This is a genomic window from Pseudomonas sp. DCB_AW, from assembly GCF_026240895.1.
GTDB classification, from domain to species: domain Bacteria; phylum Pseudomonadota; class Gammaproteobacteria; order Pseudomonadales; family Pseudomonadaceae; genus Aquipseudomonas; species Aquipseudomonas kermanshahensis.
The window spans coordinates 1-57671 of record NZ_JAPFCE010000002.1 but is presented as its reverse complement, the minus strand read 5'-3'; the positions used below and the strand labels follow the sequence as shown (position 1 = coordinate 57671).

Genomic DNA, 57671 nt, shown 5'->3' with positions numbered 1-57671 from the left:
ACCAGGCAGCCGGTTCGCTCGGCCAGGTCCATCAGGAACTTGACCGACGACACGCCCTGGTCGCGGGTGTTTTCGAAATGCGGAATGCCGCCGACCACGTCGGCGCCGATGGCCACGGCTTCGGTCATCAGCGCCCGGCCGTTGGCGTACGACTCGATGCCCTCCTGCGGGAAGGCGACGATCTGCAGGTCGACCAAATGGCGCACCTCCTCACGCACTTCGACCATGGCCTTGAGGGCAGTGAGCTTGGGGTCGGTGACGTCGACATGGGTGCGCACATGCTGGATGCCGTGGTCCACCAGCATATTGATGGTCTTCTTGGCGCGGCCCTTGATGTCTTCGTGGGTGGTGATTTCCTTGCGCTCGGCCCAGCGTTCGATGCCTTCGAACAACGTGCCGCTCATGTTCCACTTCGGCTCGCCGGCCGTCAGGGTGGCATCCAGGTGAATGTGCGGCTCGACAAAGGGAGCAACCACCAGGTTCTGTTTGGCATCCAGGTCATCAGCGCCGCCTGGTGCCACCGGGTCGGCCTGTGGCGTGATGCTGGCGATGCGGTCACCGTTCAGTTCGATGCGAAACAGGCCAGCCTTGCCTCGCAGTTTTGCGTTGATGATGTTCATGGCGTTACTCCTTGCCTTGGGCTTCGGTCATGCGCCACACCAGCATGGCGACCGAAGCATTCATACGGAAAAGCGGGTCGTCCAGCGACTGCCCACTCAGGTGTTCGATGCGTTGAATGCGTTGATTGATGGTATTGCGGTGCAGCCCCAGGCGTTGCGCGGCTTTCAGGCCGTTGCCGTTTTCCTTGAGCAGGGCATCGAGGGTATGCACCAGTGTATTCGGGTGCTTGCGGCCGGGCGCGATCAGCGGCCCTAGTGTCTGGGCGACGAAGTCGTCGATCAATGACCGATCGACGATCCCTTGCAACAGGCGCAGCACGCCCAGCTCGCTGAAATCGCAATAGCCATTGGCGGGACGCAGGTTTTGCGCCACTTCCAGGGCCTGGCGGGCCTCGTTGAGCGCGCGGCGGTAGTGCGCGCAATCTTCCGCGAGGCTCGACAGCCCCATATAGAGGCCCAGCTCCCCTGCCACGCCCGCCAATTGCCGGTGCAGCGCGGCCAGCGTAGCAGGCAAGCCCGGTGCATCGGGCAGCAACAGTACGAACAGGTCGCCCGGCAAGTGGGCCGTCACGCTGCCCGGCCGGCTGCGGCACCAGGCCTCGAGCTGGTCTTCAAGGGCTTGGCGAATGCCTTGCCACAAGCGCTCGCCTTGGGCCAGCCCGTGGCGCTCGAATACGCCATCGACGCCCGACAAACGCAGCGCCAGCAGGCGTCGCGGCTCGTCCAGCGCCAGGGCCAGGTGCGTTGCCCGTTGCCGGGCGATGGCCAGGCTTGGGTAGTCGCCGGTCAACAGTTGCCCGAGGATGTCGTTGCGCGAGCGGCGCACCTGGGTCATCTGCACCAGGGCCGTGCCGATCAGGTGGGTGACCACGACCATTTTCAGCGCATAGGGCTGCTCGATCAACGGCAAGCCCAGTTGCTCGGCGCGGGCAACCACCGCTGGCGGGATAGCCTGGATGAAAGTGCCGCCAGTGAGGATCACCAAGCCGGCAATACCCACGGCCTCGCCGTCTTCCACCAGGCTCAGCAGGTTGGCCTCGCCACGCGGGTGGTTGATGCCGGTGACGAACACCAGTTCGCCGCCCATCACCCACTCGGCGATGCCCTCGTTCTCTGCGACGTAAGGCCAGCGTACCCGACGCTGCAGGTTGCGTGCGCCTGCGCGCACGGTCATCTCCTGCAAGCCAGGCAGGTGCAGAATGTCTTCCAGTGCCAGGCTCACGGTTCGACACCGGCCTCGCCCACCACCCGGCGTCGGCCGCTCAGTTCAAGCAAGAGGATGTAGCACAGCGCCGAGGCAGCAATACCTACCAACGGCGCAACCCACGGCGAGGCATACGCCAGTACCGCGCCGACGGCATAAGCACAAAGCCCCCTCAGGTTGTAACGTGGCAGGGTGGCTGTGGCCAATGCGGGATACTGGCCACGGTGGCGATACCAGAAATCGGCCATGATCACCCCACCTACTGGCGGGATGACCGAACCCAACAGCACCAGAAACGGAATCAGCAATTCGTACATGCCGCCAATCGCCAGCACAATGCCCACCCCTGCCGCCACCAGCGTCGCGGTTCGCCGCCGCTCACTGCGCAGCAGGTGGCAGGCAGCTGCCGACACGTTGTAGATGGTCGGGCCCTGGATGGTCCAAAGGTTCAGGCAGAGCATCACCACCGCCGCGAACGACAGGCCCTGCAGCATCATCACCTCGACGATGTCGGCCTGCTGATACACCATCGCGCACCAGGCACCGGCAACCACCATCAGGCCGTTGCCCAGCAGAAACGCAACGATGCTGGCAACCACCGCCACCCGCCCGCTGCGTGCCAGGCGTGTCCAGTTGGTGGCCTGGGTGGCGCCACTGGCGAAGGTGCCGAAGACCATGGTCACGGCCGCCGAAAAGGTCATGGTCTCGTGTGGCACCACCGCGGCAAGGCCAGCAAAGCCACCGGCATCGTGAGTGGCGATGTACATCGACACCAGCAACAGCACGAACATCAAGGGCACTGATACCCGCGACAACAGGTCCAGCCCTTTGAAGCCGATAATGGCCGTAATACTGAAGCCCAGGCCGAACAGCACCATCAGCGGCACAGTGAAGCCGCCCGCCAGGCCCAACAATTTGACCAGCACGATCGCTACGGTCGCGGTGCCCCAGGCGTACCAGCCCAGTTCAGCGAACCCCAGCAAGAAGTCGGAAAGTCGGCTGCCCGCTTCACCGAAACAGAAGCGGCCCATCAACACGGTATTCAGCCCACTGCGTGACGCGATGAACGCCAGGGTTGCGGCGTATAACGCCAACAGCGTGTTGCCGACCGTGGCAACCCACAGCATGTCGACGAAGTTGAAGGCCATGCCCAATTTGCCACCGGCGAACATCGTGCCAGTGAAGAACGTGAAGCTGAACAGCACCATCGCTATCGGTAGCAGGCCCTTGCGGGAGGACTGCGGGGCTTCGCAAAGCGGGAATTCGGTAGGTGAGCTCATTGCACGGGGCTCCGGGTGGTAGACGGGAGCAGGAAGAGCAATATGCGGGCCGGTTTTACAAGGGATGGAAACCGAAGCGCAACGGGCGAACAGCACAGACAATGCTGTGCACTCTGCACATTTAAGCATCGAATAAGGCGAGATGATGTGTGCCAGCTGCCTTGATTTGAGGCATTTACGCACCAAAGGTGAACAGCGCTGAGTAGTTTTCACCCATGCTTCAGCCAGGGCTTTTGCCCGCAAGGCCCCAGCGTCACGGGCAAGCACACGCCTTAAATGCATTATTCAAATATCATCGCTAATTTTTATTCGTAAAAATAATAATAAAAATAGATCAAAACAGTATTTCTTCCCGCCCCTACCCCTTGCTACAGTCCCCTCAGACCCGACCCCTCGCATGGTGGAGGCCCCGATTCATCCACCTGCGAGCCCCGCCCTTGAAATGGCGGAAATGGCAGAACGGATGATCGGCAAACGATCATTTCCTCCGTGAGGTACTGCCATGAGCCAACCTGCTGCGCGCCACAGTGTCGCCCGCCTGCCCAACCGTGATAATCGCCTGCAAATCACCGTTCCACCCGCTTTCAGCGACCCGTTCGCCGAGCGCCTGCACCGCAAGCAGCGCCTTGCAGCGTCCTATCGGCTGTTCGCCGAACTGGGCTTTGAAGTAGGCTTGGCCGGCCATTTCACGGCACGCGACCCGATCGAGACCGACCACTACTGGATCAACCCCTTGGGTGTGCCGTTCTCGCACATCCGCACCCGTGACCTGTTGCGGGTAAACGGCGAAGGCCAGGTGGTCGAAGGTGACGGCCTGCTTAATACCAGCGCCCTTGAGCTGCATTACGCGTTGCAACTCGCCCGGCCTGACGTGGTGGGTATTGCGCATCTGCATGGCTTCCATGGGCGGGTCTGGTCAGCGCTGGGGCGTTTGTTCCAGCCAATCACTGCAGAGTCGTCTGCCTTCGCCGGTGAGCAGGTGCTGTTCGACCGCCACGCCCTGCGCACGCCCGAAGGCGGCCTGCTGCACCGCGACCAAGTGGCAAAAGCGTTCGTCGAAACCTTCGCCGACAACAACCTGCTGGTCTGGCAGAACCACGGCCTGTGGACCACGGGCCAGACTGTGGAAAGCGCCGCCTGGCGCTTCATCCTCGCCGACGACAGCGCCCGCGCCCACCTGCTGGCTTACGCTGCCGGCCAACCGCGTATCCCGGACCTGGACGAAGCCCAAGTCGACCCTGCCCAGCGCGAGCTGTTCGGTTGGCTAAACTTCCTGCCGCTGTGGGACCGCATCGTCCAGCAACAACCCGACCTGTTGGACTGAGGCGCACCCCATGGCAATCAGCATCAGCCGCCGCACCTTCCTACGCCACAGCGCCATTGCCGGGCTGGCCGTAGGCTTGGCCCCCGCCCTGGCACGCGCCAATGAAGCCTTGCGGGTTTGGCGCTACAAGGGCCAGGCCGCGAGTTTTCTCGCCGACGCGGGCCAAGCGCAAACACCCTACCCGCTGCACTGGGTAGACGTGCCCGGGGGCGCCATGGTGCTGGAAGCCTTTGCCAGCAACAGCCTCGACTACGCCTTCATGAGCCCGGTGTTGCCGCTGTTCGCCAGCGTGGCCGGTAACCCGCTGGTGTTGATCGCCAGCTACCAGGGCGAGCAGAACCGCAGCAGTGTGATCGTCAAACGTGGCAGCGGCATCGCCTCCATCGCTGACCTCAAGGGCAAGCGCGTGAGCTTCGTCCGCGCCACCGACACCCACTACCTGATACTCAACCTGCTGCGCGACAACGGCCTGACCCTTGCCGATATCCAGGCCAGGCCCATGCCTGCCCGGGATGCGCTGGTGGCATTTCAAAACGGCCACCTGGACGCCATCGTCGCCGGCGGTATCGGTGCCCTGCAAGCGCAGACGGCCATGGATGGCGTGGCGCTGGCCGACGCCAGCCCCTATCACTGCGGCAACTACCTGATTGCAACCACCTCCCAGGCGTTGCAGCAGCCGGGCAAACAGGCCGCCATTCGCGACTTTTTGCAGCGCGAAAAAGCCACTTGGGACTGGGTCGAGCACAACCCCCATGAATGGGCTGCACGTAACCAAGCCCTTACCGGGATTTCCAGCGACCTCTATTTGCAACAGTTCGCGCAACGTCAGCAGCCCTGTCGGCTATTGCCCGTCAGCGAGGCAGACATCGTTGCCCAGCAATACATCGCCGACCTGTTCCACGACAGTGGGCTGATCCGCCAGGCACTGGATGTGCGGGGCTTCTGGGACGACCGCTTTACCCCCTTGCTCAGCGGCTAGAGACCCGCCGCGGCACACCGTACCGGCGCGCGCCGGACGATTCACAGGCACCTCAGCCACGGGAGCAACGGACCTCCTGCGGGCCAGGCTGCGCCTGCACTGCGTGAAACACCTTATGAGAGCCCGTTCGATCGCACATCCAGGGCCTGATCTGCCAATCGAACCCAAGGAACAGTCATGAAGTCTGTGTTTACCCCTTTAACGCTGGCACCCGCCGTACTCGCTGGCTACCTGCTCACCCCCCTGGCCATGGCAGCGGAGGATGATGCCGCCCTCGACACGGTGATCGTCACCGGCTCGCGGGGCAGCGAAGTGCGTACCGTCACCAGCAGCCCGGCACCGATCGACGTCATCGACAGCAAGCAACTGGAGCAAACCGGCGAGTCCAGCCTGCGCGGTGCCCTGCAGAAAACCCTGCCATCGTTTTCCCAGCGCCCTTCCGGCTCGTCCAATGACAGCATCGCCCGGCCCTATAGCTTGCGCGGGCTTAACGGCTCCAACGTACTGGTGCTGGTCAACGGCAAGCGCCGCCACAACAGCGCAGTGATCAACCTCGACTCCACCGCCGCCTACGGGACCAACCCGGTGGACCTGGACATGATCCCCATCAGTGCCATCGACCACGTCGAAGTACTGCGCGACGGCGCCTCGGCGCAGTACGGCTCCGACGCCATCGCCGGGGTGATCAACATCATCCTCAAGCAGCGCGACAACGGCGGATCGGCCAGCACCCAGTACGGCCAATACTATGAGGACGGCGACGGCGGTAACCTGCGCCAAACCCTCAACCAGGGCCTGGCCCTGGGCGACAACGGCGGCTTCTTCAACTATGCGTTGGACGCCAAGTCGGTCCAGACCGCCACCCGCTCACGCGCCGCCACCGGCAACCTGTATTTCGCCGGCGACCCCCGCAACGACACCGCCGACCGCGAAGTGCAAAAAAACGGCCTGCCCAAGATCAAGGCCATCAACCTGTCGTATAACGCCGAACTGCCGGTGAGCGACGCACTGACCCTGTATTCCTTCTCGACCTTCAGCAAGCGTGATGCCCGCGGCGGGCAAAACTACCGCCGGCCCAATTCCACCAACATCATCCCTGAGATCTACCCGGACGGCACTGCCCCCTTCTACACCCTGGAAGAAACCGACTACCAGGCAGCCGCCGGTGGCAAGGGTGAATTCGCCGAATGGCACTGGGACCTGAGCTCCACCTTCGGCCGCGACAAAGGCCAAGCCGGTGCCGACGAAACCCTCAACGCCTCGCTCGGCCCGACCAGCCCGACCCGCTTCGACACCTATACCAATACCTTCGACCAGTGGACCAACAACCTCGACCTGACCCGCGCCTTCGAGGTTGGCCTGGCTAAGCCCTTGCAGGTTTCCTGGGGCCTGGAACACCGCCACGAACGGTACAAGACCGAGTCCGACGACCCGCTCTCGTACATCAACGGCGGCTACTTCTACCCCAGCGGCCCCTTGGCAGGCCAACCGGCAGCGGTGGGCGCCCAAGGCGCCATTACCCTGACCCCGGAGGATGAAGGCCAACTCAGCCGCAACAGCTACGCCAGCTACCTCGACCTGGGCCTGAACCCGACGGAAAAACTCTGGCTCGGCGTGGCCGCGCGCTTCGAAAAATACGATGACAGCAGCGGCAATACCCGCAGCGGCAAGTTTTCCGCACGTTACGACTTCACGCCAACCTTTGCCCTGCGCGGCACCCTCAGCAATGGCTTTCGCGCCCCGTCGCTGTCGCAGTCGGTCTACGCCCAGACCGCCAACCAGTACACCACCGTCGACGGTGTGGCGCAGTTCGTCGAAGCCAAGACCGTGCGGGTGGATTCGCCGTTGGCCAAAGCCCTGGGCGCCGAAGACCTCAGCCCGGAAAAGTCACGCAACATCAGCCTCGGCCTGACCTGGCAACCCTTGCCGCAGGCCAGCGTGACCCTGGATGCCTACCAGATCGAAATCCGCGACCGCATTGCCTTGACGGGCTTCCTTTATGGCAATGGCGTCGACCAGCAACTGGTTGCCAACGGCTACAAGCCAGGCTACCGCGTCAAGTACTTCACCAACGCGGCCGACACCACCACCCGTGGCGTCGACCTGGTGGCCGACTACCGCGTCGACTATGGGCGCTTTGGCCGGGTCAAGTACGGCCTGGGGGTCAACTACAACAAAACCATCATCGACGACATCAAGCAGACACCGGCATCGCTGCGCGCCGCAGGCAACAGCCTCGAACTGTTCGACCGCGTCGCCCAGGGTTACCTGACCGTGGCCAACCCCAAGACCAAGCTGATCCTCAGCGCCAACTGGCAGATCGAGCGCTTCACCATCAACGCCGGCCTGACCCGCTACGACAAAGTCATCGCCCGCGACGCCAACCCCGATTATGACGTGACCTACGGCGCCAAGTGGCTGACCGACCTGGAAGTCGCCTACGCGCTGACCGACCACTTCGATGTCGCCGTGGGTGCCAACAACCTGTTCGACGTACGTGCCGACAACAATGGCTACCCCGCCGGCGATACCAATGGCTTCCCCAAGTTCGGTGCCATTTCGCCGTTCGACCCTTACGGTGGCTTCTGGTACACGCGCATCGCCTACAACTTCTGACCCCCCCACACAGCGCCCGCCGTGTGTGGCGGGCGCCAGGAGAAGCACCATGAGCCACGGCCCGTTCATACTCGGCGCGTTCATCCCCGGCACCCTCAGCGGCAGCGCCTGGCGCCTGCCGGAGGCACCGCGCGATACCTTCAAGAGCCTGGAGCATTACCAATACATTGCCCGCAAGCTGGAAGCCGGGCGGTTTCACGCGCTTTTTTTCAACGACACCCTCGACGTCAAACTCGACCTGGCCCTGCAGCGTGGCCCCAACAGCGTGCGTTGGGACCCTTTGATCCTTGCCCCGGCGCTGGCCGCCAGCACCCGCCATATCGGCCTGATCGCCACGGCCAGCAGTACTTATAACGAGCCCTACAACATCGCCCGCAAATACGCTGCACTGGACCACCTGAGCGGAGGCCGGGCCGGCTGGAACCTGGTGACGTCGCTGGGCGGCGGCGAAAACTTCAACCGCCAGGAGCACGTCGAACACGATGACCGCTACGCCCGTGCCGAAGAGTTCTACGACGTGGTCAGTGGCCTATGGGACAGCTGGGCCGACGATGCCTTTGTCCAGGACAAGGCCAGTGGCACCTGGCTGGACATCGACAAACTGCATGTGCTCGAACATCAAGGCGAACACTTCCAGGTGCGCGGGCCGCTCAACGTGGCGCGATCGCCGCAAGGTCACCCGGTGGTCGCCCAGGCCGGCGCTTCTGTGGCTGGCAAGCGGCTGGCGGCACGGGTTGGCGAATTGATCTTCACCGCCCAGCACACCATCGCCCAAGGCCAGGCGTTCTACCAGGAGACCAAGCAGGCCGCCGCCGGTTTCGGGCGCCGTGCCGATGCACTGAAAGTGTTGCCCGGCGTCTCGCCGGTAGTGGGCAAGACACTGGCTGAAGCCCAGGCCAAGTACGACCGCCAGCAAGAGCTCTTGGAACCCAAGGCCTTCCTCAGTTCCATCTCGCGCTTCGTCAGCCTCGGCTACGACCTCTCGGAGTTGCCCTTCGACGAAGCAGTGCCCCTGCCCCCAGAGACCTTCACCACCAACACCCACCAGAGCCGGCAAAAGCTGGTGTTCGACCTGATCCGCCGCGAGCGGCCAACCGTGCGTCAATTGTTCAACCAACTCACCTCCGGCGGCCATCGCATCCTGATCGGCACCCCGCAGAGCATCGCCGATGACCTGCAGGCCTGGTACGAAGCCGGCGCCGCCGATGGCTTCAACATCATGTTCAGCGGCCTGCACTCAGCCATCGATGACTTCGTAGATGGCGTGGTCCCAGAGCTGCAACGCCGCGGCCTGTTCCAGCGCGAATACGCCGGCACCACCCTGCGGCAAAACCTAGGCCTGCCTTACCGCGCCAACCGCTTCTTTTAAGGAGAGCCCATGTTCCGACCCCTGGCGACACTGAGCCTGGCCATCGCCCTGAGCCTGGCCGGCTGCGATGGTAAAAGCGCGCAGCAGGCCAACCTGGGCGCCCCGGCGCAGCCGCAGCATGGCGGCGTGCTGCGGGTGGCGTTCGACGGCGACCCCAACTGCATCGACCCGCAACAGGCGGGCAACAATACCGCCCTCAACGTTGGCCGGCAATTGGTGGACTCGCTGACCGACCAAGACCCGCAGACCGCCGAGATCGTGCCCTGGCTGGCCGAGCGCTGGGAAGTCAGCGACGACTCGCGCCAGTTCACCTTTCACCTGCGTGAAGGGGTGACCTTCAGCGACGGCAGCGTGCTGGACGCCGCAGCGGTCAAGGCCAACTTCGAGGCCATCGTCGCCCTCGGTGCCCAGGCACAACTGGCCAGTACTTACCTGGCTGGCCTTGAAACCGTCGAAGTCATTGGGCCGCTGAGCGTGCGCATCCGCTTCAAACAGGCCAACGCGCAGTTCCTTCAGGCGACCTCGACCATGAGCCTGGGGCTGCTGGCACCCAGTACCCTGGCACGTAGCGCCGAACAACGCTGCCAGGGCGCCTTGGTGGGCTCCGGGCCATTCAACGTAAAAAGCTTCGAGCACAACCGCCTGGTGCGCATCGAAGCCCGCGCCGATTACGCCTGGCCGTCTTCGCTGGCCGAACACAAGGGCCGTGCCTGGCTGGAGGCTATCGAGTTTCACATCCTGCCCGAGTCCGGTGTGCGCCTGGGCAGCCTGCTGTCCGGGCAAATCGACGTGAACACCAGCGTGCCGGTACAGGACGAAGCGGTGCTGCAGGCCCAGGGCATTGCGTCCATCGCGCGGTCAAACCCAGGCATCGTCTTCAACCTGACGCCCAACGAGTCCCGCCCGCCGCTGGACGATGCCAAGGTGCGTCAGGCACTGAACAAGGCGATCGACCGCAGCCAGTTCAAGGGCGTGATCTCCCGCTACCAGAAACCAGCAAGTTCCGTGCTCGCCAGTAGCACGCCCTACTACCAGGACCTAAGCGCGGTGCTTGCCTACGACCCACAAGGTGCCGGCCAATTGCTGGACAGGGCCGGCTGGCACAAGGGCGCCGACGGTTGGCGGCAGCGTGATGGCAAGCGCTTGAGCTTTGCTCTCGATTACTGGCAGGCCAGCACACCGGTGCTGGAACTGGTACAGCAGCAACTGCGCCAGGCCGGCATCGAGCTGCGCCTGAACAAGTCCACCATCGGCCAAGTCAGCCTGCTGCAGACATCGCTCAACTACGAACTGTGGTTCTTCAACCTGACCCGCGCCGACCCGGACGTACTGCGCACGGTGTTTCTCGCCAGCGGGCGCAACGTCAACGTGCGAGGCCCGCTGGCACTGGACCAGACCCTGATCGATTCGGCCGCCAGCCTCGATGTGCAAACGCGCGGAGCGTTGATCCACCAGGCCAGCCGCGAGCTACTCGAGCAGGGCCACGTGATCCCGCTGGTCGAGGCCGCTACGGTCACGGCGTTCCGCGATGCGGTGCGCGGCCTGCATTACGAGGCCTCGACCCGCTTGCAGTTCTACAACACCTGGCTGGCACAACCGGGGAGTCACTGACCGATGAACGCCCTGAACCATCACCCCGCGCACCTGTGGCGCCTGGCCCAGTCACTGCTGGTGCTGTGGGCAGCGTTTAGCCTGTCGTTTGCCATCCTTTATGGGCTGCCCGGTGACCCGGTAGCGATCCTGCTGGCGCAAAGCGGCGAACCGGGCTCGGCAGACCCGGTCAAGGTCGCTGAACTGCGCGCTCGCTATCACCTAGACGGCAGCCTCTGGCAGCAGTACACCGGTGCGCTGTGGCGGTTGCTGCAGCTAGACCTGGGTACTTCGCTGCAGACCGGCAAGCCCGTCACCGCAGCACTTGCAGCGGCATTGCCGGCCACCTTGGCGTTGGCCTTCACGGCGCTTGGCCTGGCGCTGCCACTGGGCATCTGCCTAGCGCTCGCGGCCCATCGCGTACGCCAGCGACCGTTGCAGAGCGTGCTGCACAATGCCCCTGCCGTGGTGGTGTCGCTGCCGACCTTCTGGGTCGGGCTGGTGCTGCTGCAACTGTTTTCCTTTCAACTGCACTGGTTGCCGGCCATGGGTGGGCAAGGCCTGGCCAGCCTGGTTCTGCCGGCCGTGACCTTGGCCCTGCCGTGCGCGGCGATGATCGCCCAGGTGCTTGGCCGCTCGATCGCCACGGTCAGCCAACAGCCCTTTGTGCAGGCCCTGCGCAGCAAGGGTGTCGGGCCATGGCGGCTGCTTGGCGGGCATATTCTGCACAACGCAGCGATCCCCTTGTTGAGCCTGGCCGGCACCCTGCTGGGCAACCTGCTGGCCGGCGCGGTGGTGACTGAAACCGTGTTCTCCCGTGATGGCATCGGGCGCTTGGCCCAAGGTGCTGTCGCCAGCCAGGACATCGCGGTGGTCCAAGGCGTAGTACTGCTGGCCGCCGCCTTGTACGTGCTGACCAACCTGCTGACCGACCTGGCCTACCCGTTGCTCGACCCCCGTATCCGCCAAGGAAGCCGCCCATGATCCTGCAACCTACCTACCGGCTGGCACGCCCGGTGCGCTGGCCCAGCCTGCCACTGACGCTGAGCGTGGCCCTGTTCATCGTGGTGCTGGGCTGGGCCTTCTGGCCGAACCTGTTCAGCAGCGCCGACCCGCTGCTGGCTGACCCGAGCCAGGCCTTGCAAGCACCCTCCGCCGCCCACTGGTTCGGCACGGACCACCTGGGCCGCGACCTGTATGCGCGTTGTGTGCATGGCGCGGCACTGTCGCTGCAGGCCACCAGCATCGCGGTACTGATCGCCCTGGTCGCCGGCAGCCTGCTGGGGGGCATTGCCGGCTGGTTCGGTGGCGTCGCCGACCGGCTGCTGGCGATGGGGGTGGAAGTCCTGATGGCGATTCCTGCCTTGTTGTTGGCGATGGCCATCGTCACTGCCCTGGGTTTTGGCACGCTGGAAATTGCCCTGGCCGTGGGGCTTTCCTCGGTGGCGATGTTCGCCCGCCTGGCACGTGGCGAAGTCTTGCGCTGGCGCCGCCGCAGCTTTGTCGAGGCGGCGCAGGTGGCCGGGGTTGGCAGTTGGACCAACCTTTGCCGCCACGTGTTGCCACATGCCGCGGGGCCGTTGCTGGCCCTGGCCGCACTGGAATTCGCCAGCGCTGTGCTGGCCGTCTCGGCGCTTAGCTTTCTGGGCTTCGGCGCGCCGCCGCCCCAGCCGGAATGGGGCTTGCTGATCGCCGAGGGGCGCAACTACATGGTCGTCGCCTGGTGGTACACCACCTTGCCGGGCCTGGTGGTGGCTGCGGTGGTCCTGGCTACTCAACAACTGGCGCGTAGCCTGCAACAACTTCAAGGAGCAGCGTGATGAGTTCGCCACTGGTTCGTATCCGCCAGTTCCGCGTCGACTACCCCGGCAGCCAACAACCCGCCGTGCAGGCGCTGGACCTGGAGATTGGCGCGGGCGAAATCGTCTGCCTGGTCGGCGAGTCCGGCTCAGGCAAGTCCACTACCGCGGCGGCGCTGGCGGGTCTGTTGCCGGCTACAGCACGGCAAAACGGCCAACTGTGGCTACAGGGCCAGGCGCTCGACACCTTCAATGAGCGCGACTGGCAAACCCGCCGTGGCCGCCTGGTCGGCTTCGTGCCACAAGACCCAGGCACGTCGCTGGACCCAGTCAAGACCATCGGCGCGCAGGTGATCGAAGCCATGACCGTGCATGGCGTAGCGCACAGTGAAGCCCATGCCAAGGCGCTGGTCTTGTTGCAGCAAGTTGGCCTCAAGGCACCTGAGCAACTGCTGCGGTGCTACCCCCATCAGTTGTCGGGCGGCATGTGCCAGCGGGTATTGATCGCCATCGCCCTGGCCAATGACCCGCCGCTGCTGATCGCCGACGAGCCCACCAGTGCCCTCGACGTGAGTGTCCAGCGGCAGATCCTCGACCGTTTGCAGCATTTGGTGCACGCGCGCGGCAGCAGCCTGTTGCTGATCACCCATGACTTGGCGGTGGCGCTGGACCGGGCCGACCGTATTCTGGTCATGCGCCACGGCCAACTGCTCGAAAGCGGCACGCCCGAACACCTGTGGCATACCCCCAGCCACCCCTACACCCGCCAGTTGCTCAATGCCTCACCCTTGGCACGGTTGCAGCAGCGTCGTACCCGCCCGGCCGATCACCCTGCGGCGCCCTTGCTGCAGGTCACTGGGCTGCAGCGGCGCTTCAACCGCCAGGGGCCGGCGGCGGTGGCGGATGTCAGTTTCAGCCTGCCTCGTGGCAGCACTACCAGCCTGGTTGGCGAGTCGGGCTCTGGCAAGTCGACCACGGCGCGCATCATCCTGGCCCTGGAGCAGGCAGATGCAGGCAGCGTGTTGTTCGATGGCGAGCAGGTGCTTGGCGCAGGGCGCAAGCAGTTGCAGGCCTATCGGCGCCGGGTGCAGTTGGTCTACCAGAACCCTTGGGCTGCACTCGACCCGCGGCACAACCTGCTGGACATCATCAGTGAACCGCTGCGCGCCTTCGCCATCGGCAACCGGCGCGATGATCGCCAGCGGGTGGTCGAGCTGCTGGGGCGTGTCGGGCTACCTGCCGACTTGCTGCAGCGGCGCCCTGGTGAGTTGTCCGGTGGGCAACGGCAACGGGTCGCCATCGCCCGTGCGCTGGCCGCCGAGCCGGACCTGTTGGTACTGGATGAGCCGCTGTCGGCGCTGGACGCACCGGTGCAGGCGCAAGTGCTGGAGCTGTTGCAGACCTTGCAACGCGACCTGGGCCTGACCTACCTGTTCGTGTCCCACGACCTTGCCACGGTACGCGGCATCAGCGACCAGGTGCTGGTGATGAGCCAGGGCAGGCTGGTGGACCAAGGGCCTACCGAGCAGGTATTCGAGCAACCAGCGAGTGAGTACACACGCCGCTTGCTGGCGGATATGCCAGGGTGGCGAGGCCTGCAGCCGGCCCCACTAGCCCTGCCTTCCCGTCAAGCGCGATCCGGGTAGGAGCAGCCTTGTGCTGCGAAGAGGCCAGTGGCAGCAGCGAAGATTAACGGTGTCTTCACCGGCCTCTTCGCAGCGCAAGGCTGCTCCTACCTGGAATTTCCAATGATCAACGAGGACCATTGATCCCTACTTCGCGCCATCCAGCCCCATCTGCCAGAAATCGGCCTCCAGGCTCGACGCCTGGCCAAAAATCCCTGCCAGCTCCACGAACCGTTGCTCGGTCATGCTCCGCGCGGCCAGTTCATCCAGGTGCTTGCGGGCATTAGCCGCCACCTGCTGATACCCTTCCCCGGCATACTCAGCGATCCACTCACGGTAAGGGTGATCGCTCAGGTCACCAATCCGCTCAGCCAACGTCCGGCCAATTTCTGCATAGCCGATCACACAGGGCGCCAACGCCACATGCAGCTCCAGCAGATCGCCTGCGGCGCCGCAGTCGAGCACATAGCGGGTATACGCCACCGTGGCCTGGTGCTCGGGTGCGGCCTGGATATCAGCCTGGGTCAGCCCCCAGCGCGCGCACAGGCGCAGGTGCAGCTCGGTTTCGTCGAGAATCGCCGCGAGGCCCGCCTGGGCGGCGCGGATGTCGGCCGGCAGGCGGCTCTTGTAAGCGGCCAGGGCCCAGGCGCGGGCGAACTGGATCAGGAACAGGTAGTCCTGCACCAAGTACGTCCGGAACGCCGCCTCGCTCAGCGTACCTTCGCCCATCTGCTGCACGAAATCATGCTCGACATAGCGGTGCCACTCGCCCGTGGTGGCGGCCTTCAGGCGATTGAAAATATCCATGCTCACACCTCCCCCTCGTAAACCGCATCGAAGAAGGCCAGCTCCAAAGCCACGGTACGTAGGTAGAAATCGGTGCTCAGCTCGGCTTCCTGCGGCCCGACGCGGTCCAGTTCGGCCTGCAGGAAGGCGACGAACGCCTGGAACGCCGGGTTGTCGTGCAAGGTGATCCACTCGGCATGCACGAAGTGTTCAGGCAAGGGCTTCGGCGCCTTGAGCGCCCAGTCCAGGTACAACCCTTCGGCGACATTCAATACTGCCAACGCGGCGGCGTACGAGCGGGTGGCGGCTGCTTCACGCATGATCGCCTTGAAGCCTGCGGTCGGCGCAGTGTCCGCGGCCTCTACGCGTTGCGCCGGGCTGACGTCCAGCGCCTCGAAGGCGCGCAGGAAATAGGTGTTCTCATCGCTGGAGATCATCCCGGCGAACTGGCCGAAGCGCAGGCGTGCCTCGAAGGTGTCCGCGGTGGCGATCGCAGCGCCGAGCAGGGTCAGGAAGCTGTCGAGAAAGCGGTGGTCCTGCACCAGGTAGCGGACCATGATCGGGTCCGGCAGGCTGCCGTCGCACAGTTGGCTAACGAAGCGGTGCCCGACGGCCGCCGACCAGGTCGGCTCGCTCTGACGGCGCAGGGTTTGCGTGAAGCGTTCGGTCATGATGCTGTCCTCTGCAGGGGTGACAGCGAGACCGTTGAAGCTGGCATGGACTGGCCTCGCAGTGAGGCCGGCAAAAAGGCAGGTTTCAAGTCCCATCCCTTCGCCGGCATGATCCGGATCAGGTTCGAAGGGTCACCGCGCTGCAACGCTCAGCGGTTTCTCAGCCCGTTGCCGGGCTCCCCTTGGTGGCCACAGGTATACAGCAGGTAGGAAGGTGCTGTCACGCCCCAAACACTGGGCCTTGGGTGACCCGCTTGTGGGTGCCTGTCCCCAGCCCTGGCACGCCATTATTTAGCGCGACTCAGGTTTTTAAAGGATTTGTTTAACAAAGCATTACCGAAACATCTGTTGGCACAGCCGTTGCTCAGGCCCCTTAACCAGGCAAAACGCCATTGATGGCCCCAAGCCATAACGCCGCGAGCGAGGCACCAGGCAATGAAAACACCTGCCGTGAGTCACCCAACCAGGCACACATTCAAACTGTCTGCCGTCACCGTGCTGATGCTCAGCCTTGGGCTGAACCCGGCAATCGCGTCTTCCCTCGATGACGTCGGCCAGCCGCCGCCGACCGACCCCTCGGCCTATACCGACCAGCCGGACGACCCAAACCCGGCGCTGCTCAACCTGTACACTTTGCCGGAAGCCAACGAAGGCTCGTTGGAGCTGACCGATGGCGTCCATGGCGACCGCTCTACCGTGCGCCAGGACAACGTACTGCCGCCTGCGTTGCAAACCTCTGAAAAGTACCCCACCAACGGCAAGCCCAGCCCGTTGTTCGGTGCGCAGCCGTTCACCCAGCAACTGCTGCTGTTCGAAGAATTCGGCCCGGAAAAGCTCGACCCCAGCATCCCGGCACCTGACCTGACCTTCCCCGTACCAACCCTAGGCGCGGCCCCCGCGCAAGACCCCAATGTGGTCGCCCGCAGCGGCCCCAGTGGCACCGCCCTGGAAGCCTTCCTCAAGCAACCGGGCCTGTACCCCTTCCCTACCCAGTTCTCCAACGTGCTCGACCGCAACCCGTGGAAAGCGCAGATAGAGATGTTCCTCAACCGCCACCCGGTCGGCTCGCCGGCTGAAGGCCGCCCACCAGGAAAGGGCTGGTCCCATCAGCGCTGGAACGAGTTCTACCCTCAGGCTGCGTTCAAGACCGCCCAAGCTGGCGCACGCATCAACCTCGGACTGCGTGACCGCAAGCAAATGCACAACTATGCGGTCGGTGAGTTCGCGCCAGGCGGGCTGTACTACCAGACCTCGGACATCCCCACCACGTTGGGCACCACCAAGGGCATCGACACCCGCTTCCACCCAAGCTTCCCTCTGCAAAACCACAAATCGCTGTGGACCTTCGACGGCACCTTCCCGCCCAAGCTGCTGATGGTCCGCTATGGCCAGCCGATCTTGATGCGCCATTACAACGCCTTGCCGATCGACCCGTCGGCCAACGGCGGCTTTGGCCTGCACACCATCTCCACCCACGAGCACAACGGCCACTCCCCGGCCGAGAGCGATGGCTTTGCCAACGCCTACTTCTTCCCCGGCCAGTACTACGACTACCGGTGGCCGGTGCAGTTGGCCGGTTACGACACCATCAACACCCGCGCCCAGGACCCACGCGCGGCGTTCCCCTGCGCACCGGGCGAAACGCTGTACGTCAACGACGCCTCACCGGGCCTTAAAACCTGCGAAAACGGCAGCATCAAGATTCGTGGCGACTGGCGCGAAACCATGAGTACCCACTGGTTCCACGATCACATGATGGATTTCACGGCGCAGAACGTCTACAAAGGCAACGCCGTGATGATGAACTACTACAGCGCCCTGGACCGCGGCAACGAGGCCCTGCAGGATGGCGTCAACCTGCGCTTCCCCAGTGGTTCGGCCATGCCGTGGGGCAACCGCGACTACGACGTCAACCTGGTGATTGCCGACAAAGCCTGGGATGCCAATGGCCAATTGTGGTTCAACCCGTTCAATACCGACGGCTTCCTCGGCGACCAGATCCTGGTCAACTGGCAGTACCAGCCCAAGCTGAAAGTACGGGCGCGTAGCTACCGCTTCCGCATCCTCAATGGGTCGGTGTCGCGCTATTTCAAGTTCGCCGTGGTGCGTGAAATCGCCGGCAGCAGCGGCGAATTCAAGGGCCCGTCCGGCTCCAACGTGTCGTATGCCCGCGTGCCGTTCCACATGATCGCCAACGACGGCAACATCATGGAACATGCCGTGCCATTCGACGGCACCTTGGACCTCAACGGCGACGGTGACCTCAAGGACAACAACGGCATTATGCCGCTGCAAGGCATCGCCGAGCGTTACGACATCATCATCAACTTCGCCAAGAACGGCATCAAGGCAGGCGACAAGCTGTACTTCGTCAACCTGATGGAGCACCAGACCGGCAAGGGCCCGAACCAGGCCATTTCCCTGGCCGATGTGCTGTCGGAGAAATACAAGGCGGTCATCAAGCAGACCAGCAAGGGCCCGCAGTGGGACAAAGGCGACCCGGTGGTGGGCAAGTTCATGCAACTGCTGGTGCAGCCTTACAGCGGCCAGGACCTGAGCATGGACCCAGTCGCTTATGAACCGGCCAAGCCGGGCAAGGCCGCAGGCCTGAAGATGATCCCGCTGACCCTCGACCGCAACGCCGTGGCCGACCAGGCCAAGCTCAAGGATGCCCGCCACCGCGAGTTCATCTTTGGCCGCTCCGACGGCACCGACACCACCCCCTGGACCATCAAGACCGATGGCGGCTTCGGCTACAGCATGGACCCACGGCGCATCAACGCAGCGCCGCAACTGGCCAACGAAGCCACCCAAGGCGGCTTTAGCGGCGACGGCACCCTGGAAGTGTGGAAGATCAAGAATGGCGGCAATGGCTGGAGCCACCCGGTGCATGTGCACTTCGAGGAAGGCATCGTGCTCAGCCGCGACGGCAAGGCACCGCCAGAGTGGGAAAAGTGGGCGCGTAAGGACGTCTACCGCATTGGGCCGGATGCCGACTCATCGGAAGAAGTGGAAATGGCCATCCGCTTCCGCGAGTTTGCCGGCACCTACATGGAGCACTGCCACAACACCCAGCACGAAGACTCGTCGATGCTGCTGCGCTGGGACCTGGAGCACCCTGGCCAGTTCCAGGTGATGCCTACCCCGTTGCCGGGTTGGGACGGTGTGGAATACGTCGCTTCTGTAGGCCTGCCGACCTTCCGCACGTCTGGCCACAATGATAACGACGATACCAACAAGCCACCGGTTGCGGTCAACGACAGTGCTGCCACCACGGCCGGCAAGGCGATCACGCTCAATGTGCTGGCCAATGACACCGACCCCGAGCGCAACCTGCCCTTGACCGTCACTGGCCTCAGCCAGCCGGATTCGGGCATGGGTACCACCAGCACCGACGGCACCACGGTGACCTACACCCCACCCGCCACCGTCGCTACACCGTTCACCGCCAGCTTCAACTACTCGGCGCGCGACGCCAAAGGTGCCGAGTCGGTCGCCCCGGCGGCGGTCAGCATCGCGGTGAGCCCGGCATTACCGGTCGACAACATCCAGGTCAGCAGTGCCTCGGTGCAAGTGCGCAGCGGCAACCGCTACACCTGGGAGCTGGCGGGCACCACCTCGGTGGCTACCGGCAATGCCATCAACGTGACGGTGGCCACCACCAGCGGGCCGTTGAACCTGGGTGCTGCCACGCTGACCGCGGCCACCACCGGCGCCCGTTGGCGGTTGTCGGTTACTACCACCGGCAACGGCCCGGCAACACCGGCGACAGCGACCGTGACATCGACGCTGGGGCAAAGCGTGACAGCGCCAATCAGCATCAAGTAAGCAAAGCAGGTGTAGGAGCAGCCTTGCGCTGCGAAGAGGCCAGTGACAACACAATGCCATTTTGGTGCTTTTACTGGCCTCTTCGCAGCACAAGGCTGCTCCTACAACGGTTTGTGTAGGATCTTTTACGGAGGAGTGCTTCATGACCGGCTCATGGCGTGTTCTGCTCGTGCTGTCGCTGTTCGCTGCCAGCATCCCGTTCTGGCCCGTGCAACCCCGGCAAGCCCCACCCCAAGAAACCGCCACCCCCTGGGGCGCCGACTACTTCCCCAATACCCCCCTGCTGACCCAGGACGGTGAAAAAGTGCACTTCTTCGATGACCTGATCAAAGACAAGGTCGTCGCCATCAACTTCATCTTCACCGGCTGCTTCGACTCCTGCCCGGTGGAAACCGCGCGCCTGCGCCAGGTGCAGAAAATCCTCGGCGACCGGGTCGGCAAGGACATATTCCTCTACTCCATCAGCATCGACCCCTACAACGACACGCCGGCCACCCTCAAACGCTACGCCGAAAAATTCGCCATCGGCCCCGGCTGGACCTTGCTCACCGGCGAGCCTGCCGACATCGAGCAATTGCGCAGAAGCTTGGGCCTGTACATAGAAGGCCTGGAAAACGGCCGCTCCAAAGACCACAACCTGAGCCTGATCATCGGCAACCAGGCCACCGGCCGCTGGATGAAAGCCTCGCCCTTCGAGAGCCCCTACATCCTCGCCGACCGCCTGGGCAACAGCTTGCACAACTGGAAGCAAGCCAGCGCCATGGCCAACGACTACGCCCATGCGCCGGAAGTCCGCTCGCCCAGCAGCGGCGAGCAGATCTTCCGCACCCGCTGCTCTTCCTGCCATACCCTGGGCGACGCCGAGCCAGGCGTGCAACGGGGCATCGGCCCCGACCTGTTAGGCGTGACCCGGCAACGCGATGCCAGGTGGCTGAGCCGCTGGCTGAAAGAGCCAGATCAGATGCTTGCGCAAAAAGACCCGCTGGCGATGCTGCTGTACGAGCAATACAACCGCCTGGCAATGCCCAACATGCGGCTGGGCGATGCCGAGGTCGCTGCACTGATGACCTACATCGAAGAAGAAACCACACGCTTGCAGACGCCTTTGGCAGATACGGCAAAACCTTGATGGCAATTAATCTTCATCGTCATGACCGACTTACACTACTGCGGGGCCTGCGACTCATTAGGTTTCAGTAGTGTTTTTCCCTTGCGCCATAATGCTTTGCGGATGTTTCTGCGGATAATGTCGGGGACCTCAAAGCCCAACGATTCCCATTTTTCCCTTCCAGGTTGACCCTCCGTTCTACTGTTGATCACTAGCTCGCGAGCCGACCTACTTCGGTTAATTCGGCTAGCTCGGTCAGTGCCTAGTCCTTTATAGGATTTTTTCAAAGTATTGTTCCAGCTCAGAAAACGTTGGGCCTGCGCTGTTGTATAGATCGGTTTAACATTGTTAAGAAGTGTAACCCGGCTCTCGGCTCCGGGTGGTTGATGCAAAGCTGAGGAAGTTGCGGGAACGGGTGATTGCCTAGCCGTCTGAGCGGAGGGGGATGTTACGGGAGTGTATGAAACAGCCGGCGAGGGCACTGGGGAAGTAGGTATGGCAGCAGGAGATTGCAGAACAAATAAATCAGCATCCCAACTAGGCGGCGATTGCGGAGCGGCAAAGGGAGAACCGGAAAGGTCGATATCTGGCGTATTCATTCGTGAGGGGGGGCTCGGGCTCCTCATGTGCCCCGAGGGATCCGTATAGTTTACCGGATCGTTATCGCAGTACAGGTAGGCATTGAAACCGCCTGCATCGAAAGGGCTAAAAGAATCTGGCGAATAAAAGCGCATGAGCGATGGGCTGTAAATGCGTGTGCCATTGCCTAAGAGGTACAGATTCTCCTGCAGACTTTGTAGTTCCCCATTAAAGCCGAGTCTCGTACTGAGGGCATTGTTGTCATGCCCATAGGTTGTGTAGCGGCAAGGTTCAAGTGGGTGACCCGTATGATCGGCACGATCAAGTACCGAGTGGTTGCCATCACAAGCCAGTAATAGCGTACGGTTTAAGGTCTCGTCATGCCGCAACTCAGCCAACGGCAGAGGTCCACTACGAACGAAAACAAACTTCCCCCTGGTGCTCATCACAACACTTGGGTGGCTGCCTTGATAAAAGTATTGTGTTTTGAGAACCATGCTGCCCACCGTCGACTGAACTGTATCTTTGAGCTTACCGCCGCCCTCCCTGAGAGGTAACTGGTAAATTTAACAGTCTTCAATCCTGGCAGCCGGATCAATTTATCCATTTCTCTACAGCCGGCGATATACTGAATGCCCAATATCGTGGGGACGTAGGATGAGGATGAACGCAGCACCATGACCGACATCGAGCGCTACGTCCGCGCCGCCACCCGTGACAACACGCGGCGCAGCTACCAGGCTGCCATCGACCATTTCGAGACCCAATGGGGTGGTTTCCTGCCGGCCACCGCCGAGGGCGTGGCCCGTTACCTGGCCGACCACGCCGAGCAGCACGCGGTGAGCACTTTGCGTCAACGCCTCGCGGCCCTCAGCCAATGGCACATCAGCCAGGGCTTCCCCGACCCGACCAAGGCGCCGCTGGTGCGCCAGGTACTGCGCGGTATTCGCACCCTGCACCCGACACCGCCAAAACAGGCTGCACCGCTGTTGCTGCAACACCTGCAAACCGCCGTGCAATGCTTCGAGGACGAAGCCCGCCAGGCACGCGAATGCCACGACTTGGCCACCCTGCGCCGAGCGCGTCGCGACACGGCGCTGCTGTTGCTGGGCTTTTGGCGAGGGTTTCGGGGGGACGAGCTGGCGCGCCTGCGCGTCGAGCACATCCAGGCTGAAGCCGGTGTCGGCATCACCTTGTTCCTGCCTCGCAGCAAGGGTGACCGCGAAGCGCTTGGCGTGCAGCACCGCACGCCGGCACTCAAGGCATTGTGCCCGGTCAGCGCGTACCTGCAGTGGATCGAAGTGGCCGGCATCGCCCATGGCCCGGTGTTTCGCAAGCTCGACCGCTGGGGCAACCTCAGCGACGCGGCGCTCAACAGCAACAGCCTGGTTGGGCTGCTCCGGCGCATGCTGGAGCGTGCCGGGGTACCGGCGGCGTTGTACACCGGCCACTCGCTGCGCCGTGGTTTCGCCACGTGGGCCACGGCCAATGGTTGGGAACTGAAGTCGTTGATGAGCTACGTGGGCTGGAAGGACGCCAAGTCAGCACTGCGCTACATCGACTCGGCGCAACGCTTTGGTGAGCTGGCCGTGTTACCGGCCAGCCAGGTGCACAACCTCATTCCTTGAAGGCGTGGCGAGCAATGCCGCCGATTTCCGGGCGGATCGCATAGAGGTCGCCGGCATCCGGGTAGTGCCGCAGCTCTACAGCGTTCATGCCGAACCGCGCGGTGGTGATATACAAGGTGGTCATCCCTTCACCGCCAAAGCAGCAGCTGGTCGGGCGCGTCACCGGCATCACCACCTGGTCGGTCAGGTGGCCGTGACGGTCGTAATGCAGCAAGCAACTGCCATTGAACTGGCACACCCACAGCCCGCCTTCGCGGTCTAGCGCAATGCCGTCTGGGCGCCCTAGCTCGGCAGGCGTTTCGGCAAACAGCGTAACCTCGGTCAAGCGGCCTTCGGGCAGGTACTCGGCGCGGTAGATGGCGCGGGCGACCGAGTCGACGAAGTAAACGCTGTGCCCGTCTTCCGACCAGGCCAGTCCGTTAGGCAGCGCCATGCCATCGTGGATCACCTGGTCGCTCAGTTCTGCGTCGAAACGGAACAAGGCGCCGGTTTTGCCACTTGGGGCTTCGTCCATCAGGCCGCTGACGAAACGGCCCTGGGGGTCGCAGGCACCATCGTTGAAACGGTAGGTGGAACGCGGGTGAACCGGCACGGAGTATTGCCGCACCTTGCGCGCGTTCACGTCCAGAATGGCGACACTGGAATCCTCGGTGAAGATCAGGTTGCCCTGGTCGGTCAGGGCCAGGGCGCCAATGCGTGCGGCCGACTCATACAGGCTTTCGACCTCGCCGTCCGGGTTCAACCGATTGATGCGCCCATCGGTGATATCGACGAAGTACAGCGCGCCGCTGCGCGCGTCCCAAACCGGGCTCTCGCCCAGGTCGGCGCGGGTGTTGGCGACCTTGACCGGTACGTAGTGGCATTCCTTGATGCGGCTCCAGCGTTCGGCCACTTCCTTGAAGTTGCCCGCCTGTACCCGCGCCAGGTCGCGTGGGTAGCTGACGCCGCTGTTCTCGGTGAAACGGGTGGCGGTGAACTGCCCGTTGCTGGCACGCAGGATGTAGCCCGTGTCGCGGCACAGCGAGCTGGCCAGGTACAACAACCCTGGGGTGACCCATTCGGGCTTGAGCTCTTCCGGTGCCTGGGTCACGCCCCACATGCGGGTCTTGGCCACGGGCGAGATGGCATTGACCAGGATGCCGTGCTCCATCCCTTCCATGCTCAAGGCGTTCATGATGCCGACCTGGGCCATCTTGCCGGCTGAGTAGGCGACCAGCCCCGGCTGCGAATAGCGCTGGTACATGGCGCGGTCCGAGGTGGTCAGCACCACGCGCGGGGCGGCGGAATGCTTGAGGTACTTCCAGGCATGCTTGGCCAGCCACACCGGGGCGTGCACGCTGATGCCCAGCGCGCGCTGAAGAAAGGCTTCTTCCTGCGCTTCGATGCCCTGGTAATCGACCCAGCCTGCATTGTGAATGAGGATATCCAGTGCGCCAAACTGCTCGATGGCCAGCTCGATCAATTGTTGGCAGGCGCGTTCGTCTTCCAATTGCCCGGCATGGGCGATCGCGTTGTAGCCCTTGGCCTGCAGGGCCGCGAGTGCCTGGGCCAGGGCCGACGGGTCCTCGCCCTGGCCTGCCCGGTCAGTCCCCAGGTCGCTGATGACCACGCGGGCGCCTCGCTCGGCCAGTGCCATGGCGTAAGCCAGGCCCAGCCCTTGGGCAGCACCGGTGATGATCGCGACTTTGTTCTTGAATGGGTCTGTGATTGGCATTGCAGGGCACCTTCGATTCTCCTTTTTTACGATAACAATAAAAAAATCAATGACTTAATATTAAAAGCATGCAACTTTGATATCTCAGGGATATCACCGAGGCTTTGTCACTCGGTGGCCACGCACTATGATGGCCGCCTTGCAGGGGTGGCGCCTGCCAGGCACCCCGGCAAGTCGATGAAGGAACATAGAATGATCGAGACACGTTTGCTCAGGCAGTTCATCGCCGTAGCCGAAGAACTGCACTTCCACAAGGCCGCCATCCGCCTGCACATGGCGCAGCCGCCCCTGAGCCAAGCGATCAACCGCCTTGAAGAAAAGCTCGGCTTCAGCCTGTTTCTGCGCAACAAGCGCGGGGTCAAGCTGACTGCCGCTGGCATGGCCTTTCTGGAAACCGCCTACCGCACGCTCAAAGAGCTGGAGCAAGGCATCGAATACGCGCGCAATGTCTCGGAAGGCATCTGCGGCAAGCTGACCATCACGGCCATCTCCATTGCGTATTACGAGTCGCTGCTCACGACCTTGCGCAGGTTCCGCGAGGTCTACCCCAATGTACGCCTGACCATCCGCGAGATGCCCTCAGCCTCGCAGGCCAAGGCCTTGATGGCCGGCGAAGCCGACATCGGTTTCATGCGCAAGCTGCCGATGCCGCCCGATACCATCGAGTCGCGGCTGTTGCTCAACGAGCAGATCATCATGGCCCTGCCCGCCAACCACGCCAGGGCCCATCAGCCGCTGGTCGACCTGCGCGATTTTGCCGAAGAGGACTTCGTCTTCACCCCGCAAGCCCTGGGCAGTGGCTACCACAGCCAGTTGATCGCCCTGTGCGAGTCGGCCGGTTTCTACCCCAAGGTGGTGCAGGAGGCGGCGCAGATCCACACCCTGATCGGCCTGGTCGCCTGTGGCTTCGGCGTGGCCCTGGTGCCGGAATCGATCGCTTACTCGACGCTGCGTGAGCGCGTGCAATTCCGCCCGATCCGCCCGATCAAGGACCAGCCCACCCCAACCATGGGCCTGTACATGAACTGGAACATCCAGAACGCTTCGCCGGCCCTGGGCAGTTTCATCGCCATGCTCGACCAGGGCGCGCCGAAGCGCTTCAGCGACACCCTGCAAAACCCTCTGATCCTGTAGCCCTACACCGTCAACCGGTACTCATGTAGCCAGGTGTCCAGCGCCAGGGCCGTCTCCAGGTTGTTACGCCGCAGTTGCGAGTTGAAATAGCCCTCGGGCTGGCGCAACTCGCCGGCCAGCCGGCCGTGGTCGATGACCTGGAACACGGGCCGGTCTGGCGCCTTCAGCAACTGCCGGGTGCGCTCGCGCAGAAAGCGCTCATAGGCCAGGTTCGCCGAGGTCGGGTACGGGCTTTTGCGCCGTTGCAACACCGCAGGCGGTACCCGGTCGGCGCCGGCCTGCTTGAGCAACCATTTTTCCTCGCCATCCTTGCCCTTGATCGACCACGGCACGTTGTACACGTACTCCACCAGTGAATGATCAGTGAACGGCACCCGCACCTCGAGGCTCGCGGCCATGCTCAGGCGGTCCTTGCGATCCAGCAGAATCGGCAGCCAGCGCTGCAGGTGCATGTGGCAGATTTCGCGCATGCGCCGTTCCTGCGGACTGTCCCCTGGCAGATGCTCGACGCTGTCCAGGGCCTGGTGATAACAGCTGTCCTGATACTGGGCAAAATCGCAGGCCCGGTTGAACTCAGGGTTGATCAGTTCGGGCTGCAGCAGTTGCATGCGCGACAGCCAAGGGAAGCGCGCTGCGGCCACGGCCTGCGGGTCGCGGAACCAGGCGTAGCCGCCAAACACTTCATCTGCCGCCTCACCGGAGATGGCCACCGTGGAATGCGCGCGGATCGCCTTGAACAACAGGTACAGCGAGGTGTCCACGTCGCCGAAGGTGGCCGCGCTGTCGTTGGCGCGGTACACCGCCAGGCGAGCCAGGTCCGACACCAACTCCCGGTTCTCGATGAGGATGGTCTGGTGCCGGCTGCCGATGTACTGGGCCGCCGCCAGGGCATAAGGTTGGTCACGTTCGGGGCGAAACGCATCACCCTGAAACTGCTCGGCCTGGCCGACGAAATCCACCGAGTAGGAATTCACCGCCCCGCCCTGCTCGGCCACTAATCGCTGTTGCGCCATGGCAGTCAGCAGGGTCGAGTCCAGGCCACCGGACAGCAGCGAGCAAACCGGCACATCGGCATGCAACTGCTCGCCCAAGGCATTGTCGAGCAGCTCGCGGGTGCGTTCGACCGTGGTCGCCAGGTCGTCCTGATGCTCACGGCGTTGCAACTGCCAGTAGCGGCTGATCTTCACCTGCCCCTGGGGCCGCCAGGACAAACGATGCCCCGGCGGCAGTTCGCTGACCCCGCGAAAGGCAGTGCGGGTGGTCCCACGGGACAGGCTCAAGGCATCCACCAGGCCTACCGCGTCCAGGGTGCTGGCAACCTCGGGGTGGGCAAGAATCGCCTTGATCTCGGAGCCGAACAGCAGCCCCTGCTGGTGACGGGCGTAGTACAGCGGCTTGACCCCCAAGCGGTCACGCACCAGCAGAAAGTGGCCATCGCGCCCATCGAACACGGCGAAGGCGAACATGCCGTTGAGGTGGTCGCAGCACTGCTCGCCCCACTCCAGGTAGGCGTGCAGCACCACTTCGGTGTCGCTGCGTGTTTTAAACACATGCCCGGCCTGGCGCAAGCGTTCGCGCAGGGCATGGTGGTTATAGACCTCGCCGGTGTACACCAGCGCGACGTCTTCACCCGTGGCGAAGCGGTAGGTCATGGGCTGCACGCCACCGCTCAGGTCGATGATGGCCAGGCGCCGATGCCCCAGCAAGGCATTGCGGTGCTGCCAGCTGCCGCTGGCATCCGGCCCCCGCAAGGCCAGGGTATCGGTCATGGCGCCGAGCACCTCGCGCTGTTGCGCGAGGTCGCGGGTGTAGTCCACCCAGCCTGTAATTCCGCACATGGTTCGCCCCTTACACCTGAAGACGACGGGTAGGCAGCAGGCCGATCAGCGCCTGCACGCGTTTGGCGATGTCCAGCAACTGCAGCTCGCTGTCGCGTCGGCCCATGATCTGTATCGCCAGGGGCGCCTTGCCGTCAGCGCTGAGGGCGATCGGCACGGTAATGGCCGGCAGGCCGCTGAAACTGGCCAGAGGGGTGAAACCGATTTTCTGGGCGTAGTCGTGATCGTCCGGAGACGGAATGGTCGAATCACCTGGTTGTGGGCTGCGCCGGTCGAAGGGCCGGTTCGGGTCCATCGGAAAAATAACGACATCCACCTGAGCGGCCTCGAACCAGGCATCTATACCCGCACGCACGGCGTCCATGCGGGCATGAATGCGCAAGTAGTCGCTGTCGCTTACCCCTTCACCTACCTTGAGCGCGCTGAGCGTTGACCAATGCAGTTCGCAGTCGAAGCGCCGCGCCCAGGCCGCAGACGCCAGCCAAGCGTCGCGCGCACACAGCTGCCAGGCATCGCCACGGCAGGCCCACAGGTCGGGCATGGCCACTTCACGCGGGGCCATGCCCAGGTCGGCCAGTGCAATACGGGCCTGGCTCAACATGTCGAGCATTGGTGCGCTGGTCAGCGCAGGGTCGAGCACGTGTTCAAGCACGCCGACACGGTACTGCTGCTTGAGCGGTTGCTGATCGCCCAGCAACGGCCCCAAGCCCAGCATCGGCAGCAGCAGGGCAAGGTCGTCGGCGCTGCGGGTCACCCAACCCAAGGCGTCCATGCGTGGCGACAGCGGGAATACTCCGGCCAGGCTGGCGGCCTTGTGGGTCATGCGCAAGCCGACCATGCCACAGTGGGACGCCGGCCAACGCACCGAGCCCAGCACATCGGTACCCAACGAGATGTCGCACAGGCCTGCAGCCACGGAAACCGCAGACCCGGTGCTGGAACCCGACGGGTCGATGGTCGGGAAATGCGGGTTGCGGCAGCCTGCGCCGAACGCGATGTTCAGCTCGGTGGTCGCCACCTTGCTGGTCAGCGCGATACGCGGGTCGAGGTGGCTCAGCGCCTCGGCGCTGCGTTGCGGGTAGTGACGGTAGCTGCGCAGCCCCAGGCGGGTCGGTAGGCCGGCGACGTCCACGGTGTCCTTCACCCCCAGCCGGACCCACGGCGCCTCAACTGGGCGGGTGCTGGTCAGGCAGCGATAGTGGCTGTCGGCGTGATCGCGCCAGGCCTCATACTGTGCAGCCCAATCAGCCGCCAGTGCAGGGCTGCGTTCCAGCAGTTCGAGGCGCTTGCGCAGGCTTAGGCCGAGGTATTCTGGCTGTTCGCGGCCGCTGGCCAGCGGCGCACCGCAGTGGTTCAGGTAATGGGCGATGGTGCCCTGGGTATCAGCATGGCTCATGGGTGTATTCCTTGACAGTGGATGAGGCGGCCCACGGTTGGGGCTTGCCGGTGGCAGACAGCGGCAGGTGTGCGACCCGGCGCACGGCGACCGGTCGCGGGTGGTGCGCAGGCCAGTGCGTGAGCGCTTCGCGCACGGCCTGCTCGGTCAACGTTGGCGAACTGAACAGCACTTCGAACGCTTCGGCGCGCAACCCATCGCGCACCGGCACGCAGGTCAGGTTCGGGCACTGCAGGCGTTGGCCGAGCTCGCAGGCCAGGCGCGCCAGGTCGAGCCGAACCCCGTTGACCTTGATCAGGCTGCTGGCCCGGCCCAGCCATTGAAAGCGTCGCGCGTCCAATGGCAGCACCAGGTCATCGCAACGGTGATGGTGTGCCGGGGTTGCAGCGCCCTGCTCCCGCGCGATACGTGGGCTGCTGACGTCTAGCGGGCTGGCAGCGCCGATCGGGCTCAGCAACTCGACATCGCTCAGCAGCGTCCACGGTTGCTCTGCGGTACTTTGCGCATCCAGCGCGCGATAGGCCATGGCGCCGGTTTCGGTGGCACCCAGCAGCTCGATGAAGCGCACCTGCGGCCCTGCAAAGCGGTGCACGGTGGCCAACGCGTCCGGTGGCAACAGCGATGCGCTGTGCACCACCAGTACCGAACGCCGTGCTGACAGGCGCGCCAGCAGTGCAGGCAAGAGCCGCCAGGTACTGGCAATGGCGAGGATCACACAGGGCCCGTCGCCATCGAGTTGCGGTAACTGCTGCTGTTCCAACGAGCAGGCCTGCAACCGCGCGCTCAGCCATTGCGCACCGACCTCGCCCAGGATCATCCCGTAGCTGTGGCAGCTCGGCGCGAACGACAGGACCTCGGTCGCGTCAGCCGCCCAGCGGCCGAGAATCAGCGCGGCCTCGTCGACCATTTGCGCGTGGCTGCGTAGCCAGTGGCGTGGCGCGCCGGTGGAGCCCGACGTGGTGAACAGATGATCGCCGCTCACGGGGTGGCCTGCAGGGTCAATTGGTCTTCGCGTTTCTGGGCGACGAACTGCTCCATCTTTTCCAGTGTTTCAAACCAGTAGCGAACGTCGTCACTCAGGTAATCCACTTCGATGGCGAAACAGGCTTCAATGGCGGTGATGACTTCGACGGCCATCAGGCTGTCGAAACGTTCGCCTAGAAAATCGCGGAAGCTGTCGCGCTTATCGATGGCGTTGACCTCGTCGCCGAGTAGTTGCGCCAGTGCCTGACGAATCTGCTGCTCAATAGAAAGGTTGCTCACGCGCCTGGTTTTCCTTGTTGATGGTGGGCATTGATCAAGGCCGTTCCCGCGCTGTAGAACACGTGTTCTGGCAGGATCGGATCAAACTGCAAATAGATGAAAGCGTTCGGGTAGTGACTGACCAGGCAGCGGTGCAGGCCTTCGGCCAAGGCCGCATGGGCCAGCCCGTCGCGCGCCACCGACAGGGTGATGCGCAGGTAGAACTGCAACGCCACGCCGCTGCTATCCACGGTCGGCAACGGCATGCCGGCGCTGAACACACACCCAGGTTCCAGCACATTGAAAAACACCATGCAATGCGCGGTATCGGCGCCCTGCGCTTTCAGCAGGCGGGTGAACGCCAGGGCCAGGCGCTTGCGCTCGATGGGCTGCAGTGGTGCGCAGGTAACAGTAATGGTTGGCATGCCTGCTCCTCACGACAGCTGCAGGTTGGGCAGGTGCTGACGCCTGCCTTCGGCAAACGCCTGCAACAGGCGCCCCAGGCAATCGGACAATGCGTCGTGGCCCTCCAGGTACAGCGGCGACCAGGCATGGCCTTGGCCGCTGCGCACTTTGTCGAGAAAGAACTGCAGGTGCGCGCGGTCGACCGGCAACCCCTGCGCGGCGCCAAACGCCACGGCCTGGTAGGTGCTGAGCAAATCAGGGATGCGCTGCCCGAGGTTGGCGAAGCCGCCCTGGCGCACCTTGTGTGCAACCAGCAGTTCGTTTGCCTGCTCGCGCACATCCCAGCCCGCATGGTGCAGGCAGATCAAGGCTTGCAGGCTGGCACGCAAGGACGCCTGCCCTCGTGGGTAGGCGGCGTGCCCACCTTGTTGAGCGCAACTGGCCACAAAGGCCTCCAGCGCCACAAGGTCGACCCCAGCGTTGTTGCCCAGTTGCTGGAGGATCGCCACCGCAGACGCCGTGGACACCAGGTCCGACCCGCGCCCCTCCCAGAACCCGAAGCCACCATCGGGGTTCTGCAACGAGGCCAGCCAGTGCCCGACCGCCTTGCGCGCCGCTGGCTGGCCGGCGAAGGCGCCCGCCGCCAGGCCCCAATTGGTGCAGCGGACTTCAGCGCCCCGCCCTGGCATGTACATGAGCCCAGGCTCGTTAGGCATCTGGCAGCCTTCGATCCAGTGCAAGGCTGCCGCCCGCTGCGCAGCACTCAGCTGTTCGCCGAGCACGGCAGCTGCCGTGGTCAGCACATCCGCCGCGCTGTCGACCTGCCGATAGGTGTAGCCACCCTGAGGCAGCGCCAAGGTCGCGATGAACCGTGCAATGTTATCTGCCAGGTGGGCCACCGGCTCTCCCAACGCCTTGAGCGAGCCCACCGCGCAAAAAGCGGCCCAGACGTCCTCGCCGTCATAGCCCTGCCAACGCACGAAAGCGCCACTGGGCCGACGCAGTGCGTCGATCCAGGCGATACACGCGTGGCGCGCCAAGGGCTGCGCATGCAATGCCGCAAGGCTCGCCGTGGCGCGGTAGGTCGCCCACAGGCACGGTTGCTCGGCAGCCTCGCTGAAACGAAAGCCGCCGCTTTCCACCTGCTGCGCCTGCAACCAGGCAATCAACCGCGGCAGGTCCCACCGCGGTGCTGGCAGCCCTTGATGGGCCAGGGCTCGCGCGGCCATCACGCCGTAGAAGCAGGCTCGGGTGTCAGCCAAATTGCGCCGGGCAAAGTCCGCCGACCAACTGAGGCCGCCATTGCTGCACTGCAGCCCTTCCAGCCAGGCGTACAACGCCGGGGCATCGGCCACTTGCCCCTGGCACACCTCGATTAACGTACGCACTGCATAGTGGGTGGCCCAGACATCCGCCGTCTGCCCGGGGCACATGGCGTAGGCATCACCGTCGAACAGCGTTTGCAGCCAATCGGCAGTTTGGGCGCCATGGTCAATGGCGATACCCAGGTCCTTGAGCGTTTCGGTGCAATAAAAAGTCGCCCAGGCGTCGGATGGCATGCCCTTGCTCCAGGCGAACCCCCCGTCGCGGTTACGCCGGGACTGGATATAGCTGCGCAGGGCCGGCGTATCGACGCTGTCGAGGCGCTCGACCCAGGCCAGGCTGCGGATCGCGGCGTATGTGCACCACAAGTCAGGCTGGCCGTTGCCCAGACCGTGCCCTTGGGCAAGGGGTGACGTGGTCATTGCTTGCCCCCCACGAAGCGCAGGTTGGTCTTCTTCCAGCTTTTTTGCGAGCCACCGCTCTTGTTGATGGCCGACAAGTTGTTGACGAACAACACACGGCTCCAGCGCAGCCCCATCAGTTGCTCGGAACGTGCCAGCAGCTGCGCTTGTAATAGGCCTTCCTGGGCGTTGTCCCAGTGCACGTCACGCTCAAGGATCAACGCGGCGCTGTCGTTCTGGCGGTCGATTTCGATCACATAGCCGGTGGCGTCGCAGGCGCCGTAGACCACCTCTTCGACGGCGCGAATCTCAAGGTCTACGCCGGCCACCGCGATGCTGTCGCTGTCGCGGCCATTGACCAACAGGCTGGGGCTGCTCCGCCCGGCTTGCCACGGCGCGGTAAGGGTGACGCTGTCGCCAGTGTCCAGCCGCAGTAACGGGCGCGCGTACAGGTTCAGCGGGGTGACGACGAGGCGGCCTGTCAGGCCTTCGGCGGGCGTTACCAGCCTGCCGTCCGGCAACAGCAGCTCGAAATAATTGGTGGCCGTGGCCAGGCGCATCTGCTGGTCCGCGCCTACGGCTGCCAGCGTGCCGGTCTCGGTACTGCCATAACTGGCGTCGTGTACCTCGCAGTGCCACCCGCGGGCCAAACGGTCACGAAACGGCTGGGTGTTGACCTCGCCCAGCAGCATGATCGTGCGCACCGACTGGGCAAACGTGTCGAGCAGCTCCCGCTGCTTGAGGTAGCGGGTCAGTTGCACCAGTACGCCGGGGGCGATGAACAGCACCGTGGGCCGGTAGGTGTCGAAGGTCGTGCACACCCGTTCCCAGTCGGTGATGCCGGTGGTAAAGGGATAGAGCCGTACATGCGACACGTCGAGGTATTCGCAGACGTTAGCGATCAGGTCGCCGACCGGCACGATGTCCGATGGCATCAGGTTGGCCACCCGCGCCCCGGGCTGCAGCACCGCTCGCCAGTGGCTGGCGACGCTGACGGCATTCCAGATGATGTCGTGTTTCAGGCGCGGGGTTGGGGTTGGCTCGCCGGTGGTGCCGGTGGTGGCGTAGTACTTGGCCGCATCGCCAAGGGCTACGGTGCAAAACGCCAAGGGTTGGCTTTTCAGCGCGGCCTTGGCGGTCAGCGGCAATTGCTGGAACGCTGTGAAGCTGTAGGGGCCAATCCCTGCGTAATGGCTACTGTGTTGCGCACGCGTCCAGACTGCTTGCAACTTGCGTTCATAAAATGCGGCATCGGGCACGCGCCCGACCTGCTGTTGAAGTTCGCCCTCGGCATCCTTCAACACGCCGAAATCCTTATCGCCATGAACTAACATCGACTCGCCCTCTCGAATAAACAGTGCAGAGAATTGGCGAGCGACAGGGGTTAAGTAAAATACTTAATAGTAAGTAGCGGTGAGAGTCGGACGGTATTACTGGGCCGAAATAGAGCCTTTTGCGTGGGTTGTATGTAGCGCTTTTCTGATCAAAATCAGCGATTCGGCCTTTGTTTATGGCGAGATATCAAACAAAGATAATTTCCATATTTGCCAAGTCTCATAACTTCGGCATGGACGTGTAGGCGCGGCCTTAGGGCGCGACAGGGCTGCAAAGCAGCCCCCACGCTAGTTGCACTTATACGGAAAAATTGGACCGCGCTAACACCGCGCAGCGCCACAGCCGGGCGATATCACCGGCACGCGCCTGCAGCAGCTCGCGGGCGTTGGCGCACGCCTGCTCCAGGCTCATCGGCCCGCTGGCCAACGCAAAGGCCGCGTCGATGCCGTGGCCATACAACTGTTGATACCCCTCCCCCAGCGTGCCCGCCAGCACCACCACCGGTACACCATGGCGCTTGGCGACCCGTGCCACGCCCATTGGCGTCTTGCCACGTAGGGTCTGGGCATCGAAACGCCCCTCGCCGGTCAGCACCAGGTCGGCGCCTTGTACCAGCGCGTCCAGGCCGGCCAGCTCTGCCACCACCTCGACGCCAGGGCGGAACTGCGCGCCCATGAACGCCTTGGCCGCAAAGCCCATGCCGCCTGCAGCGCCGCAGCCCGGGAAGTCACGCACGTCCTCACCCAGCAGTTGCGCGCAGTGATCAGCAAAGTGCCCCAGTGCCTGGTCCAGTGCTTGTACTTGCTGCGGGTTAGCCCCTTTCTGCGGGCCGAAGATCGCCGAAGCGCCATTGGCACCGCAGAGTGGGTTGTCGACGTCGGCAGCAACCTCGACCTGGACCTCGGCCAGCCGAGGGTCGAGGTCGCTGGCATCGATACGTGCCAGCTTTGCCAGGGCCAGCCCCCCTTCTTCCAGTGGTTGCCCCTCGGCATCCAGCAGCCGCAGCCCTAGGGCGCGCAGCATGCCACTGCCGCCGTCATTGGTCGCGCTGCCGCCAATGGCCAAGACAATGCGGCGGGCACCCGCAGCCAGGGCGGCGGCGATCAGTTCGCCGGTGCCCCAGGTGCTGCTGCGGCAGGCATCACGCTGCTGGGTGGGCACCAATTGCAGGCCACTGGCCTGGGCCATTTCGATGATCGCCGTGCGGGTCTGCGGCAGCCAACCCCAGCCGGCCTCGACGCTGTGCCCCAAAGGCCCACGTACAGCCAGGCGGCGTAATTCGCCCTGGCTGGCGGCCAAGATGGCGTCCATGGTGCCTTCACCGCCGTCGGCCATGGGGCATTCGACCAGCTCGGCATCCGGCCACACCTCGGCCAGGCCAGTGGCAATGGCGCGGGCGACACCGGCAGCGTCGAGGCTGTCCTTGAACGAGTCGGGGGCGATGACGATCTTCATGGGGATTCTCCTGTCCAGATGAGCGGCATGCTGACAGTTGCCTGGCAAGGTGGCCTCGGTCAAATGCACAAGACGGCGGAGGCGTTGTTTGGGCAAATGCCTTCGGCCAGCGCTTCACTCAGCTCGCAACAACTGCAACCCCAGGTACAGGCTGAGCATCCCCTCCATCCGCAAGGGGTCGACCTCGCCCAGTTCGGCGATCCGCTCCAGCCGGTAGCGCAGGCTGTTGCGGTGAATGCCCAAGGCGTCGGCACAGGCCTGGCTCTGGCCATCATGGGCACACCAGGCGCGCAAGGTCGCAATCAGCTGACCACTGGCGTCCTTGGCGCGGATGCGTTGCAGCGGTTGCAACAGCTCATCCAGCGCATCGTCATTGCGATGCCGCCACAGCAAGGCCGGTAGCCGGTACCGCTCAAGGCTGAGCAGGCGCTCGGCCGGCAGCACCTCTTGCCCATAAGCCAGCAGGTCGCGCACCCGGCGATAACCACGGCGCAGTTGTTCCAGGCTTTGCGCCACGCACCCCAGGGCCAAGCGCTCAACCTGCCAGCCGTGACGCTCGAGGCGCTCCAGCAACCGCGCTTCGTCCAGCACCAGACCCGCCGGGCGACACCACAGCAGCGATTGCCGTGCGGGACTGACGCACCAGCTGTCCGGGTAACGGCTCATCAGCCAGGACGACAGGGCTTCGGCAGGCGGCCCTGATTCCAGCTCGAACAGGCAAGGTACCCTTGGCAGTTGCGGCTTCAGGCCGAGCTGACGGGCTTCATCGAGCAGCCGAGGCGAATCGCCGCTGCCGCCTAACAGCAAGGCCAGCAGGTCGTCGCAGCGTTGCCGCCGCCATTGCTGTTCAACCTGCAGGTGGCGCTGGGCCAGGAGCATTTCAGCAGTCATGCGCACCAGTTCGCCATAGGTGCGCAGCTGCTGCGGGTCGCCGGTCAGGCCCAACACGCCCATCAGCCGGCCATCGAGCATCAGTGGCAGGTTCACCCCGGGCTGCACGCCTTTGAGGCACTTGGCCGCGTCCACGTCGAGCTCGACGATCCGGCCGTTGGCCAGCACCAGTTGCGCGCCTTCGTGGCGGGTGTTGATGCGCTCCGGCTCGCCACTGCCCAGGATCAACCCCTGGCTGTCCATGACATTGACGTTGCACGGCAAAATGGCCATCGCCCGATCAACGATATCCTGCGCCAGGTCATGGTCGAGTTCGAACATTCAAGGGTCCTTAGGGTGGTAGGCTTTGGTCCCGGGCACAGCGCCCCTGGTCAATCGCTGTGCAAAAGCACAAAGACAGGCACGGCGCTGTCCCCGAGACTCGTCAGGGCGAGCGCCGGAACAGGCGACGCGGTGACAACCATAACAACAGAGAACCCGATCATGGCACACAGCCCCGCCCCTGACCAAGGCACGGACACCACCCGCAATGCGCTGTACCGGCGCATCACCCTGCGGCTGATTCCGTTCATTTTCATCTGCTACCTGTTCAACTACCTGGACCGCGTCAACGTCGGCTTTGCCAAGCTGCAGATGCTCGACGCGCTTAAATTCAGCGAAACGGTATACGGCCTTGGCGCCGGTATCTTCTTCATCGGCTACGTCCTCTGCGGCCTGCCGAGCAACCTGGCGCTCAACCGCTTCGGCCCACGGCGCTGGATCGCGCTGATGATGATCGCCTGGGGCAGCCTCTCGACCTGCCTGCTGTTCGTCACCACCCCCACCGAGTTCTACACCCTGCGCCTGCTGACCGGCGCGGCTGAAGCCGGCTTCTTCCCTGGCGTGGTGCTGTACCTCTCGCGCTGGTTCCCGGCTGCCCGTCGCGGCGGCATCATGGCCTTGTTCATGTCGGCGATCCCGGTGTCGGGGCTGTTGGGCGGGCCGTTTTCCGGCTGGATCCTCGAACATTTCGCCGCCGGCCAGCATGGCCTTGCCGGCTGGCAATGGCTGTTCCTGATTCAGGGCCTGCCCACCGTCGTGCTGGGTTGCCTGGCAATCCGCCTGCTCAGCGACGGCTACCAGAAAGCCGCCTGGCTGAGCCCGGCCGAACGCCAATTGATCGAAGCCGACCTGAAGGCCGATGCCGCGAGCAAACCCGCCACCACCGGTGACGGCGTACTCGCGGTGTTGACCAACCCGTTGATCTGGACGTTCGGCTTCGTCTACTTCTGCATCCAGAGCGGTGTGTACGCGATCAACTTCTGGCTGCCGTCGATCATCAAGAACATGGGCTTCGACAACCCCTTGTTGATTGGCTGGCTGAGCGCCATTCCGTACCTGCTGGCGGGTGTGTTCATGATCGTCTGCGGGCGTTCGGCAGACCGGCGCAACGAACGTCGCTGGCACCTGGTGGTGCCGATGCTGATGGGCGCCATCGGCCTGTTGATTGCGGTCAACTTCGCCGGCAACCCGACCATCGCCATTCTTGGCCTGTCGATCGCCACCATGGGCGCCCTCACCGGCCTGCCGATGTTCTGGCCAATGCCTACCGCCCTGCTCAGCGCAGGTGCGGCCGTGGCCGGCCTTGCGCTGATCAACTCAGTGGGCCAGATGGCCGGCTTCCTCAGCCCGTACCTGGTGGGTTTCATCAAGGACCAGACCGGCTCGACCGATGCTGCGCTGTATTCGTTGGCGGCATTGATCGTGGTCGGTAGCCTGGTGGCGCTGCGGGTAACGCGCGCAGGGGCGTTGGCCACAGCCAAGGCCAACTAGAACGCCTGTGTAGGAGCAGCCTTGTGCTGCGAAGAGGCCGGTGATAGCAGCGAAAATTTGCTGTGTGATCACCGGCCTCTTCGCAGCACAAGGCTGCCCCTACAGGGCAATGCCCCCGATCGTCGGCTCGGGTCAGCAACTCATCACCACAGGCGTCAAATGGTTCCAAAGGCACCTTTGGAGAACCCCCATGACCCAGCACGCCGTGGCCCGCCTCGATCAGCTCGATCCCAACCGCCCCCTGCGTGTGCAGGCCGGCAGTGAAGAACTCATCCTGATCCGCCAGGGCGACCTGGTGCATGCTTACCAGGCCAACTGCCCGCACGCTGGCGCCCCGCTCGAAGAGGGCGTGATCTGCTCGGGGCTGCTGGTCTGCCCATGGCACAAGGCGGCGTTTGCCGTGGACGAAGGTGCGGTGTGCGAACCGCCGGCACTGGCCGACCTGCGCCGCTACCGTGCGTGGGTCAAAGGTGATGAGGTGTGGGTGGATGACCACCCCCTGGCCAAGGCCGAGCCCCCGCGGCACAGCGATGCCCGTTGTTTCGTGGTAGTCGGTGCCGGCGCCGCCGGCAGTGCCGCCGTCGCTACCTTGCTGCGGCACGGTTTCGCCGGCCGCCTGGTCTGGCTCGACCAGGAACACCAGCCGGCCTACGACCGGACCGCGCTCAGTAAATTCGTCATTGCTGGGCAAATGCCACCTGATGAGGTCCCTGCCTTGCTCGAAGCGGATGACTTGCGCAAAGGCCACCTGATCCGTCAGCACGGCAAGGTCCGCGCACTCAACAGCGAGAAACGCCAGATCATCCTTGCCGACGGGCAGCACATCGACTATGACGCTTGCCTACTGGCAACGGGCGGTAAAGCGCAACGTCCAGCGCTCCCCGGGGCAGATCTGCCGGGTGTATTCACCCTGCGCTCACGTGAGGACGCCGCGCTGTTGCTCGACGCCGCAGAACCCGGGCAGCCGGTGGTGATCGTCGGCGACGGCTTCATCGGCCTGGAGGCCGCCGCTGCACTGCGCAAGTACGGCCTGCAGGTGCACCTGGTCACCCGCCATGAGGTGCCGTTGGCCAAACAATTGGGTGAACGTATCGGGCGCAGCATTCGCGAACTGCACGAACGCAAAGGCGTGGTCTTTCACGGCCCCACCGAAGTCGAACGTTTCGAAGGCCAGGGTAAGGTGGAAGCCGTGTTGCTGGCCGATGGTGAACGGCTGCAGACGCCATTGGTATTGCTGGGCACCGGGGTCAAACCTGCCACGGCCTATGTGCAAGGGGTGGCGCTGGCCGACGATAAATCGCTGCCGGTCAATGCCGAAATGCGTGCGGCACCCGGGCTGTGGGCCGCCGGCGATATCGCCACCTTCCCCCTGGCTGGCCGGCCCGTGCGCATCGAACACTGGCGCCTGGCCCAGCAACACGGCGTGATCGCTGCGGCCAACATGCTCGGCGAGCAGCGCCGCTACGAAGATGTGCCGTTCTTCTGGACCTACCAGCATGGGCGCACCTATGAAGTCCTGGGGCATGCACGGGACTGGAACCGCATTGAGTACGTCGGCCAGCCAGAGCAAGGCGACTTCGTCGCGCTGCAATGCGTGGATGAGCAGGTCGAGGCCGTCATCGCCAAGGGCTATTCGGATGCCATGGCGCACCTGTCGCAGCGGATGAAGCGGCCGTTGCGGCTGGACGAGGCGCTGAAGCTGATTGGCTGACTTTTCCTGGAAAAAATCAGCTATGGTTTCCCCACCTCTAATAACAAGCATTTCGTGGAGCGCCCATGGCCGCGCACACCCCTTCACCCCGCGCCAGTGAACTGGCCGCCTTCGTCGACTGCCACTTCGCCGAGCGCGGCCTGACGCCAGAACCGGTGATTGCCGAATCCTGGTACCGCAGCATCACCCAGCACCGCCTGGACCCCGAGCTGCGCCACGTCGACAACATCCTCAGCGCTGCCGAAATCCGCCAGCACCAGGCCCAACACGAGGCCTACCTGAGCATCGCCAGCCAAGGCGTCAGTGGCCTGGCAAGGCGTGTGGTGGACGCCGGTTTTGCCGTGCTGCTCAGCGACGCCGACGGCATCACCCTTGATGCCCGCCTGCCAGCCGACCACCAGCGTTACACCCGCTCCGGGTTGATCGTCGGCGCGCGCTGGGACGAGTCGATCGCCGGTACCAACGGCATTGGCACTGCACTGGCCTCGCAGCAAGCGCTGACCATCCACCGTCAGGAACACTTCCTGGCAACCAATGCCCGGCTCAGTTGCTCGGTGGCGCCGATCTTCGATGCCCACAACCAACTGCTCGGCTGCCTCAACGCGACCTGCCTCTATAACGACGGCCCCAAGCAGGCCCAGCACCTGACCTTGCAGTTGGTGACGCTGTACGCCCGGCTGATCGAGAACAGCCATTTCCGCCAGCGCTACCGCGACTGCCTGACCTTGGCCATCAAGCCGCGTGATGATTTCTCCGACCTTGCCGCCGAGCAACTGCTGGCCCTGGACGAAGGCGGCCGGGTGATCGGCGCCAATCGGGCGGCCTTCCTGGCGCATGCCGGCACGCTGTTGGGCGTGGCGATCGAGCAGCTGCTGCCCGCCAACATTGACCAGTTGCTCGACCTTACGCGCGGCGGAGCCCGTGGCACTCAATTGCACGGGCATGTGCAAGCGCATCTGCTGGACGTCGGCCTGCGTATACCGGCCGGCTACCGCCAATCCACGCCGTCGCGGCCCCTGCCGGCGCGTGCGGCGTACCCCACGCTTGAGCAATTGGCAGGCGAGGATGCACAGTTGCAACAGGGGGTGAAACGCCTGCGCAAGGTGCTCGACAAGGACATCGCCATTTTGCTGAACGGCGAAACCGGTACTGGCAAGGAGGCCTTCGCCCGTGCCTTGCACCAGGCTAGCCAGCGCCACGCCAAACCCTTCGTCGCGCTCAACTGTGCAGCGATACCCGAGTCGCTGATCGAAAGCGAACTGTTCGGCTACCGCGCTGGCAGCTTTACAGGTGCCAATCGCAAGGGCATGAAAGGCAAACTGGAGCAGGCCAATGGCGGCACGTTGTTCCTGGATGAGATCGGCGACATGCCAACGCACCTGCAAACGCGCCTGCTGCGGGTGCTTGCCGAACGCGAACTGGTACCACTGGGCGCAGATGCGCCGGTGACGCTGGATATTCAGGTGATTTCGGCGACGCACCAGGACCTGCAAGCCATGATCGGCGATAAAGGCTTTCGCGAAGACCTTTACTACCGGCTATGCGGCATGCGTATGACGTTGCCGGCATTGCGTGAGCGCAGTGACCGACGTGAATTGATCGAGCGGTTGTTGGCGGGGTTGCCGGGAGGGGCTGGTTTGCGTTTGAGCGATGAGGCCCGGCGTTGCTTGCTGGGGTATGCCTGGCCGGGGAACGTGCGGCAGTTGCTCAATACGTTGCGCCAGGCGGTAGCGCTGGCGGAAGGTGGGGTCATTGAGCTGGCAGATTTGCCGGAGGAGCTACTGAACCGTGCAGTGCCTGCCAGGCCAAAAGTGCTGGAACAGCAGGTCGAAGATGCCGAGGCGCGGCACTTGCTGGAGGTTTTGAAGCGAGAGCGCTGGAACATGAGCCTGGCGGCAGAGGCTGCGGGGATTTCGCGGTCGACGTTGTATCGGAAAATGAAGCGGTACGGGATCGTTCAGCCGAACCAGTTGGGGTGACTGTACCGGCCTCTTCGCGGGCAAGCCCACTCCCACAGGTACACCACAGTTTTCAAGCCTGTGGGCTCACCTGTAGGAGCGGGCTTGCCCGCGAAGAGGCCAGAAAAGCCAACCCTTATCCCTGGATGTACACCACCTGCGTACGCGTGTACTCATACAACCCGTGTTTGCCATCCGCCCCGCCGATCCCGGACTTGCGCGCCCCGGCATGGAAGCCCTGCATGGCCTCGAAGTTTTCGCGGTTGATGTAGGTCTCGCCAAAATCGATCTCGCGGCTAGCCTTCAACGCCGCGTTCAGGTCGCGGGTGTACAGCGAAGACGTCAGCCCGTACTCGCTGTCATTGGCCAAGGCAATCGCCTCGTCCAGGTCATCGACCACCTGAATCGGCAGCACCGGCCCAAAAATTTCCTTGCGCATGATCTCCATGTCGGCGGCGCAGCCCGCGAGCACGGTCGGCTGGTAATGGAACCCGGCCCCCAGGTCCGCTACCTGCCCGCCGGTCACCAACTGGGCGCCCTGCCCGACCGCCGTGCGCACCATCTGCGCTACCTTGTCGAGCCCGGCCTGGTTGATCAGTGGCCCCATGTCCAGGTCTGCCTGGCGCGACGGGTCGCCGTAACGGGTCGCGGCCATGGCCTGGGCCACCTTGTCGACGAAGGCGTCGGCTACCTTGCGCGCCACATACACCCGCTCGGCGCAGTTGCACACTTGGCCAGTATTGATCACCCGCGAGGCAACAATGGCTTTCGTCGCCAAGTCCAGGTCAGCGTCCGCCAGCACGATCGCCGGGGCCTTGCCGCCCAGTTCAAGGTTGAGCTTGGTGATGTTCGGCGCTGCCGCCGCCATGATCCGGGCCCCCGTGGCGACGCTGCCGGTAAAGCTGACCAGGTCGATACCGGCATGGCTCGACAGCCCATGGCCGACGCTGGCCCCCTTGCCACCGACCACGTTGAACACCCCCGCTGGCAGGTCGGTCTCGGCCACCAGCTTGGCGAACTCATAGCAGTTGATGGGCGTTTCTTCACTGGGCTTGATCACGATGGTATTGCCCGTGAGCAGCGCCGGCGCCATCTTGCGGGCGATGAGGAAGAACGGGAAGTTCCAGGGCAGTATCCCAGCCACCACACCCAGCGGCTTGCGCATCAGGAAAATGTGCTCGTTGGCACGGTCGCTGGTCAACACCTCGCCTTCCAGGCGCCGCGCCCATTCCGCCATGTAGTCGAGGTAGTCGGCGGTGAAGTTCACCTCGACCTGCGCCAGCCCCGGCACCTTGCCGCCTTCCTGGGTGATGATGCGCGCTAAGCGGTCGGCATTGGCACGCACCTTGGCGGCGATCTGACGCAGGTAGCCGGCGCGTTCGATGGCAGGTTTCGCTGCCCAGCCTTTTTGCGCGTTGCGTGCCGCAGCAATGGCCCGCTCCACCTGATCGACCGGCGACTCCGGCACACGCGCCAGTAACTGCGCGTTGGCCGGGTTGTACACCTCGATCAGCCCCTCGCTGGGTACGAAGGCGTTGTCGATGTAGTTCTGGTAGATCGCTTCAGTCATGGTCATCTCACTCCTGTGACGGGTTGTCGGCCAGTGACGGCTGGGCAGCCGGCTTGGCGCTGAATTGCTGCCAGGCGTTGCCTTCGCTTTTCAGGTCATGGGCACGCTTGATGAGGTACTGGTGCACCTGCTCGACTTGCTCGGGCTTGAGGTTGTCGGCAAACGAAGGCATGCCATCCCGCACGCGGCCGCCATAGAGGATGCCGAGGAACATCTGGTGTTTATCAGCACTGAGTTTGCGCAGGTCTGGCAGTACACCGCCGCTGACGGCATGGATGCCGTGGCACTGTGAGCAGTTGCCGTCGTACAGGGCCGCACCGGCGGCGACAGTCTTGGCGTCGGCGGTCAAGGGTGGGGGTTCGGGCGCATTGGCGGGCGGCGCTGGCTCACGCAATTTGGCGGTACCGCCAATCTTGTAGGTCAGCACTTGCGAGAACGGCTGTACCCCGGCACGCAACGACAACGCCCCGGCAAACGTCGAGAAGGCCCCGCCCCAGCCGGCCATGAAGGTGACGTACTGCTCGCCATCGACCGAATAGGTGATCGGCGCTGCCATCACGCCACTGGCGGCGGGCGATTCCCACAGCTTCTTGCCGGTGTCAGCGGCATAGGCGATCACACGGCCATCGGCGCTGCCCTCGAACACCAGGTTGCCGGCGGTGCTCAGGGTGCCGCCGTTGAAGATGGTGATGTAGGGCACCTCCCAGGCCGGCGCCTGTTTGACCGGGTCCCAGGCGATCAGCTTGCCGGACCAGGTCTTGGCCATCTCCAGCAGGCCATCGGCACCCTCGGGCATCATGCCGGTGCGTAACCCCAGCTGGTACACGCTTTTGAACGGGTTGCGCTTGGGCGCCTCGGGGATGTGCTCGTAATAGGCCGACATGATATGCGCCGGGATGTACACCAGGCCGGTATTGGGGTTGTACGACATTGGGTGCCAGTCATGCGCGCCCCAGAATGCCGGCGTCACCAGCTTGCGCTTGCCGTCCTTCCAGTAGGCCGCTGCCTCGTCGTCGAGAATCGGCCGCCCGGTTTTCATGTCGATGCCCTTGGCCCAGTTCACCGGCACGATATTCTTCGCGGACAGCAACTCGCCGGTGGCCCGGTCGAGCACATAGAAGAAGCCATTCTTGGGCGCCTGCATCAGCACCTTGCGTTGTTTGCCGTTGATCGGCAGCTCGGCGAGGATCATGTGCTGGGTGGCGGTGAAGTCCCAGGCATCACCGGGGGTGGTCTGGTAGTGCCAGGCGTATTCGCCCGTATCGGCATTGACGGCGACAATCGACGACAGGAACAGGTTGTCGCCTTTGGCCTGGCTGCGCCATTTAGGGTCCCACATCGAGCCGTTGCCAACGCCGATGTACAACAGGTTCAGCTCAGGGTCGTAGGCGAACGAATCCCAGGCCGTGCCGCCGCCGCCCCACTCGACGAAGGCATCGCCGTGCCAGGTCTTGCTGGCAATCTCCATGGCCTTGTCTTCAGGCGGCAGCTTGGGGTCACCCGGCACGGTGAAGAAGCGCCAGGCCTGCTTGCCGGTTTCGGCGTCATAGGCCGTCACATAGCCGCGCACACCAAATTCTGCCCCACCGTTGCCAATGATGACCTTGCCGTTGACCACCCGCGGCGCACCGGTGATGGTGTAGCTGCGCTTATGGTCGTCGCGGGTGTCCACCGACCACACGCGCTGGCCGGTCTTGGCATCGATCGCCTCCAGGCGCCCGTCCAGCACGCCGACGTAGACCTTGCCCTGCCACACGGCCACGCCGCGGTTTACCGCATCACAGCACGCCTCACCGGCGCGATTGCGGTCTGACTGCGGGTCGTATTTCCACAGCAGCTTGCCGTTGCGGGCATCCAAGGCATACACCACGGAAAACGGCCCCGTGGTGTACATCACCCCATCGACCACGATAGGCGTGGCTTCTACACCCCGGTCCAGGTCGAGCTTATAGCTCCAAGCCAGGCCCAATTGATTGACATTGTCCTGGTTGATGGCCTTGAGCGGGCTGAAGCGTTGTTCATCGTAGGTACGGCCGTGGCTCATCCAGTTGCCAGGTTCCTGGTCGGCCTGGATGATCCGCTTGCCATCCACTTCTGCAGCAAAAGCGGTTGCGCAGCACGCCAAGGCAAGGGCCAGGCAGCCCAAGGCGTACGGAAGGGGCCGGCGGTGCGGGCCTGTTCGGTTCATGGTCGGTTCTCCGTTCTTGTTATGGCGACACCGCATCAGGCGTCGATAACAGACAGAGCAACGGCTGTGCCAGCATCACCCGGCACCTTCGAAACAGGCATTACAGAGCGGTTGCTAGCCAAACGGCCGGGCAATGGCTGAGGCCTGCACATGCAGCAGCCATGGCACAGCTGATGCAGGCATGGCACAGGTGTGTCAGCCACTGTGGCGGGCTTTCAATGGCGTGCGGTTGTGTGTAAAACAGGCAGACAAGCCCACTGCAAAGGACTCAACCGCATGATCTACCGTCCCCTTGGCCAGAGTGGCCTGCAGGTTTCCGCCCTTACCCTGGGCAGCATGATGTTCGGCGAGCAGACCAGCACCGAGGACTCACTGCGGATCATCGAAAAAGCCTGGGACCAGGGCATCAACTTCATCGACACCGCCGATGTCTACAACAGCGGGCGTTCGGAAGAAATCGTCGGTGAAGCCGTGGCGCGCCATCGCCAGGACTGGATAGTGGCGTCCAAGGTCGGCTTTGGCCCGACCGACGGCCTGCCCAACCGCAGCGGGCTTTCGCGCAAGCACATCTTCAATGCCATCGACGCGACGCTCACGCGCATGGACCTGGACTACCTCGACGTTTACTACCTGCACCGCGAAGACCACAAGGTACCGCTGGAAGAAACCGTGCAAGCCATCGGCGACCTGCTGCGCCAAGGCAAGATCCGCTATTGGGGCGTGTCCAACTTCCGCGGCTGGCGCATTGCCGAGCTGTGCCACCTGGCCGAGCGACTGGGCGTGGCCAAACCGGTGGTGAGCCAGCCTCTGTACAACATCGTCAACCGCCAGGCAGAGCCCGAACAGCTGACCGCTGCGGCTTACCATGGCCTGGGCGTGGTGCCGTTCAGCCCCTTGGCCCGCGGTGTGCTCAGCGGCAAGTACGCACCCGGCTCGGTGCCAGATGCCAGCAGCCGTGCCGGGCGCCAGGACAAGCGGATCATGGAAGTGGAATGGCGCCAGGAATCATTGGCCATCGCCCGCCAGATCCAGGCGTATGTCGAAGCCAAGGGCGTGGGCATCGTCGAGTTCGCGATTGCCTGGGTACTTAATAACCAATTGGTGAGTTCGGCCATTGTCGGGCCGCGCACCGAAGCACAATGGGACACCTATGCCGGCGCACTGGACGTGAAGATCACGGCGGAGGATGAAGCGTTCATCGATTCGCTGGTAACGCCGGGCCATGCCTCGACGCCAGGCTTCAATGACGTGGCGCACTACGTGAGTGGGCGACTGGCGCGCAATTGATGGCAGCCGTTTGATTGAAGCCAAGGGGCCGCAAAGCCGCTTGGCGGCTCTACCGCGCTGCGGCAGATACAAAAAAAGCTCCCTATCTTTCGATACGGAGCTTTTCTTTACACGCCACACAATTGCCAGGCTTCACGCCGTTCGATCAAGCACCCAGGTCAACCCGCAAGGTTGCAAGCACCTGTTCGAACGCCGAGCCGGCGGGTGCGTGTCTTACTCAGGTCGCACTTGGGCGGCCTGCATGCCTTTTTGCCCTTTTTCGGCAACAAAGCTAACAGTCTGGCCTTCTTTCAGCGACTTGAAGCCGTCCGATTCAATGGCTTTGAAATGAACGAAGAGGTCGTCGCCACCACCCGCTGGGGTAATGAAGCCGAACCCTTTTTCATCGTTGAACCATTTAACTGTACCGGTTTGTCTGTTGGACATGCTCTGAGCCCTCGATGGCTTATTTGATGCGTTTTACGTGAAATTACAACGAGGGCCTTATCAAACAACCAGCCCCTGCAGTGGCATATTGAGCGCTTTGGCGACGATAAGCTACTAAGAATTCCACCAAGCCGCAAAATAGCTGTGCCCTGTACCCGATTTCCCCCGCAAAATGGGGGCTGCGGCGGTAAACAGAATCTTCGTTTAATCGCCCCTGGGCGGTACTGCAGCCGGCCCCAGGTAGCGCGAAGTCCACTCAGCCAGTGGCAATGGGGGTTGCTGATCGACGATACGCCGCCAGATCAAGCCCAGGTCATGCCCGTTGAACATCGATGCCACCCCTGCCCCTCGCCACGCCGTGGGCGTGTCGGCAATCCAGTGCCCCTGGCTGTCACGGTGGGCCATGTTGAAGCGGAAGGTGTAGTTGCCGGGGATGCCCATGCGCAGGTCGGTCACCACCAGCGCCCCGTCGATTTCGTCATAGCGCAACCAGTCATCAGTGAACCAGCGCAGGCGCTGATGCAAAGGCGCACCAGCAAGCGCAGCGGCCAGCTCAAGGTTGCGTGGCAGGCGCTGCATTTCTGGCGGTTGCTGGTCGAACCCACTGCTGACACCTTCGTAGTAGTCGCCGTCCGGCGTCTTGGCCAGCACGCGCCAGATCAGGCTGTTGAAGGCAATCGGCACGGCACGTACGTCGCTGACCGTGATGCCCTGCTGGTCCAACGCGGCCTGAAAGCGTTGCTCCGCCTGCATGCGCCCAGCCAGGCCAAAGCCGAGGTAGGCCGTACTGAAAACCAGTGCCAGGGTCAGCAGCCGCAGGGCAGTGCCCGTCACGCCCTTGGCGAGGGTGTAGATCACTGCCGCCAGCAGCGGCACGGTGTAGACAGGGTCGATGATGAACACCGCAGCCCAGCTTTGCGGGGTCAGCGCCAACGGCCAGAACAGTTGCGTGCCATACACGGTAAAGGCGTCCAGCACCGGGTGCGTGACCAGCACCAGCCAGAACGCCAGGAACAGGCGCGGCACGGTATAGCCTTTGCCTGGCCAGCACCGGTTGACGCACCAGGCCAGCAGCAGCGCCAGCCCGGTCAGGACGAAAAGGGAGTGGGAGAACCCCCGGTGGTAGGTCATCTGCGACACCGGGTCGGCGTAGCGGATGACCACGTCCAGGTCGGGCAGTGTGGCCAGCGCTGCGCCGTACAGCAGCGCTCGGCGGCCCTGGATGCGACCGAGCACAGTGCCCTGTAGGGCGGCGCCGAGTACGGCTTGGGTCAATGAGTCCAAGGCGGGATTTCCTGAGAGGATGACGCGTGAAAGCTAACCCCCTCTACCCTCTGGGTGCAAATGCGGCTCAGTGACAAAAGATGGCAGCTGGGTTTTCACAACAACTGCCAGGTGTACACCAGGGTCAAGCGATTCTCGTCGATATCACTGCGGTAGTTGGACCGTGCCATGGCATTTCTCACGCGAATGCCCAGGCCTTTCAACACCCCACTCTGCACCGCATAGCCGATATCCAGGTCGCGCTCCCGGTCACGGCCCTCGTAGCCCTGCCCGGTATCGACATTGTTGCCGGTGATGTACCGCACCGTTGCCGTCAGCCCCGGCACGCCCATGGCGGCAAAGTTGTAGTCGTAGCGCACCTGATAGGAACGCTCGTCGGTGTAGGCGAACTCGTAGGTTGGCACCTCGTTGCCCAAGGGGGAGATGTTGGCAAATACCCGCGGGAACGGGCTGTCGCCATAAATGCCCTGATACCCTGCATGGAAGCTGTGCCCGCCATGGCGGGCGGTGAACAGCGAGAAGAATGCCTGGTTATCGATACTGCCCAGCAGGGCGTCGCCGTCCTCGCGGGCGGTGAAATAGCCAAGGTTGGCGCTCAGCACCCAGTCGCCGACAGGTTTGCTGTGTTTAAGGCCGACAAAGCCTTGCTCGTAGATATCTTCCAACTGCCCGTACCACAGGCTGACACTGCTTTGGTTCGCATTGAACGCGTAGTCGCCCCCCACATAGTTGAACGCATCACCTTCAGCCTGACGCATTGGCAAATGGCCGAGCATGGCATTCATCTTGCCGTCGCCGCCCTCGTTGCGCAGGTGCGTTGAGGTCAGGTGCCCGGCTTGCAAGGTCAGCCCCTGCAGCTCGGTCGACAACAGGCTGGCACCTTGGTAAGTCGGCGGCAGCAGGCGGATATCACTGAACGTCAGCACTGGCAGGTTGGGCTGCAGTTCGCCCACCCGCAGCTCGGTTTTCGACAGCCTGGCCTTGAACGTCGGCGCCAGGCGGCTGTATTCGTCTGCGGCGCGGCCATCGCCATGCACCGGCAACAGGCCGGTATTGACCCGGTCGGGGCTGCTGTCGAGTTTGATGCCCAGCAGGCCGAGTGCATCCACCCCGAACCCCACCGTGCCAGGCGTGTACCCCGATTTGAAGTCAAGTATGAAGCCCTGGGCCCACTCCTCGGCCTTGGACTGTTGATTGGCGCCGACAATGTCGGAGAAGTCGCGGCTGAAATAGTAATTGCGGGCACTGAGGCTGGCCTTCGAATCCTCGAAGAAGCCGCCTTCAGCAGCCAGCAGCGGTGGGCTGAGCAATGTCAGGCCAATAGCGACGCAAGGGGTGTGGTTCATTCCGAAGCTCTCTTGATCTTGTTTTTATGGAATAAAGCGCTGGGAACACAGGCATCATGGGGTGCGGCGCATTACCTCCCGCGCTTGAGGCCGCCGCAGAACAAGCAGCGCGTGGGCCAGCAGGCCGAACAGCAGCCCCCAGAACGCCGCCGACAGGCCAAGGAAGGACACCCCCGAAGCGGTGACCAAAAAAGTGAACAGCCCGGCATCACGCTCAGCAGGCTCGGCGAGGCTGCGTGCCAGGGCTTCGCTGATTGCCCCGTACAGGGCCAGCCCGGCAAGGGCCGCGATCAGTGCCGCGGGAAATGCCGCGAACAGCGACATCAACGTGGCCCCAGCAACCCCAAGCAGCAGGTACAGCACACTGCCGGCGACGGCCGCGACATAGCGCCGGCGCGGGTTTTCATGGGTCTCATGGCCTGTGCACAGGCTGGCGGTGACGGCCGCCAGGTTCAGGCCGTGGCAACCAAAAGGCGCGAGCACGGCGCCACCGATGGCGCTGGCACTGATCAACGGGCTGGCCGGTGTGGCGTAACCGGCGTTGCGCAGCACGGCCATCCCCGGCATGAATTGCCCGGTGAGGGCCACCAGCACCATGGGCAACGCCAGGCTGAACACCGCCGCCAAGCTGAATTGCGGGGCAATCCATTGCGGCGAGGCCAGTTGCAGCACCAACGCCTCGCTGCGAAACGCCCCGCTGGCCACGGTCACGACGGCGCCCACGCACAGTACGGCGGCCACCGCATAGCGCGGCTGAAGCCTGCGCATCAGCACATAGGTGATGAACATGGCCACCACCAGCAGCGGCTGTACCGGCAAGGCGCGGAACACCTCGATGCCGAAACTGAACAAGATGCCGGCTTGCATGCCGGCGGCAATGGAGCCCGGCAGGCGCGCGATGATGCGGTCGAAGGCCCCGCTGATGCCAATCAGCAGCAGGACCAGGTTGGCCACCAGGTACGCCCCCACGGCCTGCTCCAAGCCGAGTTCAGGCAGGGCCGTGACCAACAGCGCCGAGCCTGGAATCGACCAGGCGATCACGACCGGCACTCGGTAGCGCAGGCTGAGTACAGCGCCGAGCACTCCGCTGCCCATGGAAACGGCCCAGACCCAGGAAGACAGCTGGCCATGGGACAACTGCGCGGCCTCGGCAGCGTGAAAGATGATCACCAATGGGCCGGCGTAGGAGATCATCGTCGCCAGGCAGCCGGCGACGATGGCGGACAGCGAGCTGTCCTTGATCAGGGTTTTCATTACGCTTGCGCCGCCGTGGCCAGGCCATGGCGCTTGCCACTGACCAGGTGCACGGCCATGGCCAGCGCGGCAATCGCGCCAGGGATGGCGAACGCGATGAAATTCAATTGCAACGGCAGGTTGATGCCCATCAGCGCGCCACCCAGCAGCGGGCCGACAATGGCGCCATTGCGGCCAATGCCCGAAGCCCAGCCCAGGCCGGTGGAGCGCACCGCCAGGCCATACATCTGTGCCGCGCCGGCATACAACAGGATCTGCGTGCCGATGGTGGTGGCGCCGGCGATGAAGATCAGCAGGTACAGCACCGGCATCGGGCTGTTCACCCCCAACAGGCTGATCGACAGCGCGGCTGCAATGAAGAAACCGACCTTGACCTTGACCAGGTTGTAGCGGTCGCCCAACCAGCCCCCCAAAATCGCCCCGGCCATGCCACCGAAGTTCAGCGCCAACAGGAACGACAGGCTCGAACCCAGGCTGTAACCCGCGTTGGCCATCAGCTTCGGCAACCATGAACTGAGCGCGTACACCATCAGCAGGCAGCAGAAGAACGCCAGCCACAGGGCCAGGGTGCGCACGGCCAGGCCGTTGCGAAACAGCTCGACGACCGAGCTGCCAGCCCCCTTGCGGTCGGTTGCCTGAAGCACGTCACCAGGCTGGATGTCGCACTCGGGGTCAAGCTGTTTGAGCAGCTTGCGGGCTTCTTCGGTGCGCCCTTTACGTACCAGGAAGCCAATGGATTCTGGCAGGTAATAGAGAATCACCGGCAACAGCAGCAGCGGTACCGCCGCAGCGAAGAACATCGACTCCCAGCCGAAACGCGGCAGCATGAAAATACCGACGCCTGCCGACAGCATGCCGCCCAGCGAATAACCACTGAACATGATCGCCACCAGCGTGCTGCGCAGGCGTTTGGGGGCGTATTCGTTCATCAATGCCACGGCGTTAGGCATCAAGCCGCCACACCCGAGGCCGGCGATGAAGCGGTAGATGCCGAACTCGCTGGGGCTGGTGGCAAAGCCGTTGAGGATGGTCGCCGTGGAGAACAAGGCGAAGCAGATGGCGATCCCCTTCTTGCGCCCGATGCGGTCGGCCAGGCTGCCGAATACCAGGGCGCCGAACATCATGCCGAACAGCGCATAACTGCCCAGGGCGCCGGCCTGCAGGGGCGTCAGGCCCCACTCTTTCATGATTACCGGCAGTACCACGCCGTAAATGAACAAGTCATAGCCGTCGAAGATCAGCAGCAGGCCGCACCAGGCCATGACCATCCAGTGGAACGCGGTAAAGCGCGCATTATCGATGATCGGGTGCACGTCAAGGGTTCGCATGGCATCTGTCTCTGTTGTTTTTGTTGTGGAGGAAAACGGTTGCCGGGGGGGCTGGCTCAGCCGAGGTCGCCGCCCCCTACCGGCAGCGTTACGCCGGTGATGTAGGAGGCTTCGTCGGAGGCCAGGAAGAGGATGGCGCCGACCTGCTCGTCGATGCTGCCGTAGCGGTGCATCAAGCTGCTGTCGAGGGTCTGGTCGACGATTTGCTGGTACCAGGCCTTTTCCTGCGCGCTCTGCTCGGCGGCGTTGCGCGGCACGCGCCGTGGCGGTGCCTCGGTGCCGCCAGGGGCAGTGGCATTGACACGGATACCGCGCCCGGCGGTTTCGAAAGCCAGGCAGGCGGTGAGCGCGTTGACGCCACCTTTGGCCGCGCCGTAGGGCACGCGGTTGACGCCACGGGTGGCGATGGACGAGACGTTGACAATGGCCCCTGCCCCACGTTCGAGCATGTACGGCAACGCGGCATGGCAACACCACAAGGTGGGGAACAACGAGCGGCGCACTTCGGCCTCGATCTGTTCCACTTCGTAGTGTTCAAAAGGTTTGGCCCAAATGGTGCCGCCGACATTGTTGACCAGGATGTCGAGGCGGCCGAACGCTTCGACCGCAGCGGCCATGACGCGGGCACAATCGCTGTGCAGTTCGAGGTCGGCGGTGAGGGTCAGCATGCCCTCCCCGGCCAATTCGTGGACCAACTCGGAGCGGTCCACCGCCACCACCTGCGCGCCTTCGGCCTTGAGCCGCCAGCACACGCCGCGGCCAATGCCTTGAGCGGCGCCGGTGACCAGGGCGACTTTGCCTTGAAATCTTGTGTTCATCAGTATTTCTCCATGCTGACGCGGACGCTGTGGGAGCGGGCTTGCCCCGCTAGCAGACCCCACGGTGGATGGCACGGGCTTCGCCCGTGTTCGCGGGGCAAGCCCGCTCCCACAAGGGCGGCCCCAAGGAAACTCAGGCCGCGGCGGCGAACTTCTCGTAGTAGAAGTTCGCCGGCGTAATACCCTGCTCGCGAACGTACTGGCTGACTGCCTCGACCATCGGCGGTGGCCCGCACAGGTACACGTCCACATCGCCGTCATTGAGGTGGCGCGGTTCGATGTGCTGGGTGACATAGCCTTTCTGCGGGTACTGGCTGTCTGGGTTGGCCACGCAGGCGCTGAAGGTGAAGTTTGCAATGCGCGCCGCCAAGGCCTGCAGGCGGTCCAGCTCGACCAGGTCGAAGTCGTTGGTGACCCCGTAGATCAGGTGCACCGGGTATTCGCTGCCCTGCTCGGCGATCTTCTCCAGCATCGCGGTGAACGGTGCCAGCCCGGTGCCACCTGCCAGCAACAGCAGTGGGCGCTGGATCGGCCGCAAGTAGAAGCTGCCCAGCGGCCCTGCCAGGCTCATGCTGTCGCCGGCCTTGGCCAGGTTGGTGAGGAAGCTGCTCATCAAGCCGCCCGGCACGTTGCGGATCAGGAAGCTGACCTCGCCGTCCTTTTGCAGAGAGCTGAACGAGTAAGCGCGGCTCTGCTCGCTGCCGGGCACCTTGAGGTTGACGTATTGCCCTGGCAGGAATGCCAGCCGGCTCAGCGCCTCGCCCTTGATCGACAGGGCAATGGTGCTCGCCGACAACTGGCGCACGTCGCTGATGGCGGCTTCGAAACTGGCCTGTTCGGTCTTGCACACGTGCGAAGAGGCCGGGATGCGCACCACACAGTCGGATTCTGCCCGCATCTGGCAGGTCAGCACATAGCCTTCGGCGATTTCGTCCTCGCTCAGGGCGTCTTCGATGAAGTTGTCGCCCAAGTCGTAGCGCCCGGACTCGGCCTTGCACTTGCAGGTGCCGCAGGCGCCGTCGCGGCAGTCCAGCGGGATGTTGATGCCCTGGCGGTAGGCGGCGTCAGCCACGGTCTCATGGCCAGTGGCCTCGATGAAGCGGGTTACCCCGTCCTCGAAATTCAGTGCGATCTGGAAGCTCATGTTGCACCTCGCGGGCGAGCCTGCCCGCGGCGCGCCATGCGGCACACCGGGCGGCTCGCGTTACCTCGGTTCAGATGTGGTAGATGTCGATGACCTGACGCACGTAGTCGTTCTTCAGGACCACCTTCTTGGCCTTGATCAACGGCTGCTCGCCGCGCAAATCGAGGGTGTAGAAGCTGCTGCCGAAGTAGCTGTCGGTGGTCTTGTAGCGAAAGCTCAGGGTGTGCCAGTTGAAGCGCACCTGGCAGTAACCCTCGCCCTGCTCGACGATCTCGATGTTGCTGATGTTGTGCGAGGTACGGGTGTCCGGCACGGTCGCGCTGGAGCGCTCGGTCTTGATGCGGAACACCCGGTCCTCGAGGCCACCTCGGTTGCCGTACCAGATCAGCGAGATTTCGCTTTGTGGGTCTTCGGTGAGGCGGTCGTCATCGTCCCAGGACGGCATCCAGAAGCTGGCATCGGCTGCGTACAGCTCCAGCCACTGGTCCCATTCGGCGTCGTCCAGGTAGCGCGCTTCGCGGTAGAGGAAGTCGCGCACGGTTTCGTAGAGGCTCATTGCACGGCCTCCACGGGGATCAGTTGCTGCTCATCCTTGAGCGCCTGGATCATGGTGTCCTGCCAGTACTTGTGTTGCAGCACGAACAGGCCTTCGTCCTCCGTGCGCACGCCTGACAACAGCGGCTTGAGCTCGATTTCCTGGGCCGCCTCGTCAGCGCCCTCGACCCAGTGGGCAGCGCCGCGGGACATGTCATTCCAGCCGGTGCCGCCGCCGTAGCCTGTCTGGCACGAGCGGAACTCTTCAAGGTCGTCCGGGGTGGCCATGCCGCTGACGTTGAAGAAGTCCTCGTACTGGCGGATGCGCTTGGCACGGGCGTCAGCGCTCTCGCCTTTGGGCGCGATGCAGTAGATGGTGATTTCGGTCTTGTTCACCGAAATCGGCCGGGCAATACGGATCTGCGAACTGAATTGGTCCATCAAGTACACGTTGGGGTACAGGCAGAGGTTGCGCGAGTTCTCGATCATCCAGTCGGCGCGTGCCTGGCCGTAATCGGCGGCCAGCTGGTCACGTCGCTCGTAGGCCGGGCGGTCTTCTGGGTTGGCCCAACGGGTCCACAGCAGCAGGTGGCCATGGTCGAAGGAATAGAAGCCCCCGCCCTGCTTGGCCCAAGCGCCTGCGCTCATGGTCTTGATCTCGTCACCCGCCTCGCGCTGTTTGCGCTGGTTCTGGGTGGCGGCGTAGTTCCAGTGCACGGAGCTTACGTGGTAGCCGTCGGCGCCGTTCTCGGCGGTGAGCTTCCAGTTGCCTTCGTAGATATACGAACTGGCGCCACGCAGCACTTCCAGGCCTTCGGGCGACTGGTCGACGATCATGTCGATGATCTTGGCCGACTCGCCCAGGTGCTCTACCAGCGGTTTCACATCGGCATTCAAACTGCCGAACAGAAAGCCCCGGTACGACTCGAAGCGCGCGACCTTGGTCAGGTCGTGGGAGCCGTCGCAGTTGAAACTGTCGGGGTAGCCGGCGTTGCTCGGGTCTTTGACCTTGAGCAGTTTGCCGCTGTTGTTGAAGGTCCAGCCATGGAATGGGCAGGTGTAGCTGGCACGGTTACCGCGCTTGTGCCGGCACAGCATGGCGCCGCGGTGGCTGCAGGCATTGAGGAAGGCATTGAGTACCCCGTCCTTGTTGCGCGCGATAAAGATCGGCTGGCGCCCCATGGTCAGGGTGAGGAAGTCGTTTTTCTCGGGGATCTGGCTTTCGTGCGCCAGGTAGATCCAGTTGCCCTCGAAGATGTGCTTCATCTCCAGGTCGAACAGGCGTGGGTCGGTGAACATCTCGCGCTTGCAGCGGTAGATGCCCTGTTCACGGTCGTCTTCGAGCATGGCATTGAGGTAGTCGAATCCCAGGGACATGGCCAGGGTCTCCATTGTTATTGTTCAGACCATGTCAGGTTAGGGATCGAGGGGGGGCGGCAATATCCTATTCGTGCAGAGTGGTATCCGATTTGTGCAAATCAACGCCGGTTGCGCAGTGTGGCAGAGGGCAGTTCCCCGAACTGTTGCCGGTAGATCTCCGAAAAACGCCCCAGATGCAGGAAGCCGTAGTCCATGGCAAGCTCGGTAACGTTTTTCACGGTACAACGGGTATCGCTCAGGCAGGCATGAACCCGCGCCAGCTTGCGTTGCCGCACATACTGCTTAGGCGTGGTACCCAAATGCCGATCAAACAAGGCATACAACGACCGCACGCTCATGCAGGCCTGCTCTGCCAGCACTTCAGCTGAAAGCTCAAGTTTCAGGTTGCGCTCGATGTAATCCAGAATCCGCTCAAGGCTAGCCGCCGGTGCATTCAGGCTTTCGCGCCGAATGTTAGTGCTCATCAAGGTCAGCAGTTTGCTGGCCACAATCTGGCTGTAATGCCCCTGCACCCGCGGCAACGACTCATTCACTTCGGCTTCATGGCACACCATCGCCAGCAGGTTTACGAAACCGTCCAACTCTTCCAGCCGGTAGTGGTTACGCAGGAACCGCACGCCGCCATCCGGGCGATGCCAGCGTTGTTCTTCGCAGATCGAATCGAGCAGCCGGGTCGGCACCTTGAGGATAAATTTCTCGCAGTCTTCCGAGTAGGTCAGGTCAACCGGGTCGTCTGGGTTGATCAGCAACAACTCGCCCGGCACCAAGTGATGCTCACGCTGGGGCCCGCGCCACAGGCAGTTGCCGTTGAGCAACACTTGCAAGTGGTAGATAGTTTCCAGCGCGGGCGAGGTGACGCGCACGCTGCCGCCGTAGCTGATGCGGCACAGGTCGAGCTCGGCGAACTTGCGGTGGCTGAGGCTGGCCTGGGGGTGGGTGGTGCGCGACAAACCGATGCAGTGCTGGCCCACGTGCTGGTTCACATAATCGGACACAGCATAAGGGTCGGCGTGGTGAAACACGCTACTGCGCTCGCTCAGCAGGCGGCTTTCCATAGGCAAGGCACTCGGTTTCGTTATTGTTCTGGGCGCCGCTTCCTACGGGCCTTGGGGCCGGTGGTTGCGGTCGATCACGGTTATTCTATCGGGCTAGTCGCTGGGTACAGAGGCAGGCGACAGCCGGTGAATAGGCACACACTAAGCAAAAAGGCGGGGGTTGGGCAATGCGACCATTGGAATGGTTGGGCGGACAGCGGACAAGTCTTTGATACTAACCGTTCGTTTATCGAACACAATTATCTGTTTCGCGGTACTGGCCTCTTCGCGGGCAAGCCCGCTCCCACAGGTAGAACGCAGGCTTTGAGGTCGACTGACGGAACAGATCGACCTCAGGGTGCTGGGCTGCCAGTTCGTCCAGCGCCTTGATCGCATCTTCGACGGTCAGGCCCTGACGGTAGACGATCTTGTAGCAACGACGCAGGATATGAATGAC

The 57671-nt window shown here is 63.5% G+C and carries 44 protein-coding genes, 2 pseudogenes and 1 riboswitch (1 of these 47 running past the window's edge); of the genes and pseudogenes, 16 read left to right on the top strand and 30 right to left on the bottom strand.

Features of this window, described 5'->3' with window-relative positions; translation table 11 throughout:
* The 3 genes in view from codA to codB are tightly spaced (at most 4 nt apart) and all read right to left on the bottom strand, a layout consistent with a single transcriptional unit that may run on beyond the window.
* Nucleotides 1–620 carry the 5' portion of a cytosine deaminase gene (codA, locus tag OO306_RS02140; RefSeq protein WP_027593188.1) on the bottom strand. Its footprint begins 622 nt before the window's first position, so the window shows 620 of its 1242 coding nt (coding positions 1–620); its start codon is at nt 618–620; its stop codon lies off the left edge, out of view.
* Nucleotides 621–624: 4 nt separating this feature from the next.
* On the bottom strand, nt 625–1842 hold the full coding sequence (locus OO306_RS02135; protein WP_099429379.1) for a PucR family transcriptional regulator: 1218 nt from the start codon (nt 1840–1842) through the stop codon (nt 625–627).
* On the bottom strand, nt 1839–3104 hold the full coding sequence (gene codB, locus OO306_RS02130; protein WP_085272819.1) for a cytosine permease: 1266 nt from the start codon (nt 3102–3104) through the stop codon (nt 1839–1841). The genes OO306_RS02135 and codB overlap by 4 nt, the downstream gene beginning before the upstream one ends.
* A 502-nt stretch (nt 3105–3606) precedes the next feature.
* Here codB and OO306_RS02125 point away from each other — a divergent pair.
* The 8 genes from OO306_RS02125 (at nt 3607) to OO306_RS02090 (ending at nt 14427) form a co-directional block, all read left to right on the top strand.
* Complete coding sequence (locus OO306_RS02125) at nt 3607–4428, top strand: class II aldolase/adducin family protein (protein WP_265967531.1); 822 nt, start codon at nt 3607–3609, stop codon at nt 4426–4428.
* Nucleotides 4429–4438: 10 nt separating this feature from the next.
* Nucleotides 4439–5407, top strand: coding sequence for an ABC transporter substrate-binding protein (locus OO306_RS02120; protein WP_265967530.1), 969 nt, complete (start codon nt 4439–4441; stop codon nt 5405–5407).
* Nucleotides 5408–5584: 177 nt separating this feature from the next.
* Nucleotides 5585–8023, top strand: a complete 2439-nt coding sequence (locus OO306_RS02115) for a TonB-dependent siderophore receptor (protein ID WP_265967529.1) — start codon at nt 5585–5587, stop codon at nt 8021–8023.
* Between the two features lie 49 nt (nt 8024–8072).
* A complete protein-coding gene (locus tag OO306_RS02110; protein ID WP_265967528.1) occupies nt 8073–9392 on the top strand; it encodes an LLM class flavin-dependent oxidoreductase in 1320 nt (439 codons plus the stop codon).
* A gap of 9 nt (nt 9393–9401) precedes the next feature.
* Complete coding sequence (locus OO306_RS02105) at nt 9402–11003, top strand: ABC transporter substrate-binding protein (RefSeq protein WP_265967527.1); 1602 nt, start codon at nt 9402–9404, stop codon at nt 11001–11003.
* Between the two features lie 3 nt (nt 11004–11006).
* Nucleotides 11007–11966, top strand: a complete 960-nt coding sequence (locus tag OO306_RS02100) for an ABC transporter permease (protein ID WP_265967526.1) — start codon at nt 11007–11009, stop codon at nt 11964–11966.
* Complete coding sequence (locus tag OO306_RS02095; protein WP_265967525.1) at nt 11963–12802, top strand: ABC transporter permease; 840 nt, start codon at nt 11963–11965, stop codon at nt 12800–12802. The genes OO306_RS02100 and OO306_RS02095 overlap by 4 nt, the downstream gene beginning before the upstream one ends.
* Nucleotides 12802–14427: an ABC transporter ATP-binding protein gene (locus OO306_RS02090; protein ID WP_265967524.1), complete on the top strand. Its 1626-nt coding sequence runs from the start codon at nt 12802–12804 to the stop codon at nt 14425–14427. The genes OO306_RS02095 and OO306_RS02090 overlap by 1 nt, the downstream gene beginning before the upstream one ends.
* Before the next feature lie 126 nt (nt 14428–14553).
* On the opposite strand, the gene tenA is transcribed toward OO306_RS02090, so the two are convergent.
* Both tenA and OO306_RS02080 read right to left on the bottom strand, forming a co-directional pair.
* Nucleotides 14554–15213 (bottom strand): thiaminase II, encoded by a 660-nt coding sequence (gene tenA / locus OO306_RS02085; protein WP_099429389.1) that lies wholly within the window; start codon nt 15211–15213, stop codon nt 14554–14556.
* A 2-nt stretch (nt 15214–15215) separates the two neighbouring features.
* Nucleotides 15216–15863, bottom strand: a complete 648-nt coding sequence (locus OO306_RS02080; protein WP_099429390.1) for a TenA family protein — start codon at nt 15861–15863, stop codon at nt 15216–15218.
* Between the two features lie 78 nt (nt 15864–15941).
* A riboswitch (TPP riboswitch) is annotated at nt 15942–16056 on the bottom strand.
* Nucleotides 16057–16298: 242 nt separating this feature from the next.
* On the opposite strand from OO306_RS02080, the gene OO306_RS02075 reads away from it, so the two are divergent.
* Complete coding sequence (locus tag OO306_RS02075; protein ID WP_265967523.1) at nt 16299–19691, top strand: multicopper oxidase domain-containing protein; 3393 nt, start codon at nt 16299–16301, stop codon at nt 19689–19691.
* Between the two features lie 142 nt (nt 19692–19833).
* Nucleotides 19834–20820 (top strand): SCO family protein, encoded by a 987-nt coding sequence (locus OO306_RS02070; protein WP_265967522.1) that lies wholly within the window; start codon nt 19834–19836, stop codon nt 20818–20820.
* Nucleotides 20821–20855: 35 nt separating this feature from the next.
* Here the strand turns inward: OO306_RS02070 and OO306_RS02065 are convergent, their stop codons facing one another.
* Nucleotides 20856–21824 (bottom strand): RHS repeat-associated core domain-containing protein, encoded by a 969-nt coding sequence (locus OO306_RS02065; protein WP_265967662.1) that lies wholly within the window; start codon nt 21822–21824, stop codon nt 20856–20858.
* Nucleotides 21825–22055: 231 nt separating this feature from the next.
* Between OO306_RS02065 and OO306_RS02060 the strand changes: the two genes are divergently transcribed.
* Nucleotides 22056–23006, top strand: coding sequence for a site-specific integrase (locus tag OO306_RS02060; RefSeq protein ID WP_265967521.1), 951 nt, complete (start codon nt 22056–22058; stop codon nt 23004–23006).
* Here the strand turns inward: OO306_RS02060 and OO306_RS28325 are convergent.
* Complete coding sequence (locus OO306_RS28325; RefSeq protein ID WP_323055821.1) at nt 22996–23898, bottom strand: SMP-30/gluconolactonase/LRE family protein; 903 nt, start codon at nt 23896–23898, stop codon at nt 22996–22998. The two genes, OO306_RS02060 and OO306_RS28325, sit on opposite strands and share 11 nt — an antisense overlap.
* A gap of 177 nt (nt 23899–24075) precedes the next feature.
* Nucleotides 24076–24720: pseudogene (locus tag OO306_RS28320) on the bottom strand (SDR family NAD(P)-dependent oxidoreductase); the annotation flags it as partial.
* 192 nt (nt 24721–24912) lie between these two features.
* Between OO306_RS28320 and OO306_RS02050 the strand changes: the two are divergent.
* The gene (locus OO306_RS02050; protein ID WP_027595404.1) at nt 24913–25854 is read left to right on the top strand and encodes a LysR family transcriptional regulator; all 942 of its coding nucleotides are present in this window, start codon (nt 24913–24915) and stop codon (nt 25852–25854) included.
* A gap of 2 nt (nt 25855–25856) precedes the next feature.
* On the opposite strand, the gene asnB is transcribed toward OO306_RS02050, so the two are convergent.
* The 9 genes from asnB to OO306_RS02005 all read right to left on the bottom strand — a co-directional run bounded on the left by asnB (nt 25857) and on the right by OO306_RS02005 (nt 36461).
* Nucleotides 25857–27692 (bottom strand): asparagine synthase (glutamine-hydrolyzing), encoded by a 1836-nt coding sequence (gene asnB, locus OO306_RS02045; protein WP_265967520.1) that lies wholly within the window; start codon nt 27690–27692, stop codon nt 25857–25859.
* A 10-nt stretch (nt 27693–27702) separates the two neighbouring features.
* Entirely contained in the window at nt 27703–29088 is a 1386-nt protein-coding gene (locus OO306_RS02040) for an amidase (protein ID WP_265967519.1), read from the bottom strand.
* Complete coding sequence (locus tag OO306_RS02035; protein WP_265967518.1) at nt 29075–30070, bottom strand: AMP-binding protein; 996 nt, start codon at nt 30068–30070, stop codon at nt 29075–29077. The genes OO306_RS02040 and OO306_RS02035 overlap by 14 nt, the downstream gene beginning before the upstream one ends.
* Nucleotides 30067–30351, bottom strand: coding sequence for an acyl carrier protein (locus OO306_RS02030; RefSeq protein ID WP_027595408.1), 285 nt, complete (start codon nt 30349–30351; stop codon nt 30067–30069). The genes OO306_RS02035 and OO306_RS02030 overlap by 4 nt, the downstream gene beginning before the upstream one ends.
* Complete coding sequence (locus tag OO306_RS02025) at nt 30348–30755, bottom strand: hypothetical protein (RefSeq protein WP_265967517.1); 408 nt, start codon at nt 30753–30755, stop codon at nt 30348–30350. The genes OO306_RS02030 and OO306_RS02025 overlap by 4 nt, the downstream gene beginning before the upstream one ends.
* Before the next feature lie 9 nt (nt 30756–30764).
* Nucleotides 30765–32480 carry a prenyltransferase/squalene oxidase repeat-containing protein gene (locus OO306_RS02020; protein WP_265967516.1) on the bottom strand — a complete coding sequence of 572 codons (1716 nt, stop codon included), beginning with the start codon at nt 32478–32480 and terminating at the stop codon, nt 30765–30767.
* Entirely contained in the window at nt 32477–33763 is a 1287-nt protein-coding gene (locus OO306_RS02015) for a phenylacetate--CoA ligase family protein (protein ID WP_265967515.1), read from the bottom strand. Before OO306_RS02015 ends, OO306_RS02020 begins: the two co-directional genes overlap by 4 nt.
* A gap of 328 nt (nt 33764–34091) precedes the next feature.
* On the bottom strand, nt 34092–35249 hold the full coding sequence (locus OO306_RS02010) for a glycerate kinase (RefSeq protein WP_265967514.1): 1158 nt from the start codon (nt 35247–35249) through the stop codon (nt 34092–34094).
* A 114-nt stretch (nt 35250–35363) separates the two neighbouring features.
* Nucleotides 35364–36461, bottom strand: coding sequence for a sugar diacid recognition domain-containing protein (locus OO306_RS02005; protein ID WP_238217551.1), 1098 nt, complete (start codon nt 36459–36461; stop codon nt 35364–35366).
* Nucleotides 36462–36623: 162 nt separating this feature from the next.
* On the opposite strand from OO306_RS02005, the gene OO306_RS02000 reads away from it, so the two are divergent.
* The 3 genes from OO306_RS02000 (at nt 36624) to OO306_RS01990 (ending at nt 41642) form a co-directional block, all read left to right on the top strand.
* Nucleotides 36624–37952, top strand: a complete 1329-nt coding sequence (locus OO306_RS02000; protein ID WP_027595414.1) for an MFS transporter — start codon at nt 36624–36626, stop codon at nt 37950–37952.
* Between the two features lie 190 nt (nt 37953–38142).
* Complete coding sequence (locus tag OO306_RS01995) at nt 38143–39663, top strand: FAD-dependent oxidoreductase (protein WP_265967513.1); 1521 nt, start codon at nt 38143–38145, stop codon at nt 39661–39663.
* Between the two features lie 65 nt (nt 39664–39728).
* On the top strand, nt 39729–41642 hold the full coding sequence (locus OO306_RS01990) for a sigma-54-dependent Fis family transcriptional regulator (protein WP_265967512.1): 1914 nt from the start codon (nt 39729–39731) through the stop codon (nt 41640–41642).
* Between the two features lie 115 nt (nt 41643–41757).
* Here the strand turns inward: OO306_RS01990 and aldA are convergent, their stop codons facing one another.
* Together aldA and OO306_RS01980 are read right to left on the bottom strand one after the other, a co-directional pair.
* Complete coding sequence (aldA, locus tag OO306_RS01985; protein ID WP_265967511.1) at nt 41758–43191, bottom strand: aldehyde dehydrogenase; 1434 nt, start codon at nt 43189–43191, stop codon at nt 41758–41760.
* 7 nt (nt 43192–43198) lie between these two features.
* Nucleotides 43199–45379: a PQQ-dependent dehydrogenase, methanol/ethanol family gene (locus OO306_RS01980; protein WP_265967510.1), complete on the bottom strand. Its 2181-nt coding sequence runs from the start codon at nt 45377–45379 to the stop codon at nt 43199–43201.
* Between the two features lie 276 nt (nt 45380–45655).
* Between OO306_RS01980 and OO306_RS01975 the strand changes: the two genes are divergently transcribed.
* Nucleotides 45656–46666: an aldo/keto reductase gene (locus OO306_RS01975; RefSeq protein WP_099429406.1), complete on the top strand. Its 1011-nt coding sequence runs from the start codon at nt 45656–45658 to the stop codon at nt 46664–46666.
* Nucleotides 46667–46879: 213 nt separating this feature from the next.
* Here OO306_RS01975 and OO306_RS01970 read toward each other — a convergent pair whose 3' ends face one another.
* The 11 genes and pseudogenes from OO306_RS01970 to OO306_RS01920 all read right to left on the bottom strand — a co-directional run.
* Nucleotides 46880–47092, bottom strand: coding sequence for a cold-shock protein (locus tag OO306_RS01970; RefSeq protein ID WP_027595420.1), 213 nt, complete (start codon nt 47090–47092; stop codon nt 46880–46882).
* A 204-nt stretch (nt 47093–47296) separates the two neighbouring features.
* Nucleotides 47297–48376, bottom strand: coding sequence for a metal-dependent hydrolase (locus tag OO306_RS01965; RefSeq protein ID WP_265967509.1), 1080 nt, complete (start codon nt 48374–48376; stop codon nt 47297–47299).
* Nucleotides 48377–48471: 95 nt separating this feature from the next.
* Nucleotides 48472–49722, bottom strand: a complete 1251-nt coding sequence (locus OO306_RS01960; RefSeq protein WP_265967508.1) for an OprD family porin — start codon at nt 49720–49722, stop codon at nt 48472–48474.
* A gap of 54 nt (nt 49723–49776) precedes the next feature.
* Entirely contained in the window at nt 49777–50976 is a 1200-nt protein-coding gene (locus tag OO306_RS01955) for a benzoate/H(+) symporter BenE family transporter (RefSeq protein ID WP_265967507.1), read from the bottom strand.
* Entirely contained in the window at nt 50976–52304 is a 1329-nt protein-coding gene (locus OO306_RS01950) for an aromatic acid/H+ symport family MFS transporter (protein ID WP_099454061.1), read from the bottom strand. The genes OO306_RS01955 and OO306_RS01950 overlap by 1 nt, the downstream gene beginning before the upstream one ends.
* A 56-nt stretch (nt 52305–52360) precedes the next feature.
* Nucleotides 52361–53122: a 1,6-dihydroxycyclohexa-2,4-diene-1-carboxylate dehydrogenase gene (locus tag OO306_RS01945; RefSeq protein WP_027595425.1), complete on the bottom strand. Its 762-nt coding sequence runs from the start codon at nt 53120–53122 to the stop codon at nt 52361–52363.
* Between the two features lie 133 nt (nt 53123–53255).
* Entirely contained in the window at nt 53256–54266 is a 1011-nt protein-coding gene (benC, locus tag OO306_RS01940) for a benzoate 1,2-dioxygenase electron transfer component BenC (RefSeq protein WP_027595426.1), read from the bottom strand.
* 70 nt (nt 54267–54336) lie between these two features.
* The gene (gene benB / locus OO306_RS01935) at nt 54337–54822 is read right to left on the bottom strand and encodes a benzoate 1,2-dioxygenase small subunit (RefSeq protein ID WP_027595427.1); all 486 of its coding nucleotides are present in this window, start codon (nt 54820–54822) and stop codon (nt 54337–54339) included.
* Nucleotides 54819–56177, bottom strand: coding sequence for a benzoate 1,2-dioxygenase large subunit (benA, locus tag OO306_RS01930; protein ID WP_027595428.1), 1359 nt, complete (start codon nt 56175–56177; stop codon nt 54819–54821). Before benA ends, benB begins: the two co-directional genes overlap by 4 nt.
* A gap of 101 nt (nt 56178–56278) precedes the next feature.
* Nucleotides 56279–57235, bottom strand: coding sequence for an AraC family transcriptional regulator (locus OO306_RS01925; RefSeq protein WP_265967506.1), 957 nt, complete (start codon nt 57233–57235; stop codon nt 56279–56281).
* Nucleotides 57236–57461: 226 nt separating this feature from the next.
* Nucleotides 57462–57671 (bottom strand): annotated as a pseudogene (locus OO306_RS01920) (hypothetical protein); the annotation flags it as partial.

Bases quoted from the DNA above. Each gene is read 5' to 3' on its own strand.
- OO306_RS02110 (WP_265967528.1), top strand. From the start codon at position 8,073: ATGAGCCACGGCCCGTTCATACTCGGCGCGTTCATCCCCGGCACCCTC.
- OO306_RS02090 (WP_265967524.1), top strand. From the start codon at position 12,802: ATGAGTTCGCCACTGGTTCGTATCCGCCAGTTCCGCGTCGACTACCCC.
- OO306_RS01970 (WP_027595420.1), bottom strand. From the start codon at position 47,092: ATGTCCAACAGACAAACCGGTACAGTTAAATGGTTCAACGATGAAAAA.
- OO306_RS01955 (WP_265967507.1), bottom strand. From the start codon at position 50,976: ATGAAAACCCTGATCAAGGACAGCTCGCTGTCCGCCATCGTCGCCGGC.
- OO306_RS01980 (WP_265967510.1), bottom strand. From the start codon at position 45,379: ATGAACCGAACAGGCCCGCACCGCCGGCCCCTTCCGTACGCCTTGGGC.
- OO306_RS01950 (WP_099454061.1), bottom strand. From the start codon at position 52,304: ATGCGAACCCTTGACGTGCACCCGATCATCGATAATGCGCGCTTTACC.
- benA (WP_027595428.1), bottom strand. From the start codon at position 56,177: ATGTCCCTGGGATTCGACTACCTCAATGCCATGCTCGAAGACGACCGT.
- OO306_RS02120 (WP_265967530.1), top strand. From the start codon at position 4,439: ATGGCAATCAGCATCAGCCGCCGCACCTTCCTACGCCACAGCGCCATT.
- aldA (WP_265967511.1), bottom strand. From the start codon at position 43,191: ATGACTGAAGCGATCTACCAGAACTACATCGACAACGCCTTCGTACCC.
- OO306_RS02050 (WP_027595404.1), top strand. From the start codon at position 24,913: ATGATCGAGACACGTTTGCTCAGGCAGTTCATCGCCGTAGCCGAAGAA.
- OO306_RS02065 (WP_265967662.1), bottom strand. From the start codon at position 21,824: ATGAGCACCAGGGGGAAGTTTGTTTTCGTTCGTAGTGGACCTCTGCCG.
- OO306_RS02070 (WP_265967522.1), top strand. From the start codon at position 19,834: ATGACCGGCTCATGGCGTGTTCTGCTCGTGCTGTCGCTGTTCGCTGCC.
- OO306_RS01975 (WP_099429406.1), top strand. From the start codon at position 45,656: ATGATCTACCGTCCCCTTGGCCAGAGTGGCCTGCAGGTTTCCGCCCTT.
- asnB (WP_265967520.1), bottom strand. From the start codon at position 27,692: ATGTGCGGAATTACAGGCTGGGTGGACTACACCCGCGACCTCGCGCAA.
- OO306_RS02095 (WP_265967525.1), top strand. From the start codon at position 11,963: ATGATCCTGCAACCTACCTACCGGCTGGCACGCCCGGTGCGCTGGCCC.
- OO306_RS02060 (WP_265967521.1), top strand. From the start codon at position 22,056: ATGACCGACATCGAGCGCTACGTCCGCGCCGCCACCCGTGACAACACG.
- OO306_RS01990 (WP_265967512.1), top strand. From the start codon at position 39,729: ATGGCCGCGCACACCCCTTCACCCCGCGCCAGTGAACTGGCCGCCTTC.
- OO306_RS02100 (WP_265967526.1), top strand. From the start codon at position 11,007: ATGAACGCCCTGAACCATCACCCCGCGCACCTGTGGCGCCTGGCCCAG.
- OO306_RS01960 (WP_265967508.1), bottom strand. From the start codon at position 49,722: ATGAACCACACCCCTTGCGTCGCTATTGGCCTGACATTGCTCAGCCCA.
- codB (WP_085272819.1), bottom strand. From the start codon at position 3,104: ATGAGCTCACCTACCGAATTCCCGCTTTGCGAAGCCCCGCAGTCCTCC.
- OO306_RS02080 (WP_099429390.1), bottom strand. From the start codon at position 15,863: ATGACCGAACGCTTCACGCAAACCCTGCGCCGTCAGAGCGAGCCGACC.
- OO306_RS01945 (WP_027595425.1), bottom strand. From the start codon at position 53,122: ATGAACACAAGATTTCAAGGCAAAGTCGCCCTGGTCACCGGCGCCGCT.
- OO306_RS02010 (WP_265967514.1), bottom strand. From the start codon at position 35,249: ATGAAGATCGTCATCGCCCCCGACTCGTTCAAGGACAGCCTCGACGCT.
- OO306_RS02040 (WP_265967519.1), bottom strand. From the start codon at position 29,088: ATGAGCCATGCTGATACCCAGGGCACCATCGCCCATTACCTGAACCAC.
- OO306_RS02020 (WP_265967516.1), bottom strand. From the start codon at position 32,480: ATGACCACGTCACCCCTTGCCCAAGGGCACGGTCTGGGCAACGGCCAG.
- OO306_RS02005 (WP_238217551.1), bottom strand. From the start codon at position 36,461: ATGTTCGAACTCGACCATGACCTGGCGCAGGATATCGTTGATCGGGCG.
- benC (WP_027595426.1), bottom strand. From the start codon at position 54,266: ATGAGCTTCCAGATCGCACTGAATTTCGAGGACGGGGTAACCCGCTTC.
- OO306_RS02075 (WP_265967523.1), top strand. From the start codon at position 16,299: ATGAAAACACCTGCCGTGAGTCACCCAACCAGGCACACATTCAAACTG.
- OO306_RS01995 (WP_265967513.1), top strand. From the start codon at position 38,143: ATGACCCAGCACGCCGTGGCCCGCCTCGATCAGCTCGATCCCAACCGC.
- OO306_RS02105 (WP_265967527.1), top strand. From the start codon at position 9,402: ATGTTCCGACCCCTGGCGACACTGAGCCTGGCCATCGCCCTGAGCCTG.
- OO306_RS02115 (WP_265967529.1), top strand. From the start codon at position 5,585: ATGAAGTCTGTGTTTACCCCTTTAACGCTGGCACCCGCCGTACTCGCT.
- OO306_RS02000 (WP_027595414.1), top strand. From the start codon at position 36,624: ATGGCACACAGCCCCGCCCCTGACCAAGGCACGGACACCACCCGCAAT.
- OO306_RS02125 (WP_265967531.1), top strand. From the start codon at position 3,607: ATGAGCCAACCTGCTGCGCGCCACAGTGTCGCCCGCCTGCCCAACCGT.
- tenA (WP_099429389.1), bottom strand. From the start codon at position 15,213: ATGGATATTTTCAATCGCCTGAAGGCCGCCACCACGGGCGAGTGGCAC.
- benB (WP_027595427.1), bottom strand. From the start codon at position 54,822: ATGAGCCTCTACGAAACCGTGCGCGACTTCCTCTACCGCGAAGCGCGC.
- OO306_RS02025 (WP_265967517.1), bottom strand. From the start codon at position 30,755: ATGCCAACCATTACTGTTACCTGCGCACCACTGCAGCCCATCGAGCGC.
- OO306_RS01925 (WP_265967506.1), bottom strand. From the start codon at position 57,235: ATGGAAAGCCGCCTGCTGAGCGAGCGCAGTAGCGTGTTTCACCACGCC.